The sequence below is a fragment of the Advenella incenata genome (assembly GCF_004217095.1).
Taxonomy (GTDB): domain Bacteria; phylum Pseudomonadota; class Gammaproteobacteria; order Burkholderiales; family Burkholderiaceae_B; genus Advenella; species Advenella incenata.
The window spans coordinates 346,029-403,699 of the sequence record NZ_SHKO01000001.1 but is presented as its reverse complement, the minus strand read 5'-3'; the positions used below and the strand labels follow the sequence as shown (position 1 = coordinate 403,699).

55 protein-coding genes (2 of these 55 cut by a window edge) are annotated in these 57,671 nt (G+C 56.1%); 19 read left to right on the top strand and 36 right to left on the bottom strand.

The features are described 5' to 3' along the window. Nucleotides 1-152, bottom strand: the start of a protein-coding gene (locus EV681_RS01850) for a cupin domain-containing protein (protein ID WP_128393662.1). The gene continues 277 nt to the left of window position 1, outside the view; the window shows 152 of its 429 coding nt (coding positions 1-152); it begins with the start codon at nt 150-152; its stop codon lies off the left edge, out of view. Between the two features lie 388 nt (nt 153-540). Between EV681_RS01850 and EV681_RS01845 the strand changes: the two genes are divergently transcribed. The 4 genes from EV681_RS01845 to EV681_RS01830 all read left to right on the top strand — a co-directional run bounded on the left by EV681_RS01845 (nt 541) and on the right by EV681_RS01830 (nt 4,954). Then, complete coding sequence (locus tag EV681_RS01845) at nt 541-1,545, top strand: ABC transporter substrate-binding protein (RefSeq protein ID WP_128393661.1); 1,005 nt, start codon at nt 541-543, stop codon at nt 1,543-1,545. Nucleotides 1,546-1,638: 93 nt separating this feature from the next. Beyond that, the gene (locus EV681_RS01840; protein ID WP_130303179.1) at nt 1,639-2,643 is read left to right on the top strand and encodes an ABC transporter substrate-binding protein; all 1,005 of its coding nucleotides are present in this window, start codon (nt 1,639-1,641) and stop codon (nt 2,641-2,643) included. A 110-nt stretch (nt 2,644-2,753) separates the two neighbouring features. Next, on the top strand, nt 2,754-3,611 hold the full coding sequence (locus tag EV681_RS01835) for an ABC transporter permease (RefSeq protein WP_128393659.1): 858 nt from the start codon (nt 2,754-2,756) through the stop codon (nt 3,609-3,611). Continuing rightward, nucleotides 3,608-4,954, top strand: coding sequence for a quaternary amine ABC transporter ATP-binding protein (locus tag EV681_RS01830; RefSeq protein ID WP_128393658.1), 1,347 nt, complete (start codon nt 3,608-3,610; stop codon nt 4,952-4,954). Before EV681_RS01835 ends, EV681_RS01830 begins: the two co-directional genes overlap by 4 nt. Nucleotides 4,955-5,146: 192 nt before the next feature. Here EV681_RS01830 and EV681_RS01825 read toward each other — a convergent pair whose 3' ends face one another. After that, nucleotides 5,147-5,758 (bottom strand): LysE/ArgO family amino acid transporter, encoded by a 612-nt coding sequence (locus EV681_RS01825; RefSeq protein WP_128393657.1) that lies wholly within the window; start codon nt 5,756-5,758, stop codon nt 5,147-5,149. Between the two features lie 167 nt (nt 5,759-5,925). Between EV681_RS01825 and EV681_RS01820 the strand changes: the two genes are divergently transcribed. Next, complete coding sequence (locus EV681_RS01820) at nt 5,926-6,855, top strand: UDP-2,3-diacylglucosamine diphosphatase (RefSeq protein ID WP_130303178.1); 930 nt, start codon at nt 5,926-5,928, stop codon at nt 6,853-6,855. Between the two features lie 261 nt (nt 6,856-7,116). On the opposite strand, the gene EV681_RS01815 is transcribed toward EV681_RS01820, so the two are convergent. Further along, nucleotides 7,117-7,878 (bottom strand): ABC transporter permease, encoded by a 762-nt coding sequence (locus EV681_RS01815; protein ID WP_128393656.1) that lies wholly within the window; start codon nt 7,876-7,878, stop codon nt 7,117-7,119. Further along, the gene (locus tag EV681_RS01810) at nt 7,875-8,840 is read right to left on the bottom strand and encodes an ABC transporter ATP-binding protein (protein WP_242612108.1); all 966 of its coding nucleotides are present in this window, start codon (nt 8,838-8,840) and stop codon (nt 7,875-7,877) included. Before EV681_RS01810 ends, EV681_RS01815 begins: the two co-directional genes overlap by 4 nt. A 194-nt stretch (nt 8,841-9,034) precedes the next feature. Here EV681_RS01810 and EV681_RS01805 point away from each other — a divergent pair, with 194 nt between their 5' ends. Beyond that, nucleotides 9,035-9,637 carry a class I SAM-dependent methyltransferase gene (locus EV681_RS01805; RefSeq protein WP_130303177.1) on the top strand — a complete coding sequence of 201 codons (603 nt, stop codon included), beginning with the start codon at nt 9,035-9,037 and terminating at the stop codon, nt 9,635-9,637. On the opposite strand, the gene EV681_RS01800 is transcribed toward EV681_RS01805, so the two are convergent. The 3 genes from EV681_RS01800 to EV681_RS01790 all read right to left on the bottom strand — a co-directional run bounded on the left by EV681_RS01800 (nt 9,627) and on the right by EV681_RS01790 (nt 11,818). Beyond that, entirely contained in the window at nt 9,627-10,142 is a 516-nt protein-coding gene (locus EV681_RS01800) for a gamma-glutamylcyclotransferase family protein (RefSeq protein ID WP_130303176.1), read from the bottom strand. The genes EV681_RS01805 and EV681_RS01800 overlap by 11 nt on opposite strands. Nucleotides 10,143-10,153: 11 nt before the next feature. Next, nucleotides 10,154-10,606, bottom strand: coding sequence for a DUF2214 family protein (locus EV681_RS01795; protein ID WP_128393653.1), 453 nt, complete (start codon nt 10,604-10,606; stop codon nt 10,154-10,156). Between the two features lie 273 nt (nt 10,607-10,879). Continuing rightward, a complete protein-coding gene (locus EV681_RS01790; RefSeq protein ID WP_130303175.1) occupies nt 10,880-11,818 on the bottom strand; it encodes a LysR family transcriptional regulator in 939 nt (312 codons plus the stop codon). A 104-nt stretch (nt 11,819-11,922) separates the two neighbouring features. On the opposite strand from EV681_RS01790, the gene EV681_RS01785 reads away from it, so the two are divergent. After that, nucleotides 11,923-13,014, top strand: coding sequence for a tartrate dehydrogenase (locus EV681_RS01785; RefSeq protein ID WP_128393995.1), 1,092 nt, complete (start codon nt 11,923-11,925; stop codon nt 13,012-13,014). A gap of 20 nt (nt 13,015-13,034) precedes the next feature. After that, nucleotides 13,035-14,051, top strand: a complete 1,017-nt coding sequence (locus EV681_RS01780) for a Bug family tripartite tricarboxylate transporter substrate binding protein (RefSeq protein ID WP_423191188.1) — start codon at nt 13,035-13,037, stop codon at nt 14,049-14,051. Nucleotides 14,052-14,252: 201 nt separating this feature from the next. On the opposite strand, the gene EV681_RS01775 is transcribed toward EV681_RS01780, so the two are convergent. From EV681_RS01775 to EV681_RS01715, 13 genes are all read right to left on the bottom strand, one after another. After that, nucleotides 14,253-14,681 carry a secondary thiamine-phosphate synthase enzyme YjbQ gene (locus EV681_RS01775; RefSeq protein ID WP_130303174.1) on the bottom strand — a complete coding sequence of 143 codons (429 nt, stop codon included), beginning with the start codon at nt 14,679-14,681 and terminating at the stop codon, nt 14,253-14,255. Between the two features lie 97 nt (nt 14,682-14,778). After that, nucleotides 14,779-15,159 carry a type II toxin-antitoxin system VapC family toxin gene (locus EV681_RS01770; protein ID WP_130303173.1) on the bottom strand — a complete coding sequence of 127 codons (381 nt, stop codon included), beginning with the start codon at nt 15,157-15,159 and terminating at the stop codon, nt 14,779-14,781. After that, a complete protein-coding gene (locus EV681_RS01765) occupies nt 15,156-15,365 on the bottom strand; it encodes a type II toxin-antitoxin system VapB family antitoxin (RefSeq protein ID WP_014749065.1) in 210 nt (69 codons plus the stop codon). Before EV681_RS01765 ends, EV681_RS01770 begins: the two co-directional genes overlap by 4 nt. Nucleotides 15,366-15,582: 217 nt before the next feature. Continuing rightward, a complete protein-coding gene (locus EV681_RS01760; RefSeq protein ID WP_130303172.1) occupies nt 15,583-16,557 on the bottom strand; it encodes a quinone oxidoreductase family protein in 975 nt (324 codons plus the stop codon). A 112-nt stretch (nt 16,558-16,669) separates the two neighbouring features. Then, the gene (gene lpxP, locus EV681_RS01755; RefSeq protein WP_130303171.1) at nt 16,670-17,590 is read right to left on the bottom strand and encodes a kdo(2)-lipid IV(A) palmitoleoyltransferase; all 921 of its coding nucleotides are present in this window, start codon (nt 17,588-17,590) and stop codon (nt 16,670-16,672) included. A 351-nt stretch (nt 17,591-17,941) separates the two neighbouring features. Continuing rightward, nucleotides 17,942-18,928, bottom strand: a complete 987-nt coding sequence (locus tag EV681_RS01750; protein WP_128393647.1) for a Bug family tripartite tricarboxylate transporter substrate binding protein — start codon at nt 18,926-18,928, stop codon at nt 17,942-17,944. Nucleotides 18,929-18,943: 15 nt separating this feature from the next. Further along, nucleotides 18,944-19,822, bottom strand: coding sequence for an SMP-30/gluconolactonase/LRE family protein (locus EV681_RS01745; RefSeq protein WP_423191187.1), 879 nt, complete (start codon nt 19,820-19,822; stop codon nt 18,944-18,946). Nucleotides 19,823-19,885: 63 nt separating this feature from the next. Further along, nucleotides 19,886-20,860, bottom strand: coding sequence for a Bug family tripartite tricarboxylate transporter substrate binding protein (locus EV681_RS01740; RefSeq protein WP_165392910.1), 975 nt, complete (start codon nt 20,858-20,860; stop codon nt 19,886-19,888). A gap of 10 nt (nt 20,861-20,870) precedes the next feature. Then, nucleotides 20,871-22,058 (bottom strand): CaiB/BaiF CoA transferase family protein, encoded by a 1,188-nt coding sequence (locus EV681_RS01735; RefSeq protein ID WP_130303168.1) that lies wholly within the window; start codon nt 22,056-22,058, stop codon nt 20,871-20,873. A gap of 1 nt (nt 22,059) precedes the next feature. Continuing rightward, complete coding sequence (locus EV681_RS01730; RefSeq protein ID WP_128393643.1) at nt 22,060-22,992, bottom strand: hydroxymethylglutaryl-CoA lyase; 933 nt, start codon at nt 22,990-22,992, stop codon at nt 22,060-22,062. A gap of 217 nt (nt 22,993-23,209) precedes the next feature. Next, complete coding sequence (locus EV681_RS01725) at nt 23,210-23,929, bottom strand: IclR family transcriptional regulator (protein ID WP_128393642.1); 720 nt, start codon at nt 23,927-23,929, stop codon at nt 23,210-23,212. Nucleotides 23,930-24,088: 159 nt separating this feature from the next. Continuing rightward, nucleotides 24,089-25,096 (bottom strand): GlxA family transcriptional regulator, encoded by a 1,008-nt coding sequence (locus EV681_RS01720; RefSeq protein ID WP_130303167.1) that lies wholly within the window; start codon nt 25,094-25,096, stop codon nt 24,089-24,091. Beyond that, nucleotides 25,093-25,662 carry a cysteine hydrolase family protein gene (locus tag EV681_RS01715; protein WP_130303166.1) on the bottom strand — a complete coding sequence of 190 codons (570 nt, stop codon included), beginning with the start codon at nt 25,660-25,662 and terminating at the stop codon, nt 25,093-25,095. The genes EV681_RS01720 and EV681_RS01715 overlap by 4 nt, the downstream gene beginning before the upstream one ends. 307 nt (nt 25,663-25,969) lie before the next feature. On the opposite strand from EV681_RS01715, the gene EV681_RS01710 reads away from it, so the two are divergent. Further along, the gene (locus EV681_RS01710; protein ID WP_130303989.1) at nt 25,970-28,051 is read left to right on the top strand and encodes a TonB-dependent receptor domain-containing protein; all 2,082 of its coding nucleotides are present in this window, start codon (nt 25,970-25,972) and stop codon (nt 28,049-28,051) included. Nucleotides 28,052-28,215: 164 nt separating this feature from the next. Further along, on the top strand, nt 28,216-30,696 hold the full coding sequence (locus EV681_RS01705; RefSeq protein WP_130303165.1) for a glucose/quinate/shikimate family membrane-bound PQQ-dependent dehydrogenase: 2,481 nt from the start codon (nt 28,216-28,218) through the stop codon (nt 30,694-30,696). Between the two features lie 258 nt (nt 30,697-30,954). Here EV681_RS01705 and EV681_RS01700 read toward each other — a convergent pair whose 3' ends face one another. The 8 genes from EV681_RS01700 to EV681_RS01665 form a co-directional block, all read right to left on the bottom strand. Continuing rightward, nucleotides 30,955-31,317 carry a DUF488 domain-containing protein gene (locus EV681_RS01700; protein ID WP_128393638.1) on the bottom strand — a complete coding sequence of 121 codons (363 nt, stop codon included), beginning with the start codon at nt 31,315-31,317 and terminating at the stop codon, nt 30,955-30,957. A 209-nt stretch (nt 31,318-31,526) separates the two neighbouring features. Continuing rightward, on the bottom strand, nt 31,527-32,120 hold the full coding sequence (locus tag EV681_RS01695) for a fumarate hydratase C-terminal domain-containing protein (RefSeq protein ID WP_128393637.1): 594 nt from the start codon (nt 32,118-32,120) through the stop codon (nt 31,527-31,529). A 6-nt stretch (nt 32,121-32,126) separates the two neighbouring features. Continuing rightward, complete coding sequence (locus tag EV681_RS01690; protein ID WP_128393636.1) at nt 32,127-32,996, bottom strand: fumarate hydratase; 870 nt, start codon at nt 32,994-32,996, stop codon at nt 32,127-32,129. 8 nt (nt 32,997-33,004) lie between these two features. Next, nucleotides 33,005-34,030: a ketopantoate reductase family protein gene (locus EV681_RS01685; protein ID WP_128393635.1), complete on the bottom strand. Its 1,026-nt coding sequence runs from the start codon at nt 34,028-34,030 to the stop codon at nt 33,005-33,007. A gap of 269 nt (nt 34,031-34,299) precedes the next feature. After that, nucleotides 34,300-35,562: a bifunctional 4-carboxymuconolactone decarboxylase/3-oxoadipate enol-lactonase PcaCD gene (gene pcaCD / locus EV681_RS01680; RefSeq protein WP_128393634.1), complete on the bottom strand. Its 1,263-nt coding sequence runs from the start codon at nt 35,560-35,562 to the stop codon at nt 34,300-34,302. A 213-nt stretch (nt 35,563-35,775) separates the two neighbouring features. Then, nucleotides 35,776-36,567: a type I methionyl aminopeptidase gene (gene map / locus EV681_RS01675; RefSeq protein WP_128393633.1), complete on the bottom strand. Its 792-nt coding sequence runs from the start codon at nt 36,565-36,567 to the stop codon at nt 35,776-35,778. Further along, nucleotides 36,564-36,824 (bottom strand): ParD-like family protein, encoded by a 261-nt coding sequence (locus tag EV681_RS01670; protein WP_128393632.1) that lies wholly within the window; start codon nt 36,822-36,824, stop codon nt 36,564-36,566. Before EV681_RS01670 ends, map begins: the two co-directional genes overlap by 4 nt. 131 nt (nt 36,825-36,955) lie before the next feature. Further along, a complete protein-coding gene (locus tag EV681_RS01665; protein WP_130303164.1) occupies nt 36,956-37,945 on the bottom strand; it encodes an MmgE/PrpD family protein in 990 nt (329 codons plus the stop codon). 274 nt (nt 37,946-38,219) lie between these two features. Here EV681_RS01665 and soxR point away from each other — a divergent pair, with 274 nt between their 5' ends. Then, the gene (soxR, locus tag EV681_RS01660; RefSeq protein ID WP_128393630.1) at nt 38,220-38,681 is read left to right on the top strand and encodes a redox-sensitive transcriptional activator SoxR; all 462 of its coding nucleotides are present in this window, start codon (nt 38,220-38,222) and stop codon (nt 38,679-38,681) included. On the opposite strand, the gene EV681_RS01655 is transcribed toward soxR, so the two are convergent. Further along, on the bottom strand, nt 38,607-39,500 hold the full coding sequence (locus EV681_RS01655; protein ID WP_128393629.1) for an arylamine N-acetyltransferase family protein: 894 nt from the start codon (nt 39,498-39,500) through the stop codon (nt 38,607-38,609). The two genes, soxR and EV681_RS01655, sit on opposite strands and share 75 nt — an antisense overlap. A gap of 63 nt (nt 39,501-39,563) precedes the next feature. Then, the gene (locus tag EV681_RS01650) at nt 39,564-40,364 is read right to left on the bottom strand and encodes a helix-turn-helix domain-containing protein (RefSeq protein WP_130303163.1); all 801 of its coding nucleotides are present in this window, start codon (nt 40,362-40,364) and stop codon (nt 39,564-39,566) included. Nucleotides 40,365-40,681: 317 nt separating this feature from the next. Here EV681_RS01650 and EV681_RS01645 point away from each other — a divergent pair, with 317 nt between their 5' ends. After that, entirely contained in the window at nt 40,682-41,002 is a 321-nt protein-coding gene (locus EV681_RS01645; RefSeq protein WP_242612106.1) for a putative quinol monooxygenase, read from the top strand. A gap of 77 nt (nt 41,003-41,079) precedes the next feature. Next, nucleotides 41,080-41,556, top strand: a complete 477-nt coding sequence (locus tag EV681_RS01640) for an OsmC family protein (RefSeq protein ID WP_128393626.1) — start codon at nt 41,080-41,082, stop codon at nt 41,554-41,556. Between the two features lie 158 nt (nt 41,557-41,714). On the opposite strand, the gene EV681_RS01635 is transcribed toward EV681_RS01640, so the two are convergent. Further along, nucleotides 41,715-43,013: an MFS transporter gene (locus EV681_RS01635; protein ID WP_128393625.1), complete on the bottom strand. Its 1,299-nt coding sequence runs from the start codon at nt 43,011-43,013 to the stop codon at nt 41,715-41,717. 143 nt (nt 43,014-43,156) lie between these two features. Here EV681_RS01635 and argE point away from each other — a divergent pair, with 143 nt between their 5' ends. Then, a complete protein-coding gene (argE, locus tag EV681_RS01630) occupies nt 43,157-44,320 on the top strand; it encodes an acetylornithine deacetylase (RefSeq protein ID WP_128393624.1) in 1,164 nt (387 codons plus the stop codon). Nucleotides 44,321-44,534: 214 nt separating this feature from the next. On the opposite strand, the gene EV681_RS01625 is transcribed toward argE, so the two are convergent. Continuing rightward, complete coding sequence (locus tag EV681_RS01625; protein ID WP_128393623.1) at nt 44,535-46,325, bottom strand: pyrroloquinoline quinone-dependent dehydrogenase; 1,791 nt, start codon at nt 46,323-46,325, stop codon at nt 44,535-44,537. A 78-nt stretch (nt 46,326-46,403) separates the two neighbouring features. Continuing rightward, complete coding sequence (locus tag EV681_RS01620) at nt 46,404-47,186, bottom strand: c-type cytochrome (RefSeq protein ID WP_128393622.1); 783 nt, start codon at nt 47,184-47,186, stop codon at nt 46,404-46,406. 431 nt (nt 47,187-47,617) lie between these two features. On the opposite strand from EV681_RS01620, the gene EV681_RS01615 reads away from it, so the two are divergent. Both EV681_RS01615 and EV681_RS01610 read left to right on the top strand, forming a co-directional pair. Beyond that, nucleotides 47,618-48,637: an XdhC family protein gene (locus EV681_RS01615; RefSeq protein WP_128393621.1), complete on the top strand. Its 1,020-nt coding sequence runs from the start codon at nt 47,618-47,620 to the stop codon at nt 48,635-48,637. A gap of 9 nt (nt 48,638-48,646) precedes the next feature. Then, nucleotides 48,647-49,288, top strand: coding sequence for a nucleotidyltransferase family protein (locus EV681_RS01610; protein WP_128393620.1), 642 nt, complete (start codon nt 48,647-48,649; stop codon nt 49,286-49,288). A 163-nt stretch (nt 49,289-49,451) separates the two neighbouring features. Here the strand turns inward: EV681_RS01610 and EV681_RS01605 are convergent, their stop codons facing one another. The 3 genes from EV681_RS01605 to exaC form a co-directional block, all read right to left on the bottom strand. Beyond that, entirely contained in the window at nt 49,452-51,791 is a 2,340-nt protein-coding gene (locus EV681_RS01605; RefSeq protein WP_165392909.1) for a xanthine dehydrogenase family protein molybdopterin-binding subunit, read from the bottom strand. Next, nucleotides 51,788-52,252 carry a (2Fe-2S)-binding protein gene (locus EV681_RS01600; RefSeq protein ID WP_128393619.1) on the bottom strand — a complete coding sequence of 155 codons (465 nt, stop codon included), beginning with the start codon at nt 52,250-52,252 and terminating at the stop codon, nt 51,788-51,790. Before EV681_RS01600 ends, EV681_RS01605 begins: the two co-directional genes overlap by 4 nt. Before the next feature lie 352 nt (nt 52,253-52,604). Continuing rightward, nucleotides 52,605-54,128: an acetaldehyde dehydrogenase ExaC gene (gene exaC, locus EV681_RS01595; RefSeq protein ID WP_128393618.1), complete on the bottom strand. Its 1,524-nt coding sequence runs from the start codon at nt 54,126-54,128 to the stop codon at nt 52,605-52,607. Between the two features lie 240 nt (nt 54,129-54,368). Between exaC and EV681_RS01590 the strand changes: the two genes are divergently transcribed. From EV681_RS01590 to EV681_RS01580, 3 genes are all read left to right on the top strand, one after another. Then, the gene (locus EV681_RS01590; RefSeq protein WP_128393617.1) at nt 54,369-56,360 is read left to right on the top strand and encodes a sigma-54-dependent Fis family transcriptional regulator; all 1,992 of its coding nucleotides are present in this window, start codon (nt 54,369-54,371) and stop codon (nt 56,358-56,360) included. Between the two features lie 463 nt (nt 56,361-56,823). Further along, nucleotides 56,824-57,336 (top strand): VOC family protein, encoded by a 513-nt coding sequence (locus tag EV681_RS01585; RefSeq protein ID WP_128393616.1) that lies wholly within the window; start codon nt 56,824-56,826, stop codon nt 57,334-57,336. 112 nt (nt 57,337-57,448) lie between these two features. Further along, nucleotides 57,449-57,671 carry the 5' portion of a VOC family protein gene (locus EV681_RS01580; protein ID WP_128393615.1) on the top strand. It continues 218 nt past the right edge of the window, so only the first 223 of its 441 coding nucleotides appear in the window; it begins with the start codon at nt 57,449-57,451; its stop codon lies off the right edge, out of view.

Genomic DNA, 57,671 nt, shown 5'->3' with positions numbered 1-57,671 from the left:
CCAACCGTCTCGGGTCCGATCAGGCGCCGGTTAACAGTGCCATGGTGGTTGGCCGGGCTATAGCCTGGGACATCCGCCTCGCGGACGATCCAGGAACAGGCGCCTGGTTTTTTGCTGATGGTGCTTGCGGTTTGCGCTGTACTGTCTGTCATTACTTGGTTTCCTGTGGGTCGGGTAAATAGCCGAATTTAGCCAAATTCTATTTAGGCCATTCATTTTAAGCCGTTAATTTAACCCATTTAATTTTCGTATGTGAATTAATTTTCTCATACATGAAGATAAAAAGCTGCTAGGGATTTTACCAAGGGGGCTGGTTTGCCCGGGCTCCCTCGATTTGTTACAATGGCCGGGTTCTATTAATTCAACGTTTCAATTGTGTACACCTTTTGCGCCTATCGCGCGAAAGTGCTTTACCTGTCAATCGGGCGCCTGCCGCCCATCAATTTTTGTTTGTATCGACGGCGCTACGTCGTTTTCCGCATACTCTTTGGCATACACAGTTATTTTTATAACCCTGTAAGACTTAAGGAGGCTACGGCCATGTTCTTAAAACACAAAATTCTCGGCGCAACGCTACTGGCTGCGTTTGGCCTGGGCTTGTCTGCCACCGCACAAGCTGCAGATGCCCAATGCGAAGTAGATCGCACCGTCAACTTCGGCGGCATGAACTGGGAATCGAACCTGGTGCTGGTCGACGTTCAGCGCACCATTCTTGAAAAAGGCTACGGCTGCAAGACCGAAACGCTGCCCACCGAAACCCTGCCCGCCCTGGCGGCACTGGAGCGCGGCGATCTGGATATCAACACCGAGATCTGGCTCAACAGCGTAGGCGATCCCTGGGCCAAGGCCGAGAAAACCGGTAAAGTCAAAAGAGTAGCCGATCTGTACACGGGTGGCGAAGCCTGGTTCATTCCGAAATACGTCGCCGAAAAATTCCCTGACCTCAAATCCGCAGCCGATCTGCCCAAATACAAAGAAGAGTTTGCCGATCCGGAAGACCCAAGCAAGGGACGTTTCTACGGCTGCCCGGCTGGCTGGGGATGTGAAGTGGTCAGCAGCAATCTGTACAAAGCGCTGAAACTGGACAAGGATTTCACCCTGTATTCACCTGGCACCGGCGCAGCCCAGAAAGCGGCCCTGACCTCGGCTTACAAACGCAAGCAAAATATCGTGTTCTACTATTGGTATCCAACTCCGCTAGTGGGTTCGCTTGACCTGGTCAAACTGGAATTGCCGCCCTACGATGCGGAAAAACAGAAATGCCTGACCAATCCTGACTGCGCCGATCCACAACCCAGCGCCTATCCGGACAACCCGGTATTTACTGCACTGAATACGGAGTTTTCCAAAAAAGCGCCAAAACTGACCGAATTCTTTTCCAAGGTATCGGTCCCCCTGCCAGTCATGGACAAAACACTGGCTCACATGGAAGAGAGTGGCGACGATTCGCGTGATGTCGCAGACTGGTTCCTGAAAAACCAGGGCGAAGTTTGGGAAAAATGGGTTTCCCCCGAAGTGGCCGCCAAAGTGAAGGAATCGCTCTAATCGCTTGCCCGTCACTCGAAACGCCCGTCTTCGGACGGGCCGATGCCAATCCTGGCGTTTAGCTTAACTTTTAGCCATAAGAGGCACATTGCCATGATAAAGACTAAAGTTATATCTGCTGTATTCATTGCTTCGGCCACGTTCGGGTTTGCCCGCTCTGCCGCCGCGGCCGATGCACCCGCCTGCGAAGTGGGCGAGACCATCAAGTTCGGTGGCATGAACTGGGAATCGAACCTGATTCTGGCCGACGTCGAACGACATATCCTTGAAAAAGGGTATGGCTGCCAGACCGAGGTGGTCCCTACCGAGACGCTCACCGCTTTGGCAGCACTGGCACGCGGCGATCTGCAAGTCAATACTGAAATCTGGCTCAACAGCGTCAGTGACGCCTGGGCGCAGGCCGAAAAAAGCGGCAAAGTCAAACGTGTCGGCGAACTGTATACAGGCAGGGAAGCGTGGTATATACCCAAATATACTGCCAGCAAATTTCCCGATCTGAAGTCTGCCGCCGATTTGATCAAACACAAGGATGCGTTTGCCGATCCGGAAAGCCCGGACAAGGGCCGGATTTACGGTTGCCCGGCAGGCTGGAACTGCCAACTGGTTGCCACCAATCTGGCAAAGGGCCTGAAGCTGGACAAGGACTTCGAGGTTTATGCCCCCGGTACCGGCGCAGCCCAGAAAGCAGCCCTGATGTCAGCCTACAAGCGCGAAAAAGATATTGTCTTTTACTATTGGGAGCCCACGCCTCTGGTCAGCACGCTGGAACTGGTCAAGCTTGACATGCCTGCCTATGACAAAGAAAAGCAGTTATGCCTGACCCGCGAAGACTGTGCCGACCCCCAAGCGGTTGGATATCCGGACAACCCGGTGTTTACCGCGCTCAATACCCAGTTCATACAAAAAGCGCCCACACTGACCGCATTTTTCAGCAAGGTGTCAGTCCCGTTTGATGTCGTCAACAAGACTCTGGCCCATATGGAAGAGTCTGGTGCCGAGACAAGCGAAGTCGCACAATGGTTTCTGAAAAACCAACAGGACATCTGGTCCAAGTGGGTCCCCGCCGAGGTGGCCGATCGTGTTAAAGCCTCGCTCTGACCGCTGCGCCAGTCAAATCCGGGCAACCACGCTGTCTGCCGGGCACGTTCGTGTCCTGCGGCCCTGGCCCGGTCCTGCCTTTCCCTATATTTTGATGAAAAAATAAAATTATGTTTCCTGAAATTATCTCTGCGCGCGATGTGCGCAAAAGCATTGACGGGTTTGTGGACCATCTGGTCACCAATTACGCCGATGCACTCAATGCAATGTCAGAGCCTCTCCTGCATTTGCTGGTGTGGCTTGAAAAAGTTCTGCGCGGCGCGCCATGGTGGAGCGTTATTATCGTGGCCGTGCTCGTCGCTTACGCGGCCAGCCGCCGGCCCGTGTTCTCCCTGATGATGGGGGTACTGCTGGCAATGCTGGGCGTCCTGGGCCTCTGGGACGCAGGCATGCAGACCCTGTCACTCATGATTATGGCAACTGCAATTTCGATCATTATCGGTATTCCGCTGGGCGTGCTCACCGCAAAATCCAATCCGGTTCGATCGGTCATGCTGCCAGTGCTGGATATCATGCAGACGCTGCCCAGCTTTGTGTACCTTATTCCGGTTGTCATGCTTTTCGGTCTTGGTAAAATCCCGGCCATTATCGCAACCGTAATTTATGCTGTTCCTCCGCTAATCCGGCTGACCGATCTGGGAATCCGGCTGGTGGACCGCGAAGTGCTTGAAGCCTCTCGGGCCTTCGGCGCCTCTTCCTCGCAGCAACTGTTCGGCGTGCAACTGCCGCTGGCACTGCCAAACATCATGGCCGGGATCAACCAGACCACGATGATGGCGCTGTCAATGGTGGTCATTGCCTCCATGATCGGCGCGCGCGGCCTGGGCTACGAAGTGCTGCTTGGCATCAACCGCCTTGAAGTGGGCCGCGGCCTGCTGGCCGGGCTGGGCATTGTCATTCTTGCGGTGCTTTTTGACCGCATTACCCAGTCTTATGGAAAACGGAAAAATACAGGCGGTGCGCTATGAGTAAAATTGAAGTCAAAAACATCTACAAAATCTTCGGCAAAAATCCGGAAAAATGGATTGATGCGGTCAAACAGGGCATCTCCAAGGAAGAACTGCTGGCCAAAAGCGGCCACACGCTGGGTCTCAAGGACATCAGCCTGAGTATCGAAGAAGGCAGCATCCACGTCATCATGGGCTTGTCCGGCTCAGGAAAATCAACGCTGATCCGTCACTTTAACCGGTTGATTGAACCCACTGCGGGCCACATACTGGTCGACGATACCGATGTTGTGACGCTTGGCCGCAAGGAGCTGGAAAAATTCCGCCAGAGAACCATGAGCATGGTATTTCAGCGCTTTGGCCTGCTGCCGCATAAAACCGTGCTGGACAATGCCGCCTACGGCCTGTCCATTCAGGGCATGAACAAAGCCGACGCGCACGACAAAGGCCGCTACTGGCTTGATCAGGTCGGTCTGGCCGGTTTTGAAAACCAGTACCCTCACCAGCTCTCGGGCGGCATGCAGCAGCGCGTGGGCCTGGCGCGGGCGCTGGCGACCGATGCCGACATTCTGCTGATGGATGAGGCTTTCTCAGCCCTGGATCCGCTGATCCGCCGCGAAATGCAGAACCAACTGCTCGAACTACAGGCCAAACTCAATAAAACCATCGTGTTCATTACCCATGACCTGGACGAAGCACTGCGCCTGGGCAACCGCATTGCCATTCTGAAGGACGGCGAATTGATCCAGGAAGGCACGCCCGAAGATATTCTGCTGTCTCCCGACAATGAATACGTCGCAGCGTTCCTGCAGGATGTGAACCGTGGCAAGGCGCTCAACGCCAGTCACGCGGTCAATGCGCCGCGCCTGACCCTGACCATGCGCGCGCGGCCCGCCCATGCCATTGAACGCATGAAACAATACGACTACAAGTTCGCTCCTGTGCTCGATGGCAAGGCCTTTGCCGGCCTGCTGCGCCTGTCTGCGGCCGAAGATGCGGTCCGGGCCGGCCTGCGGGACATTTCCTCAAAAGTGGAAGAAGCCCGCACCGTTTCGGCAGACACCAATCTGGACGAAGTGCTGACCCATATGCTGCAATCGACCGCGCCAGTCGTGGTAACCGGCGACAACGACGAATTTGTCGGCCTGATGTCGCGTGCCAAGGTCGTGGAGCTGGTCAGCCCGGCCATCGACGGCAGCAATGAGGATGGTAGCAGCGATGCGGACAGCAATGCCGCGGCAACACCGGCACCGGCCGGCGCCCCAGCGGAACGGGACGACGAACCCGAACCGCCAGAAGGCGCCATTGAGCTGGACGAGTCATTGAAAAACAAACCGGAAAAAGCACCCGGCCACAGTCACTGATCAGGCGTCTGGCCGGCCCTGCATCGTCTTTATATGCACACCGGCCAGACGCTGCGCTTAAAGTGCGCACCGGCGTCCGAACATAGACCATGTTCGGACGCTTTTTTGTGCCCGGCACGCCGCGTGCGTTCTAACCTGACCCGCCACACCCGATGCATCACCACCTTGCCGCGCCCTGCACCGAGCACTGGGCTATCCCAGGGATTCGCCCCAGACCAATTGCCAGGCAATTGCCCACATGGTGACACCCACAACCAGGTCCAGCACCTTCCATGCCACCGGCTTTTTGAATAACGGCAACAAAAGCCGCGCACCGTAGCCAAGGGAAAAGAAAAAAACCAGCGAAGCGGTAATGCCGCCCGCTGCGAACAACCAGTGTTGCCCCGGGAATCGGGTAGATACCGATCCGATCAGCAGCAACGTATCAAGGTAGACATGGGGATTGAGCCAGGTCAGCGCCAGGCAAATCAGCAGGGTTCGCTTCAGGGAAGGCGCTTCGATATGGCTGTCCCCCATGCTGGCGGTTTTGGTAATCGCAGCATGAAAGTGCAGCAGACCGTAAACAAACAGGAAAAGCGCGCCAGCATATTTGATCAAGGGCACCACGTGCGCCGCATGGCGGGCGACAACGGAAAAACCCAGTACGCCAGTCAGAATCAACGCCGCATCTGACAGGCTGCATACCAGACAGACCCAGAAGACGTGGCTTTTGCGCAACCCCTGCTTGAGGACGAAGGCATTTTGCGAACCGATCGCAAGAATCAGGGAACCACTTAGAAACAGACCGGCAAGATACGCATTCATTCAGCTACAACTCAATTGGAATACGACCGCCAATGTGTTAAAAAGGAAACAGTCGCTCAGATGACAAACAGGTGACAGATAATATACCGGGTATTGTCACACATGCGTCACAACGGATTGGTGTAATAAGAGTCATTCCCGACCTGTACTTATGGCCTGACATTACTTTGTCTGAACATCCTACTACCCACTATCGCACGATCTGGATCTCCGATGTCCACCTGGGCACCAAAGGCTGCCAGGCGAATGCGTTACTGGATTTCCTGAAGCACACAGAATCCGATACCCTGTATCTGGTGGGTGACATTATCGATGGCTGGCAACTCAAAGGCAAGTGGTTCTGGCCTCAGTCGCATAATGACGTCATACAGAAAATACTGCGCAAATGTCGGCAAGGCACCCGGGTCGTCTTCGTTCCCGGCAACCACGACTCATTTGCCCGGCATTACGTGCAACAAAACTTCGGCGGTATCGAAGTGGTCGAGGAAACCGAGCACACAACGGCCGATGGCAAGCGCCTGTGGATCCTGCATGGCGATCGTTTCGACGGCGTCGTGCAGTTTGCCCCGTGGCTGGCCTATGTGGGCGATCACCTGTACACCGTTGCCCTGACCTCCAATATGTGGCTCAACAGCGCCCGCGCGCGCATGGGGCTGGGATACTGGTCGCTGTCCCAATACCTGAAGCAGAAAGTCAAAAATGCGGTCAGCTATATCTCCGCGTTCGAAGACGCCGTCATGCAGGAAGCACGCAAGAACAATTATGATGGCGTGGTTTGCGGCCATATCCATAAAGCTGAAATTCGCGAAGTGGACGGCATTCTGTACTGCAATGATGGCGACTGGGTCGAAAGCATGACCGCTCTGGTGGAGCACGCAGACGGTTCACTGCATATCGTAACCTGGACACCGCCTGCCGTCGTGCGTGAAAAGAAACCAAAACGCAGCCGCCTGCGGGATGTGGCCGTGACTACGCCAGCGACCAGCGCGCCTGCCGCCGAACCGGTTTCACGCACGGCTGTGGAAAGAGAAGAAAATGTGGCGGCGCATACCGATGAATCCGATAAGCAAGAGACCAGCAGCGTCATTCAGGCCTGAAAAAGCCGTTCCCTGCAGACACAAACCGCGCAGCGGGCAGACCGCCGCGTCTGTCACCCTGTTGCACGCAGGGCCTTGGTGACGTGCGGCCTGGTGCCACGCCTCTTAAGCGCGTCACAGGCCGGAACGACGATCATATGCGCAAATTTTTGCAAATCTGCCACGGTCGCCCGCGCAACACGCATGCCGAGCACACAACAGACTGCTCAGACGCCCCAGGCTCGCCTTATGGCGCACATCCGGGGCGCATCAGAGGCTCTATCAGGGCCGCAGCTTGTAGCCGGTGCGGAACATCCACGAGACCACCAGGGCACACACCAGCAAAATGAACACAATGGTGAACAGGCTGACGTAATGGTTCACATCGGCCACGCCGTAAAAACTCCAGCGAAAGCCGCTGATCAGATACACCACCGGATTAAATAGCGCCACTTTGGGCCAGATGCCGGGGAGCATATGAATGGAATAAAACGCGCCACCCAGAAAGGTCAGCGGCGTAATGACCATCAGCGGAATGATCTGCAGTTTCTCAAAGCCATCGGCCCACAGCCCGATAATAAAGCCGAACATGCTGAAGGTGATCGCCGTCAGAACCAGAAACAGCACCATCCAGAACGGATGCTGGATCTGGTATTCAACAAAGAAACGCGCTGTGATCAGGATCAGCACCGACAATATCAGCGTCTTGGTTGCCGCCGCCCCCACATAACCCAGAATCACCTCGAAATAGGAAACCGGGGCCGACATGATTTCATAGATGGTGCCGGACCACTTGGGCATGTAAATGCCGAAGGACGCATTCGAGACGCTCTGCCCCAGCAGGGCCATCATCAGCAGCCCCGGCACAATGAATGCACCATAGGAGACGCCGTCAATGTCGCCCATGCGCGAACCGATAGCAGCGCCGAACACAATGAAATACAGCGCCGTGGACAGCACCGGCGATGCGATGCTTTGCATGAGCGTGCGAAACGCCCGCGCCATCTCAAACTTGTAAATTGCTTTTACGCCGTACAGATTCATGAATCTTTCCTTACCAGGCTCACGAAAATATCTTCCAGTGAGCTTTCTCGCGATTGCAGGTCTTTGAGCTCAATGCCGAAATCGCCCAGCTGGCGCAACATTTCGGACAGGCTTTTACCCGTATTGTCTTCCGATTCCTTGTTATAGGTGTACACCAGCGTACGCCCGTCTGCAGACAAGACCAGGGGATGGGCTGACATGGCAGGTGGCAGCGCAGCCAGCGGCTGCGTCAGTTGCAGATGCAGCTCTTTCTTGCCCAGTTGCCCCATCAGCTGTTCCTTGTCCTGCACCAGGATGATCTCACCGTTATTGATGACGGCAATCCGGTCGGCCATATCTTCAGCTTCTTCAATATAGTGCGTGGTCAGAATCACGGTCACGCCCTGCTCGCGCAACTTGCGCACCAGGTTCCACATGTCGTGACGCAGCTCTACATCCACGCCGGCAGTCGGTTCATCCAGAAACAAAATCGAGGGTTCATGCGACAACGCCTTGGCGATCAGCACGCGGCGCTTCATGCCGCCGGACAGGCTCAGGATCTTGCTATCCTTCTTGTTCCACAAGGACAACGCCCTGAGCACCCGCTCTATATGCGCCGGGTTTGCCGGTTTGCCGAACAGGCCGCGACTAAATGTAACGGTGTCCCATACCGTCTCGAACGAGTCGGTAAAAAGCTCCTGCGGAACCAGGCCTATTTTGGGACGCACGCGTCGATAATCGCGTTGCACGTCGTCGCCGTCAACCAAAATCGTGCCTTCGGACGCGTTGACCAGACCGGTCACGATGCCGATCAGGGTTGTTTTACCTGCGCCGTTGGGTCCTAGCAGGGCCAGGATTTCACCACGGCGGATATCCAGATTGACGCCTTTGAGGGCTGTAAAACCGCTTTTGTAGGTTTTACCCACCCCCTGGATGGAAACGACGATATCGCCACCATCACTACTGTTGTGAGAGTTATTCACGCAATAACCTATTTGAAATATGCAGAATTTAATATGTAGAGCAGCACAAGTATAAAGAATTCCGGGCTGGAATAAAGAAATTGCTGCAAAAGAAGTGCGGAGCAAAAATATGGGCGAATGAGACAAAACCCTATTTTAATTTCCCAATCCGATACACTTGTCTTAATCCACAATACATGAATGGACATACGAACATGGTCGAAATCGCAGGCAGCAAGGGCTATGCAGAAAAGGCACAACGGTTTGCCGCTGACTACGAAAGCGTCACCTTTGAAAAAGTGCATAACCCGGTACGTGGCTTTTACCCAGGGGCACCTGCAAAAGTGCTGGATATCGGCGCAGGTACCGGACGGGACGCAGCTGCACTGGCGGCGCTGGGCTACCAGGTTGATGCCGTCGAGCCCACCGCTGCCATGCGGGAACAGGGCAACCTGCATCATGCCGATGCATGCATCAACTGGATCGCAGACAGTCTGCCGGATCTGGCTGTGGTACGCGCCAGCGGCAAGCAATACGACCTGATACTGCTGACCGCAGTGTGGATGCACCTGCAGGAACAGGAGCGGCTGCCTGCCATGCAGCATTGCGCCGCGCTGCTGGGGCGCAATGGCATTATGTCGATGTCTCTGCGCCATGGCCCCGTCCCGACAGAGCGCCACATGTTCGACATTCCGGACAAAGAAACGATTGCACTTGCACACACGTGTGGGCTGCAGTTGCTTTATCAGAAAAGCTATAAAAACGACACACTGGGTCGCAACGACATTTCCTGGAGCTACGCCGTCTTCAGGAAATAAGGTCTGCCGGGCGCCAGCACACCGTCCCGGTCGTATCCGGGCGCAGGCGGCGACCATCATGTTCGCGCTCCCTGATATACGTCCATGCCGTTTGTGGGCCGGCATCGGTATTCACCGTAGTCAGCACCCGAACATACAGCCCCTGCCCATCGGCGCGAAACTCCTCCAGCAGGTCAATTAGCGGCACGTCGTTTTCCGGACGATCAAACCGCATCAATTCGCCTTCAATCAGATCCCAGTCGCCCTCGGGCCTGGCCGTTGAACCTGGTGCGCACTCGAGCAACGCATCCATCTCGGGCCGGTCGGTACCGCGCGCCAAAATGGCTTGCGGGCAGATTTGCACCATGGGGTAGCCCTCATCGCGGTCAAGATGATAAATCCGCCCCCATAGCCAGGCCTTTTCCTTGTGTACCGCCATGGAGCAATGACGTTCGTGATTACAACAACCTGTTTTCAGCGTTCCGTACACAAAGAGCGACATCACGCGTGGCACTATATCTGACACGGTTCGCTCCCCTAACCCCAGTAGCCTACGCCACGCGCCATCATGGCGGCAGCCAGCACGATCAGCACCAGACAGACCAGTTCGTAATGGATCAGCTTGCGAATCCGCTTGATGACTGCAGGATCCAGCACCGGTTCCCGGCCACGATTCAGACTTTTGCGCCACGACAGAAAAGTCATGGTCGGATAAATGGACAACACGCCGACTGCGACAAACAACAGCAGCTTGGCAATAAAGGGAATGCTGTGAAAATAGTAGGCCGCGCCCTTTTCAAAAAAGATCACGCGTAAAAAGCCCACCACCAGCAACAGCATGGCCGATGCGCCATAAATGGCATCGGCACGCAAAATGCGCCGGGCACGTTCGATACTGATTCGGTCTTTGACCAGCACCAGCTCAATGGCCAGCGCGGCAACCAGCACGAAAGCCAGAACGTGATGCAAAAACGCAAAAAGAAGTGTCATGGTCAATGCCCTTGTGGTTGAGCGACAAATATAAAGCCGAAAGTGACCTGCCCGGCAAGGTCGCCCGATGTCAGCCTGCCGCAAGGCGCTGGCTGCGCATACGCTATGGCAACCGCAGTTAAGCAGCTTATCAGCCTGCCTGTCTGCCAGCGTGTGTCGTTACTTTAATGGATAATACAGACGAAATTCAACCACTAATCATCGCGGTTGTCACGCAAGTGGCAACCCGCTGATTTCAAATGAAAACCGTGGCCATCGCCGGCGTGGCCGGGGCTACCAACCGGCACTGACCGTAATATTAGACCCGGGATTCAGATTATCAAAGCTGCGCGACAGATAGTCCAGCAGCAGAGTCATGCGCGCCGTCGTGTGCGGCTGCTCCCGGTACACCGCATATATGTCGGCATTGGGCGTATTGTAATCGGCCAGCACCTGCACCAGGCGCCCGCTGCGCATATACCGGGCGACATCCCATTCGGCGCGCATCACAACCCCGTGACCATCCAGGGCCCACTGCACCCCCACATAGCCGTCATTGGTGATCAAATTGCCTGTTACGGGCACTTTCTCGGTGCTTTGGCCATTGCTCAATATCCACTCTGAATAGGGCAGCTCATCCTGCTTGATCACAATACAGTTGTGCTTAAGCAGATCAAGTGGCAGCGCAGGCGTGCCGGCCCGCGCCAGATAGGTTGCAGAGGCCACCAGAAGCCGCCGGTTTTGCGCGAGCAGTCGGGTTTTGAGTTTCTGATGGGGCGGCTTGCCAAACTGAATGGACAGATCAAACGCATCATCGCTCAGAGCAGGCGGATAAGGCGTTAAAAATAGCTGGATCGTGATGGACGGATACTTCTTTACAAACCGCGAAACCAGCGGCTGTATATAGCTTCTGCCGAAGCCCAGCGTCGCATTGAGCCGGATCAGCCCCTCGGGTTCGGACTTGAACCTGAACATCTGCCGATCCAGCGACTCGATCTGCGCCAGAATACTTCGGGCGTGCTCCAGGTAGACCAGGCCTTCTGCGGTCGGACTCATGCGTCGCGTGCTGCGATTGACAAGTGTCATACCCAGGCGCTTTTCCAGCTGAATCAACCGCTTGCTCGCCGCCGAAGGCGTCACCCCCAGGCGCAGTGCAACGGCAGACAAGCTGCCGGCAGAAACAAGCGCATCAAAAAAATACAGATCGGCAGAATGACGGGGGTCTTTTTTCATTCATTTTCAACTTTCAGGCACAAATCCTGTGAATTTTGTCGCATTTTAGCACCGACGAATATTTCTAGAATAAGTGCAGGTTCTCTAAATCAGGATAATGAATGATGAAATCGTACAAAATCGCGTGCATACCCGGTGATGGTATCGGCAAAGAAGTTATTCCCGCGGGTCAGACCGTGCTGCAGGCACTGGCAGACACCCTGAAGCAGTTTTCATTCGAGTTCACGGCATTTGACTGGGGCGGCGATTATTATCGGCAGCACGGCGTCATGATGCCCGCTGATGGCCTGGATGCCCTCTATGGCAAGGATGCGATTCTGTTCGGTTCGGCTGGCGACCCGGATATTGCCGATCATATTACCTTGTGGGGTCTGCGCCTGAAAATATGCCAGGGTCTTGACCAGTACGCCAACGTGCGCCCTACCCGTATCCTGCCAGGCATTGATGCCCCCTTAAAGCGCTGTCAGCCCAGGGACCTGGATTGGGTCATCGTGCGCGAAAATAGCGAAGGCGAATACTCGGGTGTTGGCGGCCGCGTCCATCAGGGCCACCCGCTGGAAGCGGCAACGGATGTGTCCATGATGACCCGTGCCGGCGTAGAACGTATCATGCGCTATGCCTTTGCCCTGGCGCAATCGCGTCCCCGCAAGCTGCTGACCGTGATCACCAAATCCAATGCACAGCGCCATGCCATGGTCATGTGGGATGAAATTGCAGTTGAAATTGCCAGGGAATATCCCGACGTCACCTGGGACAAGGAACTGGTGGACGCAGCCACAGCCAGGATGGTCAACAAACCAGCAACACTGGACACCATCGTAGCGACCAACCTGCATGCAGACATACTGAGCGATCTGGCTGCCGCGCTGGCAGGCAGCCTGGGCATTGCACCTACCGGCAATATAGACCCGGAACGCCGCTATCCCTCCATGTTCGAACCCATTCACGGCTCGGCTTTCGACATCATGGGCAAAGGGCTGGCCAATCCAATCGGCACATTCTGGTGCGCCGTGATGCTGCTGTCGCATCTGGGCGAAGATCATGCCGCCGGCATCCTGATGCAAGCAATCGAAAAAGTCACGGCCGATGCTTCGCTGCATACCGGCGACCTGGGCGGCACAGCGACAACGGCGCAGGTGACGGACGCGGTTTGCAGCCACATCCGCAGCCTTGGTAAAGCACAGAAAGCGGCATAAAGCCGACGGTGGAGGAAGACATGCTATTTACACAAACAATCGAACAACCCCGCACATTGCTGCGCAAAACCGGCTTGCTGGCGTTGAGCCTGTTGACCGGTGCAACGCTGACGGCCATGCACGCCACGGCCCTGGCGCAGACCTATCCGGCGCAGCCGGTCAAGCTGGTGGTCCCTTTCCCTGCAGGCGGCACCACAGATGTGCTGGCACGCGCACTGGGCCAGAAGCTTGCAGAAAAAATCGGCCAGCCCGTGATTATCGAAAACAAACCCGGCGCTGGCGCCACTATTGGCGCAGAATATGTGGCTCGGGCCAAGCCAGATGGCTACACTTTGTTGATGGGCGCGGTCCATCACACCATTGCCACGACGTTCTATTCTTCTCTGCGTTACGATTTCCAGAAGGACTTTGCTCCTGTCACGACCGTGGCCATGGTGCCGAATGTACTGGTCGTCAACAACAAGGTCGGCGCAAAATCAGTAGCAGACCTGGTCGAGCTGGCCAAGCGAGAGCCGGGAAAACTGAGTTTCGGTTCCAACGGCGTGGGCACCGGCCAGCATCTGATTGGCGAGCGCGTACAGCTTATGTCAAAAACCAAGCTGCTGCACGTGCCCTATAAAGGCAGCGGCCCGCTGACGACTGATCTGCTGGGGGGACAAGTGGATATGTCATTTGACACAATCACAACCGTGTTGCCGTACATCAATGAAAAAAAACTCACGGCGCTTGCCGTGACCACGGGCACTCGTTCCCCGGCATTGCCCGACGTACCCACGCTTGACGAAGCTGGCCTCAAGGGCTTTGATGCCGGCACCTGGTTCGGCATTCTTGCGCCCAAAGGAACACCGGAACAGACGGTGTCGTACCTGAACAAAAATCTGGTGCACATTATTCAGTCAGACGGCTTTAAAAAAGACATGGCCAAGATCGGCGCGGAAACCATTGGCGATACCCCTGCGCAAATGAGCACGCGCATTGCCGAAGACACCGCGCGCTATGCAGAGCTGGTCAACAACCTGAAGCTGAAAGCCAATTAGATACTGCTGCATAGGGCGCATGTAAAACGGCTGCAGACACATGTCGCAGCCGTTTTGCGTGGCGCAGGCGGGTACCTCACCGCGATTGCGGCTGAATTGCTGTTGTGATTGCTGTTGTGATTTGCTGTTGCGACTGCCCTCGCGATTTTGACCGAGGTGCTGCTATCCAGCGAACCACAGCATAGCGAGGCCATCGACCGGCTACCGGCCCACCTCTCCCTGCACAGTGACCACAACCGTTCGTGGCCAGCCATGATTGCGATGCTCGCACAAATAAATACCCTGCCATGTGCCAAGATTGAGCGCACCATTCGTGATGGGTACCACTAGCGTGCAGCCCAGGATACTGCTTTTGAAATGTGCCGGCAGATCATCACTGCCCTCATATGTATGGGTGTAATACGGTTCGTCTTCCGGCACCAGGCGGTTGAAATAGCTTTCGAAATCAACCCGTACGGAGGAATCGGCATTTTCATTAATGGTGAGCGATGCCGAGGTATGTTTAAGAAACACATTCATGATGCCCACGCGCAGACCGGTCAATTCCGGCACCTGACGCACAATTTCTTCGGTCACCAGATGAAAACCTCTGGGACGCGCTTTCAATTGAAATTCTTTCTGGATCCACATGCGCTACTCTTTACAGATGCAATATTCAAAGGAAGGATGCCTCGATTGCAAATGCAAAATGAGACAACGGCCCTACTGGATTGTCTTGCCGCAGATTTTAATACCCCGACGCCTGAAAAGCGATCCTGAAACGCTCTGCCATCGCGCGAAGGCGCTTGTCCAGCGTCCACAATTGCGCGCCCGGCGTAATAAGTGTAGAGGCAAGAAGAACCATATCTACCAGGCCGCACCCCGGGCCATAAAGCCGTTCACGTTCAATAAAATCCGCAACTTCCCGCAAGCCCGCCTGGTTACAGGGTTGCAAGAGCCCTATGTTATTCAGTGTTTGCGGGCGCGGCGCGGGCGGCGTTCCACAGGCCAGTTCAATCTGGGTCATGGGATGGCCCAATACTCGATCGGTCTCAAGCAACTGGACCAATGCATCATTTCGCACTTTGAAGTGATCTGCCCACACCGAAGTGTCGACAAGCACACTCATAGTGATCCGGCGTCATCCCTGCGGCGCGGTATGTCCTTCATATCTGGCGCCTGTCCGCCCAATGCAGCAAGCCGCCGCCCGGCCTGGACGCGCACATAGGTTTTCATCGCCTCCCGGCATAGATCGGAAGCACTCACTATCCCAGGACCGGCAAGTTCCAATGCCTGCGCGTATAAAACCTCATCAATGGTGACAGTGGTTCGCATGATGGTCTCGCCATAATCCTATCGCATCAATAATGACTTGATACATCAAATATGATGTTATTTTACATCACCAATAGCATCAACTGAAGTCGTAAATGGTCAATCGCTTTTTGCACAGGGTCACTGCTGCTCGGGGAACAAGTCCAGAGAACGGGCGATCGACCGACGAACAATGCCCCATATCCGCTCGCCCTGCCGGCAGATTTCGCACTTCCCATTACGGCTTGAGCAGCAACGTTCCCATTCGTGATCTGGACTCCAGCGCCTGGTGCGCACGAGCAGCTTCGGCCAGCGGATAGACCTGTCCGGTTTGCACGGCCAGTACGTCCCGCTCGATCAAAGCAAACAGTTCGCTGGCCATGGATTCGAGCATCGCGCGCTCGGCGGTATAGTGAAACACTCCCGGTCGGGTCAGACTATTGGATTTGGGTGCGAGGATGGACACCTCAATCGGGTCGATGCTGCCCGAAGATTGTCCGAAATTAACCAGATGGCCCCGTCGGGCCAGCGCGGCCAGTGAGCCCAGGAACGTGTCCTTGCCAACAGAGTCATAGACAACATTGACCCCCTGATTGTTGGTGATCTGACGCACCCGCTCCACGAAATTTTCCTCGCGATACAAAATAGTGTGCGCGCAACCCAAGGCGCGCGCCTGCTCGGCTTTTTCTTTGCTGCCAACCGTTCCTATCACCGTAGCGCCCAGATAACTGGCCCACTGGCAAAGCAGTTGCCCTACGCCACCGCTGGCAGCATGTACTAGAATGGTGTCGCCCGACTGTACCTGATGGACCTGCCGCAACAGCATTTGGGCCGTCAGGCCCTTGAGCAGCACCGATGCCGCCAGATCCTGGTCAATGGCATCCGGCAGGCGAATGGCCAGCCTGGCTGGCAAAATCCGCTCCGACGCGTAGGCACCATAATGATTCGTAATGTAGGCAATCGAATCGCCTGTCGAGAAGCCGGTCACCTGCGGCCCGATAGCCTCTACCACGCCTGCCGCCTCAATCCCGGGAATTCCGGGCAATGTCAGGGTTTTGTACAGGCCGCTGCGAACATACACATCGTGAAAGTTGACGCCGATTGCCGTCTGCCGGATGCGCAGTTCTCCCGGGCCCGGTGCGGCCACATCGACATGTTCAATCTTCAGCGCCTGAGGCCCGCCATACTCGCTTAGTAAAATTGCAGTTGCCATATTGCTATCTCCACTCAACCTGTTCATTCGTGATGAACTACTGACACGAGAATATCACAAGCGAGCATGGCAACTGTAATCGAGACGACGCGTTGGCGATCAACGCCGCCAGTCAATACAGTGACGGAGCGCCAACCGGACGGGTTTTGAAACGACGATGCAGCCACATGTATTGATCCGGCGCACGCATGATTTCTTTTTCCACAACTTTGTTCATATAAGCGGCGGCGGCAATCTCATCGTCTACGGGATAATTTTTGAGTTCAGGCTGAATCAGCAAATCGTAGCCACCCGCTTTCGGACGACGAATCAATACCACGGGCACCAGCGCTGGTTTGGCCAACCGCGCGAGCATATAAGGGGCGCTGGTCGTGGCCACTTCATCCACCGCAAACAGGGGTGCAAAGACACTACCGCTGCGGCCATAATCCTGATCGGGGGCCAGCCACACGGCCTCGCCCTGCTTGAGCGCACGCACCAGTCCGCGCAAATCCTTGCGATCGATCATCGCCTTGTTGGAACGCATACGACCCTTGGTCTGCGCCCATTCCATTGCCTTGTTATTATGCGGTCGATAGGTCGCCATCATCGGCTGGCACAGCCCCATTGCGCGACCGCCAAGCTCCAGCGGCATCAGGTGTACACCAATCATCAGCGCGCCGCGTCCATCCTGTTGCGCCTGCTTCAGGTTATCCAATCCGGAGACGGCAAACCAGCGTTTGACCCGCTCGTCAGACCAAAACCACGCCATACCGGTTTCCATCAGGCCCATGCCCAGCGACTCAAAATTGGCCTGCACTCTCTGCTCGCGCAACGCGTCATCCATATTGGGAAAGCACAATTGCAGATTCCGGCGCGTGATGCCGACCCGGCGCTTTAGAAAGCGCATGGAACAGCCTCCCATCCAGATACCCAGCCGATGCAACATGGGGTATGGCAGTTGAACCAACAGGAACAGCACGCCCAGGCCAAACCAGGTCAGCCAGTAGCGGGGGTGTAAAAAGGTGGTTTGAAAACTTCGAGAGTACTTCATAGCAGTTCCTTGGTGCGTCCGAGCAGAAAACAGTAACGTCAAAGGAAGCCACTCGATTGCAGTACTGCTAGTTTGACACCTGTGTACAGGCATCGTTCCTTTCTGTCATCTGCTGAAATAGAATACGGCTATGAAGAGGAAAGAGAGGGCACGTGGTAGCTTGGCAGGAACACCGCAAGGCTTTCTGCCAATGCAAGCACTCCTGGCAGGTCAAGCATACCATATCCACAGAGACAGCAAGGCCGGGATGGCTGCCTGTGCAACCGCCTTGCAGACGGCCCTGGTCATAGGAACATACCGCCCAAAACCAGTATTGGGGCTTTGCATTGCGCTGAACCCCAAAAAACAGCTTTATTTCAATTGAAATTGCATTGCCTTGAGCAGGGTACGCCATTCAACCTGTTCTTTGGCCAGATAAGCCTGGGCATCGGCTGCAGAGCCTCCTACCACCGTATTGCCGTCCGCTTCCATCCGCTTGATAAATTCCGGATCTTTGCTCACGGTTATGAATGCCTTGCTGAGTCGATCAACGGCATCTTTGGGCACGCCTGCCGGTCCGACAATCAACTTCCAGTCAACCGCATTGAAGCCCTCATAACCTTGTTCTGCAACAGTAGGGACATCTGGCATGGCAGCGATACGTTTGGCGGAGGTGACCGCCAGCGCCCGCAAATTCTTATCTTCGATCAGATTGATCACCGACACCGGTGTCGCAAACATGTAATCGGTCTGACCGCCAATCAGCTCGGTCAGCGCCGGAGACGCGCCTTTGTACGGCACATTCAGCACCTTGATGCCCGCCTTGTAGGACAGCATTTCGCCGGCCAGATGGCCTACGGTGCCCAGGGTGGCCAGGGCTTGCTTAAGCTGGCCGGGTTTGGCCTTGGCTGCCGCAATCACATCGGCCAGCGATTGATACGGAGAGTCTGCCCTGACCACCAGCACGGTTGGCAATTCGGCGACCACCGCAATCGGCGTGAAATCTTTGCTGGCATCAAACTTCATGTCCTGCATGATCACCGGGTTGATGGCCAGATTCGAAGTCTGTCCCATGCCCAGCGTTAATCCGTCCGGTTTGGCACGGGCCACCTGGGTCAGGCCAATATTGCCGCCTGCACCCGGCTTGTTCTCAATCACAAACTGAATATCTTTATCGGTCTGGCTGATCTTCTCGGCAATAACCCGGGTAATGCTATCGGTGCCACCGCCAGGGGTATAGGGCACGACCATACGCACGGGCCGCTGCGGCCAGTCCTGGGCATGCACAAGGCCGGTGGTCAAAGTGGCAACCAGCAGCATACCGCCGGCTAGTCCGGTTATCATTGTTTTCCTGAACATTGTTGTCTCCATTCCTTATTTTTCGGGTTGTTGAAATTTATCTTCTGCAGCACCAACTGCTGCGTGCAGCACGGTGCCTGTAGCCGACTCGGTAACCAGCAAGGTGTCACAACGGGCATCGGCGAAACACAGATTAGTCACCGTGTTGCCTGCAACCGAACGCAGTATCCGGCAACATTCGCCGTTGGCCTCAAAGACAAACACGCGTCCGAGCGACGCATGTGCCACATACACCCTGCCCTGTTGGTCCAGCGCAAGACCATCCGGGCCGCTGGTGCCAAACAGCGCACAGAAGCGGCCGGCTTTTGATACAGATCCATCGGCCAACAGCGGTGCGCGCCAGACGGCGTTGTCCCGGGTAGCGGCCACGAACAGCACCGATCTGTCTTCGTCGACCACAATCCCGTTGGGACTGGGCACGTTGTTCATCAGGCAATCGAGCCTGCCGGTTTTCAACCCATAGCGATACACGGCGCCAGTCGGATCGTGCAGGCCGGTCTGGCCCTGGTCAGTGAAATACACCTGTGATTCATCACGAGTGACATATAAATCGTTCAGCCCCTTGAATGCCTGGGCATTGCGTCGCGCCAGCAACGGCTCAACCACTTTTGCAAGCGGGTCACAACGCAGCAGACCCCGGCGATAATCGGCAATGAGCAGAGAACCATCGCGCAAAACCTTGAGGCCGTTGGGTTCGCCGTCATACTGGACGACCAATTCCCACTCCTTTTGGGCCGAAATACGGAAAATGCGCCCGTAGGGAATATCGGTCACATAAAGATTGCCCTGGGCATCCATGGCCGGGCCCTCGATAAAGGAATGCAATTGCTCGCCGCCCTTATTGGCCTTGGCCCAGTCAGAATCTGTATTGCGCAGGCGCAAATGGTCAGGCATGGTGCTCCATACCTGCGCGTCACAACGTTGAGGTTCCTGGTTCAGAAAAAACATGCTGCGCCCTTACTGTTTTTCCAGGCCGGCGCGCTCGGCAGTGCGCCCCCAACTGTCGATTTCACTTGCAATCTGCTGCGAAAACTCCTGGGGGCTGTTGCCTACCGCCTGCGCACCAAGTTTTTCAAACGACGATTGTATGGATTGATCGGCGACCGATTCCTTCACCAGACGATTCAGCTTGTTGATGACTTCTGGCGGCGTACCGGCACGTGCGACCAAACCAAACCAGTTTTGCACCTGGTAATCAGGCAGGCCAGCCTGCGCAAAAGTCGGTACGGCGGGCAGTTGTGGCAGGCGCTGCGGGCTGCTGATGGCCAATGCCTTGACCTTGCCGCTGTTAATTTGCGGAATGGCGGTCGGTGTTGCACTGATCTCTACATCCACGGTTCCGCCAACCAAAGCCAGCAAGGCCTCGCCCGCACCCTTGTAAGGAACGTGCAGCAGCTTAATGCCCGCCTGATGCTGGAACACTTCGCCGGCAAGATGCGTTGAACTGCCCTTGCCGCCGGAGCCAAAGGTGAGCGACTCAGGCTTATCCTTGGCCGCTTTGACCAGGTCGGCCAGGGTATTGAACGGCGAATTTGCCGGCACGATCAAAATGACAGGCGTTGAAGCGACATTGGCAATGGGCGCGATATCTTTGACAGGATCCCAGGACAGTTTCTTGAACACCGCCGGCAGCATTGCGTACGTTGTATCATTCATCAACAGGGAATAACCATCCGGCTTGGCTCGCATGACTGAGGCGGTAGCAATGGTGCCGCTGGCCCCCGGCTTGTTTTCCACGACAAATGAATGTTTCGATATTTCGGACATTTGCTTGGCCAGCATACGGGCCACATAATCGGTGGTACCACCCGGAGAATAGGGAACCGTAATGGTCACAGCCCGTTGCGGATAGCGCTCTTCCCCCTGCGCCACGCAACTGTATGACAGGTGGGTTAACAGCGCTGTCGCAAAGGCAACGGCTATTTTTTTCATGATTGTCTCCTTATTGCGTGGCAATGACATTGTTTTCCAGCAAGGTATTGATTTGGGCGTCACTCAACCCGGCGCTTTGCAAAATACTCAGCGTATGTTCACCAAGCCGCGGCGGATTCAGGCGCACGCCCAGCCGTTGGCCATCCATGCAAATAGGCAGCAGTGGCACGGTAGTTTGCCGACCGTCGGGCATCTGCATGGGCGCCAACCCGCCGGTCTCCAGAAGATGCGCATCGTCCAGCAGCTCTTCGGGCCGTGCAATGGGCGCAAACGGCAGCGCATTGGCTTCAAACAGCGCGGCAAGCTCTTTCTTTGAATAGGCTGCCATGCGTTCCTGCAGCAGGGGCAACAGCCACGGCCGTGCCTGTACGCGCTGGTTATTGGTGTTCAGATCCGGATTATTCAGTAGCTCGGGCAACCCGAAGGCGTTGCAGAAAATCCGCCACTGCGTATCGCTGACCACTGCCAGGAATATCTGCTCACCGTCCTTGACATTGAATACGTCATAAATGGCCCAGGCCGAAATGCGGCTGGGCATCGGGTCGGCGGCCTTGCCGGTGACCACGTACTGCATCATGTGCTGGGCGACCAGAAAAATATTATTTTCGAACAGGGCACTTTGCACCTGCTGTCCCTTGCCCGTGAGTTCACGTGCCTTGAGCGCAGCCATCACGCCGATGGCGCCAAACATGCCACCCATAATGTCATTGACGCTGGTGCCCGCGCGTATCGGATCGCCCTTTCTGCCGGTCATGTAGGCCAGCCCACCCATCATCTGTACCACTTCGTCCAGCGCGGTGCGGTGTTCATAGGGACCGGGAAGAAACCCCTTGTGACTGACATACACCAGACCCGGATTGCGTTCTGACAAAGAGTCATAGTCCAGCCCCAGCTTTTTCATGGTGCCGGGTTTGAAATTTTCGCTCACCACATCGGCCGAGCCAATCAGGTCCTTGACCAATGCCAGCCCCTGCTCCGACTTCAGGTCAACAGCCAGGCTTTTTTTATTGCGATTGAATGCGGAAAAAAAGCCGGCGCCCGATCCCAGCAGATGACGGGTGTTATCTCCCTTGAGCGGTTCAATCTTGATGACATCGGCACCCAGGTCGGCCAGGATCAGGCCACAAGTAGGTCCCATCACCATGTGCGTAAACTCGATAACCTTCAGCCCCGCATAGGGCAATGTTTTTTCTGTCATATCACACTTGTTGTTCAAAGGTTAAAGGCACGCCGGCTTCAGCCACCATGCCATACACGGCTTCTTGTGGAACACCGGCTTTGAGCGGCTCTCTGGCGCCAATCAGTTTTGCGATATTGATGCCGGTATCAATGCCCATGGCCTCGAACATGAAAACCAGATCTTCGGTAACCACATTGCCGGACGCACCGGGCGCATACGGACAACCGCCGAGCCCGCCCAGCGACGCATCAAAGGTGCGCACGCCGACATCATAGGCAGCCAGATTGTTGGCCATGCCCAGCCCGCGCGTGTTGTGCATGTGGGCCGCGCCACATTTGTCGCCTATTTCGGCAAAGACACGCCGGAAAAGTCGCCGCACCTGAGCCGGATTCGCATACCCGGTGGTATCGGACAGTCCTGTTTCGTCAGCACCAGCAGCCACCAATTGGGACGAGAGCCTGACCACATCGTCTTCACTCACTGTTCCCTGGATCGTGCAACCGAATGCAGTCGATATGCCTGCCTCTATTTTCACGCTGGGTGCAATCTCGTTGCGCAGCGCCACGATCTCGCGCACTTCCTGCACCATTTGCTGCCGCGTTTTTCTCACATTGGCCAGTGAATGCGCCTCGCTGGCAGACACCGGCAGCGTCAGCTTATGCGCACCCGCCTCCAATGCATTGCGGGCGCCCCGCAGATTCGGCACCAGCGCCATGACCGTCAGATCGGCGTAACGAAGTGCATACCGCACGACCTCGGGTGCATCGGCCATTTGCGGCAGCAATTTTGCAGGCACGAACGAACACACTTCAATTTCGCGAACGCCAGCTTCGTAGAGCGCATCGATCAGTTTGAATTTGTATTCGGTCGGCATGATGCTCTTGACGCTCTGCAGCCCATCGCGCATCCCCACTTCACTGATCAACACCCGCTCGGGATGTGTCTGATTCATGCTTCCTCCAATATTCTATCTTATAGAACGTTATTCTATTAAATAGAATATTAAAACAGAAATGACAAGCGCGTCAACACGCAATCGCAAATGTGACTGGCTTACGATGCCAGTGCCAGATACAGGACGGTATGAGATGCAAAACAAAATCGGCCACTGTGGGCCGATTTGCGTCGAGTCATGCGCTGGTTATCGCCAGGCATCAGAATGGAAAGATTCAGTCTTTGATATAGCCGAATTTTTTGCTCAAGGTCATGGCAGCGCTCAGCACCTCTTCCCGGAAAGAGGGCTTGAGCCGGGATGACGGCATAGTCAGTGTCAGCGCGCCTGCGAATTCATGCTGCGCATTGAACACTGCCGCGGAAACACCCGCAAGATCGGGCATGCGATCACCATCCAGCACAATGACGCCATCACGCCGGATCTGATCGTACAGTTTGCCTTTGGCGCCGTTGAAGGCCTGCAGCACGCGCGCGCCAGACCCTTTATCCAGCGGCAACACATCGCCTTCACGGGTTCGATAGCTGATCGGCAAGGGTGAATTAACCCGATGCAGGCACAACCGGCTATTGCCGCTGATGACATGATACGAGGCGCTTTCCTGGGTTTTTTCAACCAGTGCGCGCAGCACCGGGATAATCACATCGGCCTGCGAAAACGCCGAATTGTAAACGCCGTACAGCCGCACGACACCTTCACCCAGGCCATAGCGACCGTCATCGGACTTGTGCACCATGCCGTAATGCTCCAGCGAGGCCAGCAACCGCAGGATGGTGCTCTTGTACATGCGTGTGCGGTCCGCCAGCTCTACCAGCGACAGATACCCATCGTTCTTGCGAAACACAGTCAGCAGCGACAGGGCGCGATCGACCGCTGCAACGCCACCCAAGGCCGGGTTCTCGTCAGCGACCGATAATGTTGACGCTTTTCTTGGCACAATCCACCCCTTGATTCGATGGGGGTATTTTATAGTGGATTGGACAAATGTTAGCGCGATTGGCAAGCACGGTGCAATTGCGCCTAATGCCAAACGAAGCACGAGCGTGAAGCTGCCTGGGAAGCGACCATGCCTTATTTTAAGCAACCATAAAAGAACTCAGGCAACATTCCCTTTCATTGCCTTGGTCGGTTCTCGTTTTGCCTGCCGTGCCCGCGCGCGCCGCAACTGCTGCGTGCCGGAGAACCCGGCCAGTCGAAGACCATGTGCATCCGGGCGCTCAATATCGCTGATCTGCGCCAGCGTATACAGGCGTACCGCTTCAATATAGTCCCGTGCAGACATCCCCAATTGCTGCCTGAAAATTCTCAATAATTGACGCGGGCTGATATGAGCGATTGATGCAAGCGTGATACTGTCCCATGGTGCGGCAGGGTCTGCCTCGACGGCATCCTGAACCCGAAGCAACGCCTGGTGTTGATGATGGCGGTATCGCAATAACGGGGAGATTTCCGGCTCCTGCCGGTGACGCCGCCGGGTAACGCGCATCGATTGCGCCGTTGCGCTGGCAATGCCCTCTCCCGCAACAGTGGAAACACAATGCAAGGCCAGATCAATACCGGCCGTAATGCCGGCGCTCGAGAGCAGATTGCCATCGTCCACATACAGCCGGTTGCGCAGAACCTGCGCCTGCGGCGCCAGACGCGCCAGTTCGTCCAGAAAATCGTGATGTGTCGTCAACGTTCTGCCGGACGCCAGCCCCGCATCGGCAAGCAGCAACGCCCCCGCACAGATTGTCAGCAGCGCACAGCCGGAATCGGCATGCGCGTTGAATAACTCGACATATCGGGTGAGCCATGTGCGTGCCTTGAGCCAGACCGGATCATGATGAATGATGCTCGCAGTCGGTCCGCTGCGACCGGACAGTACCAGCCAGACTGGCCCGCTTTTACGCAGTTCACCCAGTTCTGGCAGCGGGTCGATGCCGTCAAATGCCAGTCCCACAGAGGACATGATCGTCGGTTCGGGTGAAATAAACTGAAGCGAAAACCGTGCTGACCTGCCTCTTGCCTCAAGATGCTGATTGGCCAGACGGAATACTTCGGCCGGGCCAGCCACATCCATGATCAACGTGCCCGGCAGAAGTAGAAAACAAACAGAGATCATGTTGCTGCCACGCCCCCAGACGCATTCTCGATCAGGTCGCGAACATGAGCAATGCTGGCAAAACGATTATTCAGGACCGTCTCGGTCCGGCGGTGAATATCGTCTGCGCTCATGGGGAGTCCATCCGGTGAAAGCATATCGAATGTCAGCGTTGCATCGGTCACAAACGTCACGGAAAAGCCCTCATCAGACAAGTGGCGCGTGGTTGTTTCGCAACACTGCTCGGTCCGGATTCCGGCGATCATCACATTCGTGATGCCCCGATCGCGTAACCAGCCAAGCAGTTGTGTCCCGACCAGCGCGCTGTGTTTCTGCTTTTTTACCACCAGTGTGGCTTCAAAGTCCATTAATCCCTGCAATGGACGAACATAACCGCTGGCCTCATTAAACGGGCTGTCCGCTGCCGTTTCGCAATGATATACCCGCACAATGGGCACACCCTGCGCGTCGCAATGCGCAACCAGCGCATTGGTTTGGGCTAAAAACAATGCGGCGCGATCCTCGTCCCAATAATGGCGATGACGAAAGGATTCCTGCACATCAACGAGCATAAGTATTTGATTCATGTTTGATCCTGTATGTGTATTGACGGGTTATCATAGAACGTAACAAGATTTAAGTTCGTTTCAAAAACGGACATAACACGGCCTTTAACAGACATATCGCTTTCACGCGGGCTGGCGCACACCATGCCTAAAATGAGACGCGTCGCCTGGCCTGCATTCTGACCATTTAATCCGCATGAGTTTGTCCATGAGTTCGCCTACCTTTAAGCCCGCAGTTGTGGCCGGCTGTATTTTTTCGCTATTTACCTGCACGGTAGTTGCCCAGCCGGTGACCTCAGCGCAAGCGGGCGTCGCCGCTGCGCCCGACATGGCGACACCCGCTACCGCCGCCACAACAGAGGCACCCATTACCCAGTTGTCGCCCATTGTGGCCACCAGTACCCGCATGGATCGCGCTGCAAGCGAAATACCGGCATCGGTCAGCGTCATAGACGGTGCGCACATCCGCGCGAACCAGATGCAGGTCAATCTGTCCGAAGGGTTGCGCGGCATCCCGGGACTGACCGTGCGTAACCGACAGAACTATGCCCAGGATTTGCAAATAGGCATTCGCGGCTTCGGCGCCCGATCGGCATTTGGCGTACGCGGCATCCGCCTGTATGTGGACGGTATTCCGGCAACCATGCCAGACGGACAGGGCCAGACTTCCAATATTGATCTGTCCTCCATTGAATCGGCAGAGGTCCTGCGCGGGCCATTTTCCACGCTGCACGGCAATTCCTCGGGCGGTGTGCTGCTGACTGAAACCGAAACCGGTGAAGGCCCGCTTACCCTGACCCCGTCTTTTGCCACCGGCAGCGACGGGCAACAGCGTTATGGCATGAAAGCGTCAGGGTCCCGTGGGGAAGGCGCCGGCGCCATAGACTATCTGCTCAGTACCAATCATTTCCGTACAGACGGCTACCGCGAGCATAGCAGGGCAGAAAAAAACCAGGTCAATGCCAAGCTCGGGCTGCGCGTAGGCGATGCCGGCCACCTGAGCCTGCTGCTCAATCATGTCGATGTGTCGGCACAGGACCCGCAGGGGCTGACACGCGAAGAGTTCGAAAACGATCCACGCTCCTCCTCGCCCAATGCCCAAACCTACAATGTACGCAAAACCACCAAGCAGACCCAGGGAGGTCTGGTCTATGAACAGCCTCTGTCTGACCGGACCGATCTGCGTATCATGGGCTACTATGGCCAACGGGAAACCAGGCAGTTTCTATCCATTCCAATTGGTCCGCAGCGCGCGCCATCACATTCGGGCGGCGTCATCTGGCTCAAACGGCAATACGGGGGTGCAGACATTCGGCTCACCTCACATGTTTCCCTGGCCGACAGACCACTTACGCTGGTGGCGGGCCTGGCCTGGGATACGATGCGCGAAGCGCGCAAGGGCTATGAAAATTTCATAGGCAACCAGCTTGGCGTGCAGGGCAACCTGCGTCGCGACGAAATCAACAACGTCTGGAACCTTGATCCTTACGTACAGGCATCGTGGAACTTTGCCGAACGCTGGACGCTGGATGCCGGCCTGCGCTACAGCAACGTCCATTTCAAGTCGTCAGACCGTTATATTACAAACGGCAATGCCGACGACAGCGGGACAGCCAATTACAGCAAGCTGCTGCCCGTCATTGCCCTGAACTATCAAGCCACGCCTGACTTGTCGCTATACATCACAGCTGGTCGCGGCTTTGAAACGCCGACCTTCAACGAGCTGTCATATCGCGCCGACAACGAGTCGGGTCTGAACTTTGGTCTAAAGCCCTCGGTCAATACCACGCTGGAAGCCGGGCTCAAGGCTAATGTCGGCTACGGTCAACTGACCGCCGCCGTATTCCGTACCTACACCAAGGACGAGATCGTGAGCGCTGGCGCCTCGGGCGGGCGCACCACCTATCAGAATGCGGGCCGTACCCTGCGCGATGGGGTCGAATTATCCTGGGATGCGCGACTTTACCGTAATTTGCGTGCCCAACTTTCTTATACGTATCTGCACGCCCGCTACCGCGACAGCTTTTGTTCCGGCCCCTGCTCCGCCAGCAACCCGCAAGTGCCTGCCGGCAACCTGATTCCCGGCATCGCCCGAAATACGGCAACCGCTTCGCTGGCATGGGAACCGGAACAGGGCTGGAATGGTGGTGTCGATGTCGATTACCTGGGTAAAGTGTACGTGAACGACCAGAACAGCGAGTCAGCCCCTTCGGCCGTAGTGACCGGCCTGCACACCGGCTACACCTGGAAACGCGATCATTGGACAGTCAATGCATTTGCGCGCGTAGACAACGTATTCAATGCCCGATATGCGGGATCAGTCATCATAAACGATGCCAACAACCGCTATTATGAACCGGCGCCGGGCAGAAACTGGACTGCAGGCATGACGGTCAGTTACCGCTTTTAGCGGTAGAATACCTCTATCGTTGGCAAGCTCTCCCATGATTGGATCGGCTGCGTAAATCGTGCCGGCGACCAGTACCGCCATCGGCTTGCGCACCATGTGCGTCGCGCCACCGCAGGGCTAAAGCATTATCGTTGTAAAGTTGTCTGTTTCAAAAGGGGAATACAATGGACGAACGCAGACCCATATCCGGCATTGCCGCCACCGGCCTGACACTGCTGGCAGCGCTCATTATTCTGATCGGCCTGTTCATGACCGGCGCCGGCATCTGGCTCGCCGTGCTGGGCGGTAGTGTTTACTACGTCTTGATGGGCCTGGCCCTGCTGCTGTCAGGCTACCTGCTCTGGAAGCGCAGTCTGCTGGGTGTCTGGCTTTATGCCCTTGCATTTATTGCCACCGTCATTTGGGCGGTATGGGAAGCCGGCTGGGAGTTCTGGCCTTTGGTTGCGCGCGTCTTTGCCTTTGCTGTTCTGGCTTTTCTGGTCACCCTGGCCGCGCCGGCACTGCGCCGCGCCCAAGGCAAAGCGCCCTGCCGCGTAACGCGCTGGGCCTCGGTTGCGCTGGCCATTGGCATTGCAGCCACATTCACCCTTTTCTTTTTTCCCAAGTCGGTCCTGGAAGCTGAGCATATTGCCGCCGTCACAAAGGCCGATCCCAACGACCCACCAACAAACTGGGAGCATTGGGGCAACACCACAAGCGGAACGCGCTTTGTGGCCATGGACCAGATTAACAAGAACAATATCGGCAAGCTGCAGGTGGCCTGGACTGCCCATACCGGCGATATTCCCGAGAGCACCGGATCGGGTGCAGAAGACCAGAACACACCGCTGCAGATCGGCGATACGCTGTACGTGTGCACGCCCTACAGCAAGGTACTGGCACTGGATGTCGATACCGGCAAGGAAAAATGGCGTTACGATTCCAAAGCAACCGCGCCTAACTGGCAACGCTGCCGCGGTCTGGGTTATTTCGATGCAACCGCCAGTGCCAGTACCGTAGCCCAAACCAGTGCCGAAGGCGCTCAGGTCGCCAGCGACCAGAATACGCCTCCTGTCGAAGGCACGACACCGGCCGGCACACTGTCCGGCAGCCAGCCTGCCAACGCGCTAACCTGCGCGCGGCGCCTGTTTCTGCCCACCACCGATGCCCGCCTGATTGCCATCAATGCCGACAACGGCCAGCCCTGCACCGAGTTTGGCAATATGGGCACGGTCGACCTGAAAGTGGGCATGGGCGAAGTCAAGGACGGCTACTATCAGCAAACCTCCACACCGCTTGTTGCGGGCAATCTGGTGATTGTAGGCGGACGCGTAGCTGACAACTTTGCCGTAGACGAACCGCCGGGCGTCGTTCGTGCCTTCAATGTCATTTCCGGCAACCTGGAATGGGCGTGGGATCCGGGCAATCCGGAAATAACCGGTGCACCGCCCGAAGGCCAAACCTACACCCGGGGCACACCAAATGTGTGGTCTGCCATGTCCTATGATGCCAAACTCGGTCTGGTCTATTTGCCTACCGGCAATGCCACACCGGACTTTTACGCTGCCCAGCGCACCGAACTGGATGACAAATACAGCTCGTCCATCGTGGCACTGGATGTAAAAACCGGCAAGGTGCGCTGGCATTTCCAGACCACCCACCATGACCTATGGGATTTTGATCTGCCTGCACAACCATTACTCTATGACATCCCCGATGGCAAAGGCGGCACCAACTTCGCGCTGGTACAAATAACCAAACAGGGCGAAATCTTCATGCTCGACCGCGTGACCGGCCAACCGCTGGCGCAGGTTCAGGAAAAACCGGTACCGCAAGGCAATGTCAAGGGTGAGCGCTACGCCGCCACCCAGCCGTTTTCCGTGGGCATGCCTTCTATCGGCAATCAGACGTTAAAAGAATCCGATATGTGGGGTGCGACTGCATTTGACCAACTGCTGTGCCGGATTCAGTTCAAGGGCATGCGTCACGATGGCGTCTACACACCGCCCGGCGAAGACCGTGCCTTGCAGTTTCCCGGCTCGCTGGGTGGCATGAACTGGGGCGGTGTCTCGGTTGATCCGACCACCAACTATATGTTTGTCAACGACATGCGTCTGGGTCTGGCCAATTACATGATCCCCCGCGAGAAAGTGGGCGCTGGGGCCAGCGGCATCGAGATGGGCGTGGTTCCCCAGGACGGAACGCCCTTTGGTGCCATGCGCGAGCGTTTCCTGTCGCAATTGGGTATCCCTTGCCAGAAACCGCCGTTTGGCACGATGACTGCCATTGACCTGAAAACCCGCAAGATCGTCTGGCAGGTTCCGGTTGGCACCGTCCAGGATACGGGACCGCTGGGCATTCGCATGGGTATGCCCATTCCTATAGGGATGCCCACCCTGGGCCCATCGCTGGCGACTCAGGCCGGGCTGTTGTTCTTCGCAGGCACGCAAGACTTCTACCTGCGCGCCTATGATTCGGCCACCGGCAAGGAAATCTGGAAGTCGCGTCTGCCAGTAGGCAGTCAGTCAGGCCCCATGTCGTACATTTCCCCCAAAACCGGCAAGCAGTACATTGTGATCAATGCCGGCGGAGCCAGGCAGTCTCCTGACCGTGGCGACTACATCATTGCCTATGCGCTGCCAGATGATGCACACAAGGAACAATAGCATATGAAATAGCGTGGCTGATGTGCTGTCTGGCATCAGCCCATCGTCCAAAAAAGCCTGTGTAAACAGCCCCGATAGCAACTGTCATAGACGGCGCTATTGGGGCTGTTTTGTTTTGCTCGATATTGGGATGATTGGCAAGCGTCAGCGGTTGCACACGCCGCGCTTGACGTGACCGCCTGCGACAGCGGGCCTAAACTGACGGAACATGTTCAGGTACGCAGCACATTCACACGGTTAGTGACCGATACCCTGCGCCTATTTCGCATGAGTAAGCAGGTAGTCCCGCAATACATTTGCGTTATTGTGCTGCTCGTCTTTTGCCGCATACAGCAGAGTCACGCGCTGCTGCCGCGCCCTATCTAACAGTTGCTGCACCGCTTCCGGCGCTTCATCCAGTTCAGCGCAATAGCGTTTCGTAAATTCGCCCCATTGATCCTTGTTCTCATGGAACCATTTGCGCAACAGGCTGCTAGGGGTGACGTCCTTGGGCCAAAGATCATGTCTCAGATCTTCTTTTCTTATCCCTCGCGGCCATAATCGATCGACCAGCACCCGATAACCGTCGTTATCGTCCGGCTCATCGTATACACGCTTAGTCTGGATTTGATCTTTTTTCATTATCAATCTCCTGTCGCACCATGCTTGCCGGCCGCTATCGATAGACGATGCCCGCAATGCCTGTCCCGAGGCCTGTCCCAATACCTCTTGCCTATGGTACTGCGAATGCAAACGCATGTGGTATTGGCGTTAGCAGATGCGGCACGCTGTCGCTGGCCTATTCATTGTTATCGCCAGCCCGCTAAAACCGCCCTCAATTGCAGCTCGCCCTAAATGCTTGATTTCAGCTGTTTCTGCGCGGCCTCATGAATCTGCGTATACAGGTTGTTGCCATGCGCGTCGATCCCCACCGTTACCGGCCCCAGTCCCTTCACGCGCAGGCGCACCACGCGATAGTGAGTCAGCATATCGGTCCACCCCACTTCCAGCACCTGTTCAATAGCCTGGCTCAATAGCGTGCAACCGCCTCCCAGAAAAGACAGATAGACGCAGCCGGCCTCTTGCATGGCTTTGGCGCTGGCCTCATCCAGCCCGCCTTTGCCGCCGGTTGCATGCAGTTGCAGTTCGCGGATCAGGCGGGGCATATGCGGATTGAAACGGGTGCTTGTGGTCGGATTGATATACAGAATCTCAAACTGCCCGGCAGTTTCCCGACTATAGCTGCCCAGATGGAACAGCGAGGCGCCGTGCAGGTCCATGGGAAACGGCTCTTTGCCATCCAGGCAATCCAGAAAACGGGCATGGGTGGGCAGCCCGGCGGTAATAATAATTTCACCATCAATAATGACCTGGTCGCCAGCCCGCAACGTGCGCGCATCACTGGCTGACAGCGGAAAAGTCATGCGGTGGGTGGTAATGGACATGCGCATTTACTCCAGCATTTGAATGCGACCATCGTTATAACAGCGCGCCCGCGTACGCCGGTTGATCCAGCAGTTGAAACAGACTGCGACCGGCGTAAAGCCATGACCGGCGCAGTAATTGATATGCACTGCCATGGAAGTGCTGTCACCCCCTGTGCCCATGGGGCCAAAACCGGTTTTATTGATCCGCTCCAGCAACCGGGCTTCCATATCCACCAGGATGGGTTCGGGATTGACCGTGCCTATTTGCCGCAGCGTCGCCTCCTTGGCCATTTTCGCTGCATAATCAAACGAGCCGCCAATACCGACGCCAATCACCACTGGCGGACAGGGCTGGGAGCCTGCCTTGACAACCGTTTCCATCACAAAATTCTCTATCGTCGGCAAATCCGGGAAGCTGAATATTTCCAGCGCGGCCCAGCGTCCCGAGCCCAGCGCCTTGGGTGAACAGGTAATGTCGATATAGTCCGCGCCATCCACCAGATCAAACGTGGTAATCGGCATGCCCTTGCCCTGGTAACCACGCTCAAGCGTGAGCGGATTGGTCACATGCGGCAACAGCGGCGGATTGATCGTAGCCACCAGTTCTGCAAACCCTTCTTCAATGGCCTGTTTCACATTGCCATCGAACTGCGCCTGCGTACCTATCTGCATGAAATAAACCGGCACGCCGGAGTCGGAACAAACCAGTGACTGCTGGCTGCGCGCTGCATCAGCGCTCTCGATCATGATTTGCAAGGTGCGCCGACCGGTCTCATTGGTCTCACGCGAACTGGCCTGCACCAGGGCCTGGCGAGTATCGTCCGGGATTTGCTTGAGTGACCGCTCGTAAAGCTGTGCCGTCACCTGTTTGATCATTTCAAATGTAATAGCCATGATTTCTCTTATTGTTTAAGCAGTCCGAAGGTCTGGGCTCGCATACGGGCCAGCGCATAGATGGTTCCCGCGATCGGTGTAGCCATATGCAGGCTTGCGGCCAGTTCCACAAACGCGCCAAGAATGGCCTCGATTTCGACCGGGCGCCCCGCTTCGGTATCTTGCAGCATTGAGGTCTTGACTGCACCAAGCTTGCGCGTAACAGCGAGACGTTGCTGCGGCGTCACGCTCACCGCAATGCCCAGCGCCGCGCCTACCGCAATAACCTCATCCATGAGCGCAACAAACAAACGGTAAATTGCAGGGTCATCAATCATCAGATCGGTCTGTGAACCGGTGAGCATGCTGACAGGATTGAAGCAGGCATTGCCCAATAACTTTTCCCAGACGGCAGAACGGATGGCAGAAGTTTTTTCAGCAGCCAGGCCGGCCGCATTGAACAGCGCGACCACACGATCGAGCCGGTCCTGGTTTGATTGATCCGCATGGCCGCTTATTTCGCCAAGCACCAGCCGATTGCCCGAGCTGTGATGAGACACGCCTGGTTCTGGGCTATAGCACGATGGATAGACAACGCAACCCATAATGCGACCGGGGTCAATGGCATCTGCAATAACGCCGCTGGGATCCAGGGCCTTAAGTTGCGTGGGCAGTTGTTGAGCGGGCGCCTCGCTATTATCCAGCCCTTGGGTAAACCACCAGGGAATACCGTTAATCGCCGGAATGACAATCGTGCCCGCATGGCACAGTGCGGGGACCATGCCGGCAACATCCTGCAGCGCATGGGCCTTGACGGTCAGAATGATGATATCCTGCGGACCAAGCGCTGCGGCATTGTCCGACGCGCGCACTTGAGCAACCAGCCGCTCCTTGCCTTCTTCCAGTATCCAGCCACGCGCCTGTATGGCTTGCAGGGTCTGTCCGCGGGCCAGCACGCTCACCTGAGCGCCGCTATTGGCCAGGCGCACACCCAGATAGCCGCCGATCGCGCCGGCACCAATGATGCAAACTTTGGTTTTATCCTGTGTACTCATCTATTCCTTCCAGGTGTCAGTATGGATGTAATCATCGCCATCGCGAGCCTGTATACACCCCTGCCTTCAGGCAATTTATACTAGAACACGCTCACTTAAATGTCAATAGATTATATTATTGACCTATAGGTCACACCAAACGCCTTGGATTGCGCGGGTAGCATACGCCTTTACACGGCGTATGCTATGTCGTTTCTGGTGTGAAGTATCCGGCCGGCAAGATCTCGGTCTCGATATCGGCGCCTAGCACAGACTGAAGCCTGGCTTACTCAGTCTTGTTTATTGACGAACTGCTGTACCGCTTGGGCAAACGCCTCGGGCTGTTCAACAACGGCAATGTGCGAAGCGTCCTCCAGCACCACCAGTTGCGCTCCCGGAATCTGGCTGCTCATGATTTCCGACATCTGCAGCGGCGCCCCCTGGTCCAGGCGGCCGGCGATGACCAAAACCGGCAACGACAGGTTTTTCAGCCTGTCTGTGGTATCGACCGTGCCAACGGCGTTGCAGCACCCAATATATCCTTCGGTGTCGGTGGTCAGCAGGCGACGGCGGTAAGCCGCCACTTCACCGGCGTGCTCGCGCCGAAAGGTATCGTGAAAGTAGCGCTGCATCACGGCATCGGCAATGGCTTCAATACCCTGATCCTGCACAGTTGCAATACGCTGACGCCAGTTGTCCCGCGCCTCTTGCGGGTACCCCGAAGTGGAATTGGCAATCACAAGTGAAACCAGCAGCTCGGGATGACGCAAGGCCAGTTCCTGCCCGACCATTGCTCCCATTGACAGGCCGATCCACACCACCGGACCGCAGTCCAGTTCGCGCAGCAGACGTGCGGCGTCATCCGCCAGTTCAGCCATGTCGTACAGCCCCGCAGGCGCATCGGAACTGCCATGACCACGATGATCATAGGCAATCACATCATGATCGGTCGCCAGCTCGTTGGCCAGGCGGTCCCACATGGTCAGATCGCAACCCAGCGCATGACTTAACACAACTGTATTTTTTGGCTTGCCATTGCGGGCCTTGCGTATTGTGTAATGCAGCGCCGGCTTGCTCACTGTACGACCTTCGTGCCCGGTACCGGAATGAGAGACGTCCAAAGGAGAGAAGGATTGCGGCTCGTAGCCGATTTGCGGCCCAACTTCGCGCAAAATAGCCATGGCATGACTGAAAGCCGTATTGGCAGCAGGAACACCGGCATAAATCGCCGCTTGCATCAGTACTTCCTTGATCTCGTCCGGGGTCAGGCGCGACGACGCCTCACCCGTGAGCGCCGCACGCACATGCAGGTCAAATTCTTCCCAGCGTCCCATTGCAATCGTAATAGACAGAACAATAATACGGCGCGTCTTGTGTTCCAGACCGGGTCGGCTCCAGATTTCGTGCCAGGCAAACCGGGAGATCAATTGTTGAAACTCGGCATTGAAATCGTTGGCGCCGCTCAGTGAGCGCTCTACCCAGGCATCGCCCAGGACGCGACGGCGGTTATTCAGGCCTCGTTCAAGATCGTGGTCAACTGGATCAAAACTCATGCTGCGTAATTCCGAAAAAAATGGACAATAGGAAAGGAAATCGTGCCTGCGTGATCCCGGGTGCGCGGCGCACCGGGATGCCCACAGAACAGCGTTCTTGCGCGCTTGCTGCGCTCACGGTAATCGTACCGCAGAATCGCAGATTATATGATTTGGCGGGCACCGACGCTGTTAATCGCCTGCGTCTTGACCGGCACACCGCCCGTGCGAAGGTCAGCGAATGGATTCGTAGCCATCCTGATCTTCCGGCCAGGGGGTAAGGACTTCAAATCCGTCGGCCGTGACCACAACCATATGCTCCCACTGAGCCGACAGTGAGTGGTCCTTGGTAACCACCGTCCAGCCATCGGCAAGTTGCCGCGAGTGGCGTTTGCCGGCATTGATCATGGGTTCGATGGTGAACATCATGCCTTCCTGCAGCCGAAGGCCCTCGCCCGGCCGCCCGTAGTGCAACACTTGCGGATCATCGTGGTAGATCTGCCCGATGCCGTGACCGCAATATTCGCGTACGATACTGAATCCTTCGCGGTGGGCTACACTTTGTATGGCGTAGCCGACATCACCCAGTGTGGCGCCAGGACGCACCTGGCGGATGCCAGCCACCATGGCTTCATAGGTCGTATGTACCAGACGCCTGGCCAGCGGCCCGGGCTCGCCCACAAAATACATGCGACTGGTGTCGCCGTACCAGCCGTCCTTGATAATGGCCACATCTATATTGATGATATCGCCATTGCGCAGCACCTTATCGGACGGAATGCCATGACAGATGACATGGTTAACAGACGTACACACGGTTTTGGGAAACCCGTGGTATCCGATATTGGCAGGGATGGTGTTCTGAACATTCACGATATAGTCGTTGCACAAGCGGTCCAGCTCATCGGTTGTGACGCCAGCTTTTACATGCGGCGCAATCATATGCAGCACATCGGCAGCAAGCCGACCGGCGATACGTGCCTTGGCTATATCCTGGGCACTTTTGATGGAAACGCGCTGACTCATTGACGCGCCCCCGCAGGTGCGCCTGCACGGAGCGCCGCGGTACCCATGGTCGAGATGGAGCCCAGATCCAGTGTGCCACTCTGCCCGGCCTGCACCAGCAGACGGCACAGGTCGCTATGATCAAGATCGGGATACATTTCAGCCAGCATGCCGATGCGCATCCAGTGCTCGGCCTGCGCGTTGATGGAACGGCTAAGCGCCGTACTGGCCAGACGCAGGTTTTCATGCATCTGATCGGAAATTTTTACAATACCCATAATTTGTCCGGATTTGGTAATAAAAATGGCGCGACCGCAAGGCCACGCCAACATACAACATCATTCAATGAAAGATATTATACGAAACGTATACGTTCAGTATATCACAATGAACAGACGAATGATCTGACCTATGAATTCAGACGGGAGCCAATCCGCTCATTCACGTAGGTCGTCAGCTCACCGGGTGCAGTATGTTCCAGATGCAGTATCAAGCCAATAATCGTCTCGGCCTCGCCATCGCTGATGACTGATGCAACCTGCTTGCGGAAACGCTGTATGGCCTCAATCGAGGTGCATGGCCAGTTGCGTTGGAAAGCGGCCCAGGCATCGGGCAACGCGCGTTCCAGGTTCACGATACTCATGGCCAGTTGTAGTTGTTCAATCAATGCAGGTGGACAGTGACCGCCCAGTGTCGCCATTTGGGCCGATAGCACGCCGTCCATCGCGGCCCGACCTGGGCCGGGAAGATCGGGCGGTTCCTGACAGGCCCCGCCGGCAGCATCGTTTTTACTGGTCTGAGCCGCTGTCGCCGCGTTATGCTCCAATTGCGCCGCCTGCGCAGCAGCAAATCCCATTGCGTCCAGCATCGCGGTTGCAGGCAACTGGCTTGCCCTGGCTGCCGCCACCGCGGCGCCCACGGTTGCGCTAACAGCGCCGGCCCGCCAGGCCCGGCTGCAATCAATATCAGGCAGATCGGCCAATACCGCTGTTGCAAGATAACCCGCAGCCAGCGCGCTCATGAACACGTGCCCGCTCCCCTGACAGGCCTGGACCAGCGCCCACGCCGCGGCAATGATGGCGGCGTCCACTGCCTTGAACTCGGAGCGTACCTCTGCGCCAGGCTGCCGGACTTCGAGCATTGCGCCCATTGACAAGGCTGACAACACAGGTTGATTCTGAATATATCCTGTTGCTTCCAGCGCGGCCGGCGAACCGCTGCTGGTGCCGATAATGGTAGTGCGCGGCACAGTTTCCCGCGGGTTTATGTCTGCGCTCAGTATCGTTGCCAGGGCCTTGAGCACACGCCAGCGAATCTGTTCTGTAGCCGCAGTCGGCATATTTTCAACGGCTATATTGCTGATCAGTTGCGCAAATTGCGCCGTCACCAGATCGGTCATATCTTTCTAATCTCTTCTCTTAATTGCAACTGTTATTGTGCAGCACCCTGCGCATCACCGCCAGCAGCACTCAGGCCGTTTCTTGATGTGGATCATATTTTTCAAATTTATAGACCATAACAACCACAGGGCTATTGCACATGCAATCGATTGCCTGCAATACCGCCATGAATATTGCTTGCGCGACCTGTTCACTTGTCACTACCCGGGCGCAGCGGCGGCGGGTCAATCACAGATATAATAACTAAACCAAAGTTGAGGTGCGGGAGCGCCCATGCCAGAGATAAAACCTGAAGAACACGGAAAACTGCTATCGGTGGGCGAAGTAGCCCAACGCAGCGGCGTGGCAGTCTCTGCGCTGCACTTTTATGAACGCAAGGGATTAATTGCCAGCGTACGCAACAGCGGGAACCAGCGTCGCTACAAACGCGAAGTCCTGCGCAGGGTAGCCATTATCAAGGTCGCACAGCGGGTGGGCGTTCCATTGACAGAAATTGCCCAAGCGTTTGCCACCCTGCCCAGCGGCCGGACCCCGAGCGCAGCAGACTGGGAACGGATGTCCCAGGTCTGGCATGAGGATCTGAGCGAGCGTATCCAGACGCTGACCTGCCTGCGCGATCAGCTTACCGAATGCATAGGGTGCGGGTGCCTGTCCATTGCCTCATGCCCCTTGCGCAACTACCTGGACAGGCTCTCGGACAAGGGGCCGGGCGCCCATTTCCCACCCCCGGGCTAGCAGCTGCCATTTCTTTGCAAACGCCGTCATATCCGGCACGCAAATCCCAAAAACGTCATGCAATGCGGCTTGCGCCGCTTGCGCGCTTTCCAGCACGGTCTGTTCAGTCTGTCCGTCCTCATAACGCGTGGTCAGCAGATTGTTGCGCAAGGTATAGCGCCCATTCTGGAAAATCCTGGCTGCTACAACTGAATGACGGAAATGGGAGTCCTCATGCGTAGACGTGTAATAGTTGGGTGCAATGTAGTCCACCGGATGCTGCCGGGTCAAATCAAACCGGTACATATTGCGCCAGCCTGTGTTGGTATGAACCTGTAGCCAGTAATCGCCATCAATCAGCAGACAGCGATAAGCGCCGTGGCTGGTTTGCTGCACATTTTCCCGGTTCATCACCATGGGCGCGGGAATGGAGTTGCCGCCAAAACCCACATCGACAATGTAAGGACGATGATCCAGCCTGACATGCAGCAGCATATGGGAGCGAGCGGTAATGGCATGATCGTCGGCGCCCCACAGCACACGCGCCAGCAGATTGGACACAGTAAAGCCCAGACGGTGCAACACATGGGCAAACAGCAAATTCTGTTCATAGCAGTACCCGCCGCGCTCACTGAATACCAGTTTGTGCTCAAGGCTGGGTAAATCGATCAGAACCGGCCGGTTCAGAAACGGGTCCAGATTTTCAAATGAAATAGTCTTCTGGTGCAACAACTGCAGCGCTGCCAGGGTCTCCAGCGTGGGGTCCTGGGATCCTGTATAACCGAGTTTGGCAAAATACGCATTCAGATCGATTTTGTAATCTGTGAGCGGGGTCTTCATCAAAACACTCCGGGTAAAAGAATAAATGACGATCGCAGTGTAAAACCTCAACCTAAATTAAGGTCAAACCATCTGCTGCTCAGGCATGGCCAGATTCCGCAGGATCGCCGCAGAACCGGCATTGGCCGGCAGAAATATTTCCAGCACCAACTCCGAAAGCGCAACCTCCAAAGGGGTTCCAAAGGTCATGGTCGCGCTCAGTAAAGACAGCACACCCTCGTTCGTGTCCAGCTGCAATGGCACGGCAATGGTATGGTTGACACGCCGCAGATGGGGGGTGCCATCCGGGGTGGGATAGGCAACCAGTTCATCATACAGCGCCAGCAGCCACGGGTCGGCTGTCTGCTCGTATTGGCGCCGCAACCGTTGCAGCAAATGCGCACGCCACTCAGAAAAATTGAGAATGCGCGCTGCCAGCCCTTGCGGATGCAGCCCCAGCCGCAGTACGTTAACGGGCGCCGTCAACAGCTCAGGCGCGACATCCGCAAGCAACAAGGACAGACTGCGGTTGGCATGCACCAGGTTCCAGTGACCATCCACCGCCATGGCAGGAAAAGGTTCGTGCGCCGTCAGCAAGGCAGTGATCGCACTTTGCGCTTCATGCAGCGGCGCATCGTTCAGCGCATGTTCGGCATAGTGAGGGGCATAGCCGGCGCACAGCAGCATTTCATTGCGCTGCCGCAGGGGAATGTCCAGATGTTCGGCCAGCAAAAGCAACATCTGGCGGCTGGGCTGCGCCCTGCCGGTCTCCATGAAACTCAAATGTCGGGCAGAAATATTTGCCAGGCAGGCCAGATCCAGCTGACTGTAGCGCCGTCGCTGTCGCCAGTCGCGGATGAGCCCTCCAACGGTGGTTTGTGTCATGATTTTCGCAGGTTTGAATGGTCGGCGCAGGCGTACCGACAGGCGCACGGGCAGCCTGTCGTGTTGCCAAAAATATAAAAGCAGCCGGTTGGCTCAAGCATAATCGGGTCCTGAACAATAAACCATTACCTGGCTGGTAATGGACACGCGCCGCGTTTTCCATCACAGTAGATGCAACCGAACCAGTCACACCACACCTGCGGCCTGATGGCAATTGCCATCGCTGCGTAAAATAAAAGGAATATCGCATGAGCCAGCTGTCCACATCAAGTCCTGATTTACACAAAAATACAAATCACCGTACACTTGTGTCGTCTGTGAGTCGACCTACTGAAGAGACTTACGTTATTACCTTTCATCTGAAAGCGGGCACGCAAGCACAGTTTCTCGCACTGCTCGAACCCGTGCTGGACGCCATGCGCGACGAAACCACATTCGTCAATGCAGCGCTGCACCGCGACCCGGCATCGGACACCGTTTATATGCTCTCTGAGACTTGGCTGGATCGTGAAGATGTGCTGAATGTCCAGATGCACAGGCCTTATCGCCAGGCTTTCTGGAATACCCTGCCGGAACTGCTGGAGCAACCCAGACAGATACAGGTATGGAAACCGATCAGGACCGACCTGACCGTCTGAGATTATAATGTCCGGTCATCATGGCGGGGCCGTCGTCCCGCCCAAGGTTTTTATCGTTATTCCAGCAGGAGCAGACCATGGCAGTCACTCACAACTATGACGTTATTATCGAATGGACCGGCAATCGCGGGGTCGGGACGCGCGACTATAAAAGTTATGATCGCGACCACGTCATCCGTGCCAACGGCAAACCCGATATCGCCGGCTCTTCGGATGCGGCATTTGCCGGCGATGCGCAGCGCTGGAATCCCGAAGACCTGCTTGTGGCTTCCGTGTCTGCCTGTCATAAGTTGTGGTACCTGCATTTGTGTTCAGATGCCCGCATACAGGTCATGAGCTATATTGATCAGGCCCATGGCGTCATGGTGACCCATGCCAATGGTGGTGCCTTCAGCAAGGTTGTGCTTCGGCCAGTCATCACCATTAGCCGAGAGCAGGATATCGACAAGGCTCGCCAATTGCATCACGACGCCCACGAAAAATGCTTTATTGCCAATTCGGTGAACTTTCCGATAGAAGTCGAACCCGATATCCGTGTTGCCACAGCGCAATAGCGCAGATCTGCGCGAGCAGCCAGCAGATGCGTCGGCGTTAACATACCGGTTCCGAAATAGCCGTTTTGACCTGACCGCGTTTTCAATGACAAAGGCCACATGACAATCGCCATGTGGCCTTTGTTACTGCCTTGTCAATTACCAACCTGCGCCGGCAATCAGTGCGTCACTTCGCTATCGGCACGTTTGCCCAATATGATGGCAGCAACCAGTCCCAGACCAACCCCGAACATCACATAATAGGTTGGCGCCATGGGTGAACCGGTTTGCTGAATCAGCCACGTGACGATGAACTGTGCAAAGCCGCCGATGAGCATGACCGCCAGGTTATAGGAAATAGACAGGCCAAGCGAGCGCACGCGCGTTGGAAACAACACCGCCATCACCGTACTGAAAACGGCAAAGAAAGCAGCCGCACACAGACCGGTGGCCAATTGCACCACAATCAGCTTGGAGATGGTGGGTGCCGCCGTCAGCCACGAATAGATCGGGAACAGAATCACAAAATACAGGCCCAGTGAGCCGATCAGCAACCGGCTGCGGCCAATGCGATCGGACAACATGCCCATCAAGGGTGTCAGGATAACCACCCACAATGCCCCCAGCATCTGCACTTCAAAGGTTTCCTGCAAGGGCAATTTCAGTATCTTCGTGGCAAACGTCACCAAATAAGTGAACGTAATGTACACGGTCACGGTGGCCGCCGCCACAAGCCCGATACCCAGGACTGTCTCGCGCCAGGCATTGACCAACAGCTCACCAATCGTGATACGGCGTCCTTCAGCCGCTTCCAGCTTCTTGGCGTTGCGAAACACTTCGGTTTCATCCAGTTGTTGCCGGATATACACGGCAACAGGAATGATGATCAGCCCGACAAAGAACGGGATACGCCAGGCCCAGGCTTCAATTTCTTCCTGCGTAAAGTACACAGTCATCAAGGTGCCGGCTGCAGCGCCAATCAACAGACCAATCATCTGGCCGGTCATTTGCCAGGAACCGTAGAATCCGCGTTTGCCTGGCGGCGCCATTTCAATCAACAATGCCGTTGCCGTACCGAATTCACCACCTGCCGAAAAGCCCTGGATCAGCCGGGCAATCAGAATCAGGACAGGGGCCAGAATGCCCGCGGTCAGATAGGTGGGCGAAAAAGTGATAATCGCCATGGACACGGCCATCAGCGAGGTGACCAGCACCAGCGCAGCTTTACGCCCGTTCCTGTCGCCATACATGCCCAGGATGATTCCACCCACAGGCCGCATGAAAAATCCGACTCCGAATATTGCAGTTGTCATGAGAATAGCGTTCAGATCGCCACTTTCCGCGGACGGGTCCACAGGAAAGAAGAGCCGGGCGATAATCGGCGTCATGAAGGCAAAGACCAGAAAGTCGTACCATTCCAGCGCATTGCCTATGACTGCAGCAGCCAGGTTGCGCACCGAAACCTTGGTGGATTGCATGAAAATGTCCTTTACCGGTTAGAATAGAAATTAAAATACTTTGTAATGACATACAGCACAAGCACGCAAGAATAGTTAACGTGTAAAAACACCGATTCTGTGGTTTTTCCATACTCCTTATCCTGTATCAAGGACAATTTCGCATGACAACCAATATCACCAAAGAAGAATGGCTTGCCACTCTGGTCGGCATGGACACAACCAGTCGCAACTCCAACATGGGGTTAATCGAAACCATTCGCGACGCACTGTCCGCCCAGGGCGTCGATAGCTGGCTCACAACAGATGACAAGGGCGCCAAGGCCAATCTGTTTGCCACCCTGCCGGCTTCAGACGGGCAGACCCAGGGCGGCGTTGCGCTATCGGGACACACCGACGTGGTGCCGGTGGACGGGCAGGACTGGAACAGCGATCCTTTTGTGCTGTTGCCCTCGCAAGATCGCTTCTATGGTCGCGGCACCTGCGATATGAAAGGATTTATTGCGACGGCGATGGCCCTGGTGCCCGAATTCCTGCAGCAAAAGCGCAGTAAACCCATCCATCTGGCCTTCTCCTACGACGAAGAAGTCGGTTGTGCGGGCGCACCGTTCATGCTCAAGGAACTGCAAAAACGCAATCAGAAAATAGATGGATGTGTGGTCGGCGAGCCTACGGGCATGCGGGTTGTGGTCGCCCACAAGGGGATTAATCTGTTTACCTGCCGCGTTCACGGCAAGGCGGCACACTCGTCGCTCACGCCTTTCGGCTGCAATGCCATTGAACACGCAGCCAGACTGATCTGCCACATTCGCGACCTTGCCGATCACTATCGTGATACCGGCCCTTATGACAAGCACTATGACGTGGCCTATTCCACCATCACCACCAATAAGATCCAGGGTGGCATTGCCGTCAATACGATCCCCGGCGAGTGCCAGTTCAATTACGAGTTCCGTAATCTGCCCGGCATGCCCGGCGAGCAAATTCAGGCCAAAATTCAGGAATATGTAAGCAACGAGTTGCTGCCACGCATGCAAAAAGAATATCCGGATGCACGCATCGATATCAGCGCTGACGCCAGCGCCCCACCGCTTGAAGCCTCTGAACAGGCAGCCATTACCGAGTTGGTTCGGGCATTAACCCAGGACCACGAAACACGCAAGGTGGCCTATGGCACCGAAGCAGGCCTGTTCCAGCAATTGGGCATCCCCACCATCGTGTGTGGCCCCGGACTAATCGAGCAGGCGCACAAGCCCGATGAATTCGTGGAATTTTCACAATTGAATGACTGCGAAAATTTCCTCAGGAAACTGTCGGCAAGTCTTTGAATGCCATAGGGCTGTTATTGCCGCAAATCTAACATCGCTTGCGTAGCCTCCCATGGTCGCTTGTACGACTGACCATCCTCCACAAAAAAAAGGATGAACCCCTAAAGGCTCATCCCTTTTTACCAACATCGGCAAGCGAAAAAACGCCGTTTGCCTCTGGTTTATCGAACCCGCGTGACAGCAGAACACCGTCACGCGAACTTCGTTCGCAACCTTATTTCTTGCCGTTTTTAGCCTTGATATCGTCCAGTGCAAATACAAAGACCGAGTGGCCAGAGTCAACCACGTTTTTCAACTCGGGGCTCAGAATCGCAGCAGGCGGTGTCTGGGCGTTCGGGCCTGTCACAACAGCGATGTACTGCTTGCCATCAACGCTGTAGGTCATTGGAAATCCGCCGATCGAGGTATTTAAGCGAATCGACCACAGCTTCTCGCCGTTGTTCTGGTCATACGCAGCAAATTCGCGCATGCTGTCGCCGGTAAAGACCAAGCCACCACCAGTTGTCAGCACGCCAGAGCTGAAGATCGGTTTCTGCTTCTTAACCCACAGGAACTTGCCGGTTTTCACATCGACCGCATACACGCGACCTACGCTATCTTCTCCTGGCGCAAACGATACTGCACCCGAAGCCTGGGCACCGACAGACTCGCCAGTACGCAGCTCTATCGGCTTGGGCGTGAGCTCCTTGCATGAAGAGCTGACCGGAACGTACAGAGCGTTGGTCAGCGGGCTGTAGGCCGCTGTCATCCACAATTTACCCAGATCGCGCCCGCCACATACCTTGACCGTTTCGTCGATGGATTTGGCTTTCAGATCGGTATTGGTAATGACCTTGCCGTCTTCGGTGAATCCCTTGATCACGTTCTGGAAAACGGTATCGCGTGCCCACAGCAGCTTGCCGGTGTCACGATCCAGCACAAAGGCTGTGCCGTATTTGCCGGGAACGGATGCAATCACATCGTATTTCTTGCCCGCTTCCACATCCTTGCTCATGTAGGACACTTCGCCCTTGGATGGCGCAATCTGGCTTTCTACAAGCACGCGTTCAAACGGACTGTCCAGATCCCAATCGTCATTGGGCATATGCTGATAATGCCATTTGACTTTGCCGGTTTCGGCATCGATGGCCAGCGTAGAGCTGGTGTACAGCGCATCGCCGTCACCGCTGCCGCGTAGAATGGATGGATACGGAATCGGCATGCCTACGCCCCAGAACAGCATTTTGCGTTTTGGATCGTAAGAACCGGTAATCCAGGGCGAACCACCCCAGCGGTTTTCCTTGGCCAGGCCGCCCCAGCTGTCGTCTACCGCCGGATCGCCAATGGTGTTCAGACGCCACAGTTCCTTGCCTGTTTCGGCATCATGGGCCGTAATATAGCAACCACCTGCCGTGCCTGTAATACTGCAGCCAGAAGTACCGGTGAAGACTTTGCCGTCAACGACCAGCGGACCTGCCGTAAAGCTGTAGCCTTTTTCCCATTCATTGACCTGGACTTCCCACAGTTTCTTGCCGGTTTTCGCTTCAAGCGCGACCAGTTTGGCGTCCGGCGTTGTCAGATAGACCTTGTCTTCGTACAGTGCCAGCGAGTTGCGCTGGCGATTGGCCTGCGCATCATGATAGCCGCCAGTAAACTTGGGCAGCGGCTGAGTGTATTCCCAGATCAGATCGCCCGTCGTGGCGTCCAGCGCCTGCACGTGACTGCGATTCATTCCCAGGAACATGATGCCGTCATGAACCAGCGGCGCCGTTTCCTGCAGACCGCCTATCGGCATGGACCACGCCCAGGCCAGATCCAGCTGTTTGACGTTCTTTTTATTGACTTGCTCCAGGGGGCTGTAACCCTGATTGTCAATGGTACGGCGCCAGCTTGGCCAGTCGCCATCGGCCGGATTCAGAATCTGTTCGTTGGAAATCGGTTTGTAATTTTCGATCTTCACTTGTGCCTGAGCCGCGCAGGCAAACATCACTGCGGCAGATACAGCCAGAAGGCTATGGATTTTCATTTTGTGTCCTATTCTTCAATATTCTTTACGAGTCGCGGCTCACCACAGAGGCAGCACGACATGGGTCAAATGCACTGATCAGCGTGCAGCCTTGGCCTGTTCTGCCGATACGCCGCCATAACTGTTGCCCCAGCTATTGCGAACGTAAGTGGCCACCGCAGCAACCTGCTCGTCATTGAACTGGCCACCCAGGGCCGGCATACTGTTCAGACCATGGATAATCGTGCTGAGCAGGGCAGGCGCATTGGCCAGCCGGTCAAACCCTTCGAGCTTCGTGCCGAACGCGCCCTGGCCTTCTGCACCGTGGCAGGCAGCGCAGGTGCTGGCAAACACTTTGGCGCCGGCAGCCATCAACTCAGGCGTGGCTTCCACTTTTTCGGCTGCCACTTCAGGCTTGTCGGCCGTACCCAGTACGGAGACCATCACGCCAACGTCAGCGAAACCCTGGCCGTTCATATCGCCCGGTTTTTTGTCGCCATCAAAGCGATACAGGGGAAGATCGCCATAGCTGACCTGTGAAACACCCTGATCATTTTTTTCAGCCTTGAGCAGGCCCGGCAAAATGTCGCGACCCAACGGACGGCTCTCGGAAACCACAGGCTCCCAGTGTTTCATACAGGCTTCATCGCAACCGGCTTTATTGTCTTTGGTCAGCGTATACAGCGTGCGCCCCTCAGCGTCGACAAGAAACGGCGTCATGGTACCGCTGCTGCCCTTGGCAATCAGGGTTGCGGAGGTTGACCCGGCAGTCTTGTCTGCGCCTTGTGAACCGGCTGCCGTATTTGCATTTGCCAGGCCAGCAAAGCCGAAGGCAGCCGCACACGCGACTGCTGCGGCAGTGTGTGTCAGTTTAATTTTCATTGCTTTTCTCTTGTGGGAAGGGGTTTGAATAGATCATCGTCAGCCATATTTTGGTTGACTAGTCAATGATATAGGTCAAATGATATTCTTTTATTTCATCAGAGACAACCGGTTCCGCTGCCTTCGGCAGAATTCGTATCAAAATGGCAAATCGGCAACATCGGCATGCAAATGCAGAAGGTATCAGGCTAAGACAGGTTGATTGTATTAGGCTAACCCCAGGTTGATTGCGATATGGATTCGGCACCAGGCCAAGGTTTCTTGAATGCCCGAGAAGGCGCACTCGTGCTGTCCGCCAATATCGGCGGCCCTACCGGTGATCGCTGTCGCGTGGCTGTTCAAGATCATCAATTGCATTACAATCGAAATGACATGACGACTGTCATCAACTGGGGCTACACGGCCCCGCCAAACAGGAACAGGCGGTAGTAATGGAAAATCTTGATGTCCTCGTACTGCGCAAACTTTGCGCATGGCGCCAGGAAGGGAAAAAAGCCCTGCTGGCCACGGTCATTCGGACCTGGGGCTCCTCACCGCGCCCGCTGGGATCAGTCATGGCCTTGTGCGAAGACGGCGCAGTGGTTGGCTCCGTTTCCGGCGGGTGCATTGAAGACGACTTGATCTATCGCTACACCGGCGGCAGCGAGAATGCCGTGCTGCTCAATGGCGGGCCGCCCAGCCTGGTCCGCTATGGCGTGACCGCTGAAGAAGCCTATCGCTTTGGCCTGCCTTGCGGCGGTACCCTGGAAATTCTGCTGGAATTCAATCCCGATGCGCGCTCGCTTGATGAATTGGTGGCAGCCCTGGAACAGGGCCAGTTGATGCAACGCGCTGTGCACCTGGATAATGGCATTGTCCAGCAACAGCCGATTGATCAGCCATTGCCGCTCAGTATTGACGACAAGACGCTGAAAAACACCTTTGGTCCGGAGTTTCGCATGCTGCTGATCGGCGCGGGGCAGTTGACCGAGTACGTGGCCACCATGGCCCTGTTCAGCGGCTTTGCAGTGACCGTCTGTGACCCGCGCATCGAATACCGCAACGGCTGGTCAGTGCAGGGGGTGACTGTGCTCTCGGAAATGCCCGACGACGTGGTCACCGCTTTTCGACCGGACCGGCGCAGTTGCATTATTGCCTTGACCCATGATCCCAAGCTGGACGATCTGGCGCTAATGGAGGCACTGCTGTCAGATGCCTTCTATGTAGGCGCCATCGGCTCGCGTCGCAATAATCACATTCGTCGTCAAAGGCTGCAAGAGCATTTTGGCATTACGCCGCAACAGCTTGCCCGTTTGCGCGGCCCGATCGGCGTCTATATCGGCAGCAAGTCTCCCGCCGAAATTGCTGTCAGCGTCATGGCCGAAGTGATCGCCGTGAAAAACGGCCTGCTACTGCCCGACAGTTTCGATGTTTCCCATGCCAAGGCTAACCCGTCCGAATACGCCGCCTGACAAATCGACATGCCAGAGCCTGATTGCCAAGCGCCCGCACCCGATATCGTCGCTCTTGTCCTGGCGGCAGGCAAGGGATCCCGTTTTGATGCCTCGGGCGCGCGTTACAAACCTGTGCAGCCCCTGGCCGATGGGACGCCCATGGTCTATGCCGTCTGTCATACGCTGCTGCAACATGTGGATGCTGTCACAGTGGTCTGTGGTCCGCAGCAGGAGGCGGTGCGCAACGCGCTGGGCGGGCTGCCGGTGAACCTGATCCATTGCGCCGATGCCGACATGGGCATGAGCGCCTCGCTGCGTTGCGGGATCAGCCACAGCCCGGCCGGGGTCGGCTGGATCATCGCCCTTGCCGATATGCCCTGCATCCACACAAATACGGTGCAGGCAGTTGCCACGCGCCTGCGCCAGGATGGCCGCATCGTGCGTCCCCAATTTCAGAATCGGCCCGGGCATCCCGTGGCATTTGCCAGTCAGTTCAGGGACGAACTGCTGCAGCTGAGAGGCGACGAGGGTGCACGCGCAATCGTCCGGCGCCATCCCGACGCGGTAACGCTCATTCCCGTCAACGACCCCGGCTGCCTGCTCGATATTGACACCCAGGAACAATTGCAGCAACTTGGCAAGGCCGGCGACCAGCTCGCCCCACAATAAAAAAACGGGGCGCATCAAGCGCCCCGATGAGTCAGGAAAAACATTGGGAGAAGCGCCTGTCGCCGCCTTGGCCCGTATAGAGGAATGCATCAATAGTCCCCGTTTCCAGTCCCACAGACCCAGGCCAAAAGACCACGGACCTGCTCCCGGTTCACTGCCTCCCTTAACTTTTCTGCTGCATCTGATTACCAATAGGCAAACTGCGAATCCGCTTGCCGGTAGCAGCAAAAATAGCATTGCACAGCGCTGCCGATACAGGCGGCGTGCCGGGCTCGCCCACGCCACCCAGCGGCGCATCATAATCACTGGCCGCAACCAGATGAACATGGATTTCTCGCGGCGCGCTCATCATGGATGTGATGCGATAGTCATGGAAATTGCTTTGCACCGCAGCGCCGTTTTTGAAACTGATTTCGCCCAGCGTGGCCAGACTCACTCCCATCACCGTTGCGCCTTCAATCTGGGAACGAATGCGCTCGGGGTTGACTTGCGGCCCGCAATCGACTGCCACATCCACTCGAGGAATGGTCAGCTCGCCTTTGTCCGACACTTCCACATGGACCACTGTCGCGACATAAGTAACAAAGCTGTAGTGCGCTGCCAGCCCCATGGCCTGCCCTTTTGCGCCAGATTTGCCCCAGCCCGCTTCGCGTGTGACCACTTCAATCACATTGCGCAGGCGGCCCGTATCCACCGGATACTTTTCGGGCGACTCGTCGTGATTCCATGAGTCTGACAGGTCGGCCGGATTGATGCGCCTGGCCGGGCCGATCAGATCGAGCAGAAAGTCCCTGTGGTCCTTGTCCAGTTCGGCGGCCATTTCCGCAACAAAAGACTGGATAGCAAACGCACGGGGAATGTTCGAGACCGAACGGAACCAACCAATGCGGGTATGAGCCTCGGCTTCGGGATTTTCGACCCGAACATTGGGGATGGCAAAAGGCACGTTGGCCGCGCCCATGCCCAGCTCTCCTGCTGACTGCAGCTTGGTGTCGGCAAAGGTGGAGCCTATGGACGGCGCCGCAGTGCGATGCAGCCACGCCGTCACCTTGCCTTGTGCGTCCAGTCCCGCTTCCAGATGCTCCACCGATACGGTGTGATAATAGGAATGCTGAATGTCATCTTCACGAGTCCATGTCACCTTCACAGGTTTGCCATCCATTGCCTTGGACAACAGCCCGGCTTCGACTACAAAATCCGGCTTGGACTTGCGGCCAAAACCGCCGCCCAGCAATGTCTGGTTAACCTTGACGTTTTCCGGTGGCAGCTCAAGCCATTTGACCAGCATGTCATGCGTTGCCTGCGGCGCCTGAACACTGGCCCAGGCTTCACATTTGCCATCGACGATCCTTACCGTGGCCACGGGCGTTTCCATGGGCGCCTGAGCCAGATGCGGAACGTAATACTCAGCCTGTATGCGTTTGGCCGCACTACCCAGCGCAGCCATCGCATCGCCATCGTTGCGCACCGCTTTTTCGGTCGGCTTGCGTACCGACGCTTCGAGCTGCTTGCGGTATTCTGCCGAATCATAAGAGGCGTGCGGGCCCCCATCCCATTCGATCTTCAATGCCTTGCGTCCGGCAATGGCCGCCCATGTGTTGGTCGCGATCACGGCCACGCCGCCCAGCGGATTGAACATGGCCGGCGGTGGCGACCCGGCCAGCGTCACCACTTTTACTACGCCCGGAATTTTCAGCGCAGCGGCATCATCAACCTTGACCAGTTTGCCGCCGAATACCGGAGGACGGGCCACCACGGCGTACAGCATGCCGTCGAGCCGGACATCCTGGCCATATTGCGCGCGTCCAGTGACGATATCCATGCCATCTGCAATATGCGTCTGTCCTTTGCCAATATAGCGAAAGGCGTCAGCCGATTTCAGTTTCAGCGCTTCGCCGGACGGCACCTCAAGCTGCGCTGCTTTCTGCGCGACGTCACCGAAACCGAGCTTCTTGCCGGTTGGTGTATGTATCAATTCATGATTTTTTGCCTGTACTTCGGACTCGGGCACATTCCACTGGCTGGCGGCCGCAGACACGAGCATGGCCCGTGCAGCAGCACCCACGCGTCGCATCGGCACGAAGAAATGGCGCACACTGCGCGAACCGTCAGTGTCCTGATTGCCGAAACGTGCTTCTTCAGCCCAGGCCTGCTTCACTGTCACACGCCCCCAGTCTGCTTCCATCTCGTCGGCAACAACCATGGGTAGACTGGTCCTGACGCCCTGCCCCATTTCGGCACGATGACAAAGAATCGTGATTGCACCGTCAGCGGCGATGGCCACGAAAACCAGTGGGTTGTCGACCGTGCCATGCGGCATGGAATCGGCACCATATTTTTTGGGTCCCTTCTGCTCTTCGCCTTCGGCACGCGCGCGCAACGGCAATCCGACGGCCAGCACAAAGCCGCCCAGGGCAAAGCCCTTGAGCATTTTGCGGCGACTGATATTGCTGATCTGTACATCGGTCGCAGCAATGGCAAATACATTGTCACGTATATTCATTTGGCACCTCCGGCCTGTGCAACAGTCTTGATGGCGCTGCGAATACGCGTATAGGTGCCACAGCGGCACAGATTACCGCTCATTGCCGCATCAATTTCGGCATCGGTGGGCGCCGGCGTTTTTTTCAGCAGGGCCGTGGCAGACATGATTTGCCCCGATTGACAGAAACCGCATTGCGGCACGCCCATTTCTACCCAGGCTTTCTGCACTGCTTTGCCTGTCTCATCATTTTCCAGCGCTTCAATCGTGACGATCTTCTTGCCCACAGCCGCCGTAATCGGCGTCACACAGGATCGTATCGGCTCGCCGTCCAGATGCACTGTACAGGCGCCGCATAGCGACATGCCACAACCGAACTTTGTCCCGGTAAATCCGAGGTGATCGCGCAGTGCCCAAAGAATGGGGGTATCCTGAGGAAGATCAACATCATGCTTCGAACCGTTAATTTCAAGTGTAATCATTGCAGCTATCCTTTGCGTTCGTTGCTAAACAAAAACCAATCATCGTAAAGCCTCATCATTGACATGCAGTCGCACCTGATGCAGGCAAACCAGACTCGCATTACTGTATTGCAGTATAGCAATCTTATCGGGATTGTGATCAACTTCGTGATAACCGCATTTGTCATAGAATTATGTTCCAGCATGATTTTGCTACGTGCCATGGCCAGGCAGTGCAGATGACAATCCTGAACTAACTTTGACGCAGAAATAAAAATGAAATAAAAATGCAAACCGGTGCAGGCCGGAAATCATACAGGGCTGCACCGGTCAGCTGGTTGGACCGCCAGATGCGGTCCAACACAAACAGCGATTAGAAAAAGCCCAGCGCCTTGGGGCTGTAGCTCACCAGCAGGCATTTTGTCTGCTGGTAGTTGGACAGCGCCATTTTGTGATTTTCCCGACCAATGCCCGACTGTTTATATCCACCGAATGCAGCATGAGCCGGGTACAGGTGATAGCAATTGGTCCAGACCCGGCCTGCCTCAATACCCCGCCCCATGCGATAGGCGCGGGAACCATCCCGGGTCCATACACCAGCGCCCAGACCATAATAGGTGTCATTGGCAATGGCCAGTGCTTCTTCTTCGTCCCGGAACGTCGTAACAGAGGCGACCGGCCCGAAAATTTCCTCCTGGAATATGCGCATATCATTCTTGCCCGAAAGCATGGTGGGTGTCACGTAATAACCCTCTTCCAGGCTCTGCACGCGATTGCGCTCGCCACCGGTCAGGCATGCTGCGCCCTCCTCGCGACCGATATCAATATAGCCCAGGATTTTGTCCATCTGCGCCTGCGATGCCTGAGCGCCCACCATGGTGTTCATATCCAGCGGGTTGCCGGTCTTGATTTTCTGCACGCGGTTAATGGCTTTCTCGATGAACTGATCGTATATGGACTCCTGGATGAGGATGCGTGAAGGACATGTGCACACTTCGCCCTGGTTGAGCGCAAACATCGAAAGCCCTTCAAGCGCCTTGTCAAAAAAGTCGTCTGACTGGTCCATGACATCGGCAAAAAATACATTCGGACTCTTGCCACCGAGCTCAACGGTGGACGGAATCAAGTTATCGGCAGCCGCATGCAGGATATGCTTGCCCGTAGCGGTCGAACCGGTAAAGGCAATTTTGGCGATACGCTTGTTGGTGGCCAGCGCATTGCCCGCTTCCTTGCCATAGCCATTGACAATATTGATCACACCGGGAGGGAACAGATCTCCAATAATTTCCATGAGCACCAGGATCGAAGCGGGTGTCTGCTCGGCCGGTTTGAGCACCACGCAGCACCCTGCCGCCAGCGATGGCGCCAGTTTCCAGATCGCCATCAGGATCGGGAAATTCCATGGAATGATCTGTCCCACTACACCGAGTGGCTCGTGAAAATGATAGGCCACCGTTGTATTGTCAATTTCGGAAATCCCCCCTTCCTGCGCCCGGATGCATCCTGCAAAATAGCGCAAATGGTCCACGGCCAGCGGCAGATCAGCAGCCATCGTTTCACGCAGCGGCTTGCCGTTATCAATGGTTTCGGCTACAGCCAGCACTTTCAGATTCTGCTCCATGCGATCGGCCATTTTCAGCAACAGGTTGGCCCTGTCGGTGGTCGAGGTCTGCCCCCAGGCACGGCGAGCAGCATGCGCAGCGTCCACGGCCCGCTCGATATCGTCGGCGCCGGACCTGGGCACTTCGCAAAACACCTGCCCATTGACCGGAGAAATATTCTCAAAGTACTCGCCCGAGACTGGTTCCACCCATTTGCCGCCAATATAGTTGCCGTACTTGGTCTTGTAGGGGTAATCGGTGTCAATTCCAAATTGCTTCAAGTCGGATAGATTCATGTCTTATCTCCAGATATTCGTTTTTAAAATGGCGCGGACCATATTGGCTCGCTGCTTTCCTCCTGGAGCAAAGTTCATGCCATACCGCCGGCAAGGAGCAAATCAGGGTTTTGGAGTAGAATAGTTTTGACGCATCGCGCGCGGCACGCAAAACACAGCAATAAAGTGTCGCGAATCACGACAGCAGGCAGGCAACACAAGCAACAACTGTCTGTTTTTGCAACACATCAGGAGACTACGATGTTGCATCACTCGCTGAACTCCGCCGGTACCGTGCAGCCGAATGCGCTGATTCAGCGTTCCTGGGAGCGCTGTGAAAAGCAGGCGGATACGCTGGCAAACGAACCGGCTCTGCTGGACCGGGCAGACCTCAATACACGCCTGGATCAATACGCCAGCCTGTTGCAGACCGCCGCACCGCACATCACCACCGCCAGCGGCATCGCGGCGCAGGCACAGGGCATACTGTTGCTCTCGGATGCCAGTGGCGTCATTCTGCACGCCACTGGCAACAACGCCTTTCTGCACAAGGCTGACCAGGTGACCCTGCGACCCGGCGCCAGTTGGGCCGAGGGCCATCGCGGCACCAATGCCATCGGCACCGCCCTGATCGAAAACGGTTTTACACGGGTCATCGGTCAGGAGCATTTTTTGCCCTGCAACCGAATCCTCAGTTGCCATGCTGCGCCTATCCGCTCGCCACGGGGAGAAATCCTTGGCGTTCTGGATATTTCCGGCGATGCCCGTACACTGCCGGACTATACCGGCGATCTGGTCCGAATCACGGCACGCCAGATCGGTAACCAGATTCTGGAGCTGGCCGGCACGCACATTGCCCGACTGCAGTTTCAGCGTCACGCAGGGCAGCTCAACGCCGCGCAATGCGGCACGCTGCTTATTGCCGATCAGCAGATTGTGGGCGCCAATGAAACAGCAGCTGAATTGCTGAATGTCCCTCTTATTGCACTGCTGGACGAACCCGTCGATAAATGGCTGCCCGCCTGGAAACAACTACAGTCGCAGCCGATGCTCAGCTTTTGTGCCGACGGCACGGCGCTTTATGCGTCCTTGCAGTTTGAGCGGGTCGGCGTTGCCGGCAGCGCCACTTCACAAGCGTTGCACGGCGAAGGGGCGAGGTCGGCTCCACCCCAAGCGAAAAACCGCAGTGGCCCGGACGGGCTGCTGGCGGCCCTGCCCGCGCTGGCGCCGGCATTGCAGCACCCGTTGCGCCAGAGTACGCTGGCTATCAACGCTGATCTGGGCGTTCTGCTGCTGGGCGAGACAGGCACCGGCAAAGAAGTGTTTGCCCGCCACCTGCATGCGCATAGCCGCTGGCGCGATGGTCCGTTTGTCGCCATCAACTGCGCGGCGCTTCCTGAAAGCCTGATTGAAGCCGAGCTGTTCGGCTACGAACCTGGCGCATTTACCGGAGCCCAGCGCAACGGCTCGCGCGGACGCCTGCGCGAGGCCAACGGCGGCGTGCTCTTTCTGGATGAAATTGGCGACATGCCATTGCAACTGCAATCGCGCCTGCTGCGGGTCCTGCAGGAACGGGTGGTGCAGCCATTGGGCTCGGACAAAACTTGGCCGGTGCAGTTTGGACTGATCAGCGCCACCAACCAGCAAGCCGATACGCTAAGCCGCGAGGAAAATTTTCGCCAGGACCTTTACTATCGTATCCAGGATCATCTGGTCCAGTTGCCGGCACTGCGCTATCGCGCAGACCTGCGCACCTTTATCTGCGCAGAACTCAGACGCCACGAAAACACCCCCAGCCTGATTTTCGCAGATCAGGCGCTGGATATCCTTTGCGCTTATCATTGGCCAGGCAACTACCGACAATTGCGATCAGTGCTCAAAACGCTGGCCGCCTTTTTGCCCGCTGGCAGTATTATTCATCCTGAATCCTTGCCCGCCCATCTGCTCAAGCAATTGCATATGCCATCCTCTACCGACATGGGAGCGGCAGCGACCGTACACCAGGGCAGAACGGCTGCGCAGGAAGATCTGGCGACGAATATCACGCAGGCGGATGCGATGGTAGTACACGACGCCATATTGCCTTCAGAAAGGCCTTTGCCAGAGGTCAGCGTAAAGGATTTGCAGGCTTTGCGAATCAGACAGGCACTGGCCAAAAACCGCGGCAATGTCAGCAAAACCGCCAGAGAACTGGGATTGCATCGCAGTACGGTATACCGACAAATGACCCGGGCTGGTTCTCAGGTGCAATAGCCGCTTACCGGCGCCGCGCCGGATTTGTTTTGCAGCGCCGTCGGCCAGGTACGGACATTCGCGGTAGCGGCGCAAATCTGTGCCGAATTTATGTTGTCGCAGCGTAGTCTTTGCAGCTGTCGGTCCATCACCGTTGCCGTTATTGCAATTGTCGTCATTGAATCACGCCGGTTACCAATTTGTTGCCGGCCATGCAAGCAAGCGCGCCCGCCTCTGGCGCGGCATGTCGGCAGAGCACTGCGCCTGAGCGCCATTGTGAGCCACTGCCTTGAGCCGGTTGTTACCCGCCTTCAATCGCTGCCGTATCTGCCCTTGCAGAATGACGCATCTGCCTATTTACCGACAGTTCAATCCTGCGCATACTGACTTCATGCAACAAAACGGTCGAATCGGGCAGCTTGTATCTCCTTCCCGATTCTCATTATCGCATTTGCAATAGTGCTGTTCGCAAAAGGAAATAGACATGAAAATCGCGTCGAAAATCTCGCCCTGCCTTTGGTTTGATGACCAGGCCGAGGCAGCAGCCCGGTTTTATACCGGCATTTTTCCTGATTCAAAAATCACCCAGACCACCCATTATCTTGGTGAGAAAATGACGCAGGTTAGCGGCAGACCCGAAGGCAGTGTGCTCACGGTCGCGTTCGAGCTTGCCGGACTGCCTTTTACTGCCCTCAATGGCGGGCCCATTTTCAAGTTCAATGAAGCCATCTCTCTGCAGGTGCATTGCGATTCTCAGGACGAGCTGGACAAATACTGGACAGCGTTAAATGAGGGTGGCGATCCATCTGCCCAGCAGTGCGGCTGGCTCAAGGATCGTTACGGCCTGTCATGGCAGATCGTGCCCGCCATATTGCCGACCTTGTTGACCGACCCGGCTCGCGCCCAGCGCGTCATGGAGGCATTACTGCCCATGAAAAAACTGGATATCGGCAAACTGCAGCAGGCGGCCGACGCAGCCAGCGCCGGAACATCCTGATCGGCGCTGCAACAAGAGCCGTTCAATTTAATTGATAGCACTGTTTTTTAATAGACTTTTTTTCAATACCGTATCCAGTCGCCTTGCGACCGGACCACACCAGGAAAACATCATGAACCAGACTTCTATCGTTCCTTACCTTTTTTTCGGCGGCCGTTGCGAGCAGGCCCTGAACTTTTACAAAGATGCCGTGGGCGCGCAGCTCGATATGATGATGCGTTTTGGCGAGAGCCCGGAAACGCCACCACCAGGTGCAGTTCCCCCTGATTTTGACAACAAGATCATGCACGCCAGTTTTCGCATTGGCAGCAGTCTGGTCATGGCATCTGATGGCT

Bases quoted from the DNA above. Each gene is read 5' to 3' on its own strand.
- EV681_RS01605 (WP_165392909.1), bottom strand. From the start codon at position 51,791: ATGAATATACGTGACAATGTATTTGCCATTGCTGCGACCGATGTACAG.
- argE (WP_128393624.1), top strand. From the start codon at position 43,157: ATGACAACCAATATCACCAAAGAAGAATGGCTTGCCACTCTGGTCGGC.
- EV681_RS01805 (WP_130303177.1), top strand. From the start codon at position 9,035: ATGGTCGAAATCGCAGGCAGCAAGGGCTATGCAGAAAAGGCACAACGG.
- EV681_RS01600 (WP_128393619.1), bottom strand. From the start codon at position 52,252: ATGATTACACTTGAAATTAACGGTTCGAAGCATGATGTTGATCTTCCT.
- pcaCD (WP_128393634.1), bottom strand. From the start codon at position 35,562: ATGAGTTTTGATCCAGTTGACCACGATCTTGAACGAGGCCTGAATAAC.
- EV681_RS01620 (WP_128393622.1), bottom strand. From the start codon at position 47,186: ATGAAAATTAAACTGACACACACTGCCGCAGCAGTCGCGTGTGCGGCT.
- EV681_RS01640 (WP_128393626.1), top strand. From the start codon at position 41,080: ATGGCAGTCACTCACAACTATGACGTTATTATCGAATGGACCGGCAAT.
- EV681_RS01735 (WP_130303168.1), bottom strand. From the start codon at position 22,058: ATGACAGAAAAAACATTGCCCTATGCGGGGCTGAAGGTTATCGAGTTT.
- lpxP (WP_130303171.1), bottom strand. From the start codon at position 17,590: ATGAAGTACTCTCGAAGTTTTCAAACCACCTTTTTACACCCCCGCTAC.
- EV681_RS01650 (WP_130303163.1), bottom strand. From the start codon at position 40,364: ATGACACAAACCACCGTTGGAGGGCTCATCCGCGACTGGCGACAGCGA.
- exaC (WP_128393618.1), bottom strand. From the start codon at position 54,128: ATGAATCTATCCGACTTGAAGCAATTTGGAATTGACACCGATTACCCC.
- EV681_RS01750 (WP_128393647.1), bottom strand. From the start codon at position 18,928: ATGTTCAGGAAAACAATGATAACCGGACTAGCCGGCGGTATGCTGCTG.
- EV681_RS01685 (WP_128393635.1), bottom strand. From the start codon at position 34,030: ATGAGTACACAGGATAAAACCAAAGTTTGCATCATTGGTGCCGGCGCG.
- EV681_RS01705 (WP_130303165.1), top strand. From the start codon at position 28,216: ATGGACGAACGCAGACCCATATCCGGCATTGCCGCCACCGGCCTGACA.
- EV681_RS01740 (WP_165392910.1), bottom strand. From the start codon at position 20,860: ATGAAAAAAATAGCCGTTGCCTTTGCGACAGCGCTGTTAACCCACCTG.
- EV681_RS01690 (WP_128393636.1), bottom strand. From the start codon at position 32,996: ATGGCTATTACATTTGAAATGATCAAACAGGTGACGGCACAGCTTTAC.
- EV681_RS01780 (WP_423191188.1), top strand. From the start codon at position 13,035: ATGCTATTTACACAAACAATCGAACAACCCCGCACATTGCTGCGCAAA.
- EV681_RS01760 (WP_130303172.1), bottom strand. From the start codon at position 16,557: ATGGCAACTGCAATTTTACTAAGCGAGTATGGCGGGCCTCAGGCGCTG.
- EV681_RS01615 (WP_128393621.1), top strand. From the start codon at position 47,618: ATGGAAAATCTTGATGTCCTCGTACTGCGCAAACTTTGCGCATGGCGC.
- EV681_RS01825 (WP_128393657.1), bottom strand. From the start codon at position 5,758: ATGAATGCGTATCTTGCCGGTCTGTTTCTAAGTGGTTCCCTGATTCTT.
- EV681_RS01665 (WP_130303164.1), bottom strand. From the start codon at position 37,945: ATGACCGATCTGGTGACGGCGCAATTTGCGCAACTGATCAGCAATATA.
- EV681_RS01775 (WP_130303174.1), bottom strand. From the start codon at position 14,681: ATGTGGATCCAGAAAGAATTTCAATTGAAAGCGCGTCCCAGAGGTTTT.
- EV681_RS01590 (WP_128393617.1), top strand. From the start codon at position 54,369: ATGTTGCATCACTCGCTGAACTCCGCCGGTACCGTGCAGCCGAATGCG.
- soxR (WP_128393630.1), top strand. From the start codon at position 38,220: ATGCCAGAGATAAAACCTGAAGAACACGGAAAACTGCTATCGGTGGGC.
- EV681_RS01695 (WP_128393637.1), bottom strand. From the start codon at position 32,120: ATGTCCATTACCACCCACCGCATGACTTTTCCGCTGTCAGCCAGTGAT.
- EV681_RS01765 (WP_014749065.1), bottom strand. From the start codon at position 15,365: ATGCGAACCACTGTCACCATTGATGAGGTTTTATACGCGCAGGCATTG.
- EV681_RS01625 (WP_128393623.1), bottom strand. From the start codon at position 46,325: ATGAAAATCCATAGCCTTCTGGCTGTATCTGCCGCAGTGATGTTTGCC.
- EV681_RS01745 (WP_423191187.1), bottom strand. From the start codon at position 19,822: ATGCCTGACCATTTGCGCCTGCGCAATACAGATTCTGACTGGGCCAAG.
- EV681_RS01830 (WP_128393658.1), top strand. From the start codon at position 3,608: ATGAGTAAAATTGAAGTCAAAAACATCTACAAAATCTTCGGCAAAAAT.
- map (WP_128393633.1), bottom strand. From the start codon at position 36,567: ATGAGTCAGCGCGTTTCCATCAAAAGTGCCCAGGATATAGCCAAGGCA.
- EV681_RS01585 (WP_128393616.1), top strand. From the start codon at position 56,824: ATGAAAATCGCGTCGAAAATCTCGCCCTGCCTTTGGTTTGATGACCAG.
- EV681_RS01770 (WP_130303173.1), bottom strand. From the start codon at position 15,159: ATGAGTGTGCTTGTCGACACTTCGGTGTGGGCAGATCACTTCAAAGTG.
- EV681_RS01785 (WP_128393995.1), top strand. From the start codon at position 11,923: ATGAAATCGTACAAAATCGCGTGCATACCCGGTGATGGTATCGGCAAA.
- EV681_RS01610 (WP_128393620.1), top strand. From the start codon at position 48,647: ATGCCAGAGCCTGATTGCCAAGCGCCCGCACCCGATATCGTCGCTCTT.
- EV681_RS01700 (WP_128393638.1), bottom strand. From the start codon at position 31,317: ATGAAAAAAGATCAAATCCAGACTAAGCGTGTATACGATGAGCCGGAC.
- EV681_RS01815 (WP_128393656.1), bottom strand. From the start codon at position 7,878: ATGAATCTGTACGGCGTAAAAGCAATTTACAAGTTTGAGATGGCGCGG.
- EV681_RS01840 (WP_130303179.1), top strand. From the start codon at position 1,639: ATGATAAAGACTAAAGTTATATCTGCTGTATTCATTGCTTCGGCCACG.
- EV681_RS01845 (WP_128393661.1), top strand. From the start codon at position 541: ATGTTCTTAAAACACAAAATTCTCGGCGCAACGCTACTGGCTGCGTTT.
- EV681_RS01795 (WP_128393653.1), bottom strand. From the start codon at position 10,606: ATGACACTTCTTTTTGCGTTTTTGCATCACGTTCTGGCTTTCGTGCTG.
- EV681_RS01715 (WP_130303166.1), bottom strand. From the start codon at position 25,662: ATGAATCAAATACTTATGCTCGTTGATGTGCAGGAATCCTTTCGTCAT.
- EV681_RS01730 (WP_128393643.1), bottom strand. From the start codon at position 22,992: ATGAATCAGACACATCCCGAGCGGGTGTTGATCAGTGAAGTGGGGATG.
- EV681_RS01720 (WP_130303167.1), bottom strand. From the start codon at position 25,096: ATGATCTCTGTTTGTTTTCTACTTCTGCCGGGCACGTTGATCATGGAT.
- EV681_RS01670 (WP_128393632.1), bottom strand. From the start codon at position 36,824: ATGGGTATTGTAAAAATTTCCGATCAGATGCATGAAAACCTGCGTCTG.
- EV681_RS01835 (WP_128393659.1), top strand. From the start codon at position 2,754: ATGTTTCCTGAAATTATCTCTGCGCGCGATGTGCGCAAAAGCATTGAC.
- EV681_RS01710 (WP_130303989.1), top strand. From the start codon at position 25,970: ATGGCGACACCCGCTACCGCCGCCACAACAGAGGCACCCATTACCCAG.
- EV681_RS01635 (WP_128393625.1), bottom strand. From the start codon at position 43,013: ATGCAATCCACCAAGGTTTCGGTGCGCAACCTGGCTGCTGCAGTCATA.
- EV681_RS01655 (WP_128393629.1), bottom strand. From the start codon at position 39,500: ATGAAGACCCCGCTCACAGATTACAAAATCGATCTGAATGCGTATTTT.
- EV681_RS01790 (WP_130303175.1), bottom strand. From the start codon at position 11,818: ATGAAAAAAGACCCCCGTCATTCTGCCGATCTGTATTTTTTTGATGCG.